The following is a 55,521-nucleotide window of genomic DNA, read 5'->3' as shown; positions in this document are numbered from 1 at the left end:
GATGGATGGTGAGGGGGGGCACCATGCGTCCGCATATGCCATTACGGTTAAGGGAAAAACCCTACGAGCGACGCATTTTCCTTCCGCCGCCCGGGACGGATGCCGCCACCTGATGCCAGTCAGGCGCAATTCACATTCCCGTTTCCATTTCATTTTGTCTGAACATCGCCAAACGAGGAAAGGCGGCTTCATTTAACCACCAGTAAAGCCCATTGGCGCACAATCACTTCACCTGGAGGCCAAAACAGGGTTTATTGGATAGGGACGGAACAAAAACAGCATCCGTCGGGGAAGCGGGATGGAAACGGACGGAACCACTCAGACCACGCCCAGCGACGGTGAGGCGGCGCGTCAGCCGACGCCCAGCTTCATGCGCCGCTTCCTGCGGCTGGCGGGGCCATACTGGAACTCCCACGAGAAATGGACGGTCCGGGGCCTGGCCGCCCTGCTGCTGGTCCTGACCGTCGCCCAGGTCATCGTTCCCATCATGATCAATGTCTGGAGCGCGGAGCTGTTCGACGCCCTCGAACAGAAATCCATGAGCCGCTTCTACCGCCAGATCCTGGTCATCGGCGGCATCTTGGTGGCCAGCATGACCATCACCGCCACCCACCTGAAGGTGAAACGGGCCATTCAGCTGAGCTGGCGGCGCTGGCTGACGCGCAGGCTCCAGGACAACTGGATGGCCACCGGCCACCACTATCAATTGCTGCACATGCCGGGCGACCACGACAATCCCGACGGCCGCATCGCCGAGGACATCCGCAACACCACCGAAACCGCCATCGACCTTGCCCATTCGCTGGTCTATTGCTGCCTGCTGCTGGCCAGCTTCATCCAGATCCTGTGGTTCCTGTCGGGCGAGCTGTCCCTGACCGTCGGCGGCATGGAACTCCCCATTCCCGGCCACATGGTATGGGTGGCGCTGATCTATGCCTCGGCCGCTTCGGGGCTGGCGCTGTTGCTGGGCTATCCCCTGGTCCACGCCACCGACAAGCGCCAGACCGCCGAGGCTAATTTCCGCTTCGGACTGGTCCGCGCCCGCGAGAATTCCGAGGCCATCGCCCTGCTGCATGGCGAGGTCGGCGAACGGCGCCGTTTCTCGGAACTGTTCCGGGGCATCGAGGGCGCCTGGAACCGCCAGACCAACAGCCTGATCCGCCTGTTCCTGTTCACCTCGGGCTACGCGGTGTTCTCCACCGCCTTCCCGATCCTGATCGCGGCGCCGCGCTACATCGCCGGCACCATATCGCTGGGCCAGCTGATGCAGACCGCCCAGGCCTTCCAGCAACTGTCCCAGGCGCTGTCGTGGCCGGTGGACAACATGCAGAAGGTGGCGGAGTGGCGCGCCTCGGTCGAACGGGTCCTGGCGCTGCATGAAGCCCTGTCGGCGCTGAAGGAGGAGACCTCGCGGCCCGACGCCCACACTATCGTGGTCCAGAAATCCACCATGCCGACCCTGACCTTCCACGATCTGACCATCGCCAACGCCGACGGCAACGTGGTTCTGGACGGCTTCAGCGCCGAGATCGCCCCCGGCGAGCATGTGCTGATCGGCGGCGATCCCGGCGCCGCCGTCAAGCTGTTCAAGGTGGTGGCGGGGCTGTGGCCGTGGGGCAAGGGTACCGTCGGCCTGCCCTGCGATTCCACCTTGTTCTTCATGCCGCAACGGCCCTACATGCCTATCGGCACCCTGCGCGGCGTGCTGGCCTATCCCTCGGCCACCGAATGCTTCGCCGACGACGCCCTGGCCGGCGCGCTGGACCGGGTCGGACTTGGCCATCTGGCCGAACGGCTGGAGCAATCCGACGCCTGGGAGCAGATTCTGACCGCCGGCGAGCAGCAGCGCCTGGGCTTTGCCCGCCTGCTGCTGCATCGGCCGAAATGGATGTTCCTCCAGGAGGCCACCGACGCCCTGGACCCTGAAGGCGAACGCAGGCTGATGCAATTGCTGACCGACGAATTCCCCACCGCCACCATCCTGACCGTCGGCTTCCACGCCGACCTGGAACCCTATCACCAGCGCAAGCTCACCCTGACGCAAACCCCCGACGGCCTGATCCTGGTCCGCGAAAGCCGCAAGGCCTGGGAAGAGCCCAAGCGTTCGGTCAATTGGGGCGGCCGCCTGTTCGGCACCTTGCTGCGCCGCAACAACAACGAGCGCCGCGCCCTGATCAGCGGATTGTGGAAACGCGGAGACTGGCGCAATTGAGGCTGGGGATGCGCTCTTGGCATATCCGGGATATGCGCATAGACTGGCCGGATGAATTGTAGCCAGGGGGCTGTCCGTGCCGAGCCGTAAATCCAGCGCCAACGACCGCCGCATCGACGACCGGCATGAAGGCGACGGCCTGTTCATGGTGTTCGAGGAACACCTGGTCGAGGTGGTGGACATTTCCGTCGGCGGATTGAAGTTCCGCAGGCCTCCGTTCCGGCTCGATATCGGCCACCGCTTCACCTTCGAACTGCGCTCCGCCTACGAGGACCCGAACCCGCTGGCCAAGGGCGTGGCGGTGGTGCGGGCCTGCAAGGACGACTGGGTCGCCATTGAATTCGTCCGCCCGACCTTCTCGCTGATGAAGGTGGTGGGACGGCATATCGGCCGTCTGCTGCTGGGACGGAGCCACCTGTTCCGGCATTGACCGGCACGGAGGCGCGCCCATGCCCGGAGCCCTGTCCCATCTTCGCGTCCTCGACCTCAGCCGGGTGCTGGCCGGCCCTTGGGCGGGGCAGCTTCTCGCCGACATGGGAGCCGAGGTCATCAAGGTGGAACGCCCGGGCGAAGGCGACGACACCCGCGCCTGGGGCCCCCCCTTCCTCAAGGACCACGACGGCAAGGATACGGCGGAAAGCGCCTATTACCTGTCGGCGAACCGCGGCAAGCGCTCGGTCACCATCGACTTCACCCGGCCGGAAGGCCAGGACCTGATCCGGCGGCTGGCGGCCGGTTCCGACGTGGTGCTGGAAAACTTCAAGGTCGGCGGGTTGGCCCGGTACGGACTCGACTACGCCGGCATCAGGGCGGTCAGGTCCGACATCGTCTATTGCTCCATCACCGGCTTCGGCCAGGACGGTCCCTATGCCGCCCGCGCCGGCTACGACTTTCTGATCCAGGCCATGGGAGGGCTGATGAGCCTGACCGGCGCCCCCGACGGCGAGCCCATGAAGGTCGGGGTGGCGCTGACCGACATCTTCACCGGCATGTACGCCGGTTTCGCCGTGCTGGCCGCCCTGGCCCACCGCGACCGCACCGGCCAGGGCCAGCATATCGATCTGGCGCTGCTGGACGTGCAGGTGGCGGTCCTGGCCAATCAGGCGGCCAATTACCTGATCGGAGGCCGGACGCCCGGCCGGCTGGGCAATGCCCACCCCAATATCGTCCCCTACCAGGCCTTCGCCACCAGCGACGGCCATATCATCCTGGCGGTGGGCAACGACACCCAGTTCCGCCGGTTCTGCGAGGTGGCCGGCCGTCCAGAACTGGCCGACGACCCCCGCTACGCCAGCAATGCCGAGCGGGTGCGTAATCGCGACGGGCTTGTCCCCATCCTGGAGACCGTCATCGGCGGGCGGGACAGCCGCGACTGGATCGCCGCCCTGGAGGCCGCCTCGATCCCCTGCGGCCCCATCAACACCCTGCCCGAGGTGTTCGCCGACCCTCAGGTCCGCCATCGCGGCATGGCGGTGACCATGGCCCACCCCCTGGCAGACGGCGTCACCGTCGCCGCCAACCCCATCCGGATGTCGGCAAGCCCGGTCGCCTATGGCCGCCCGCCCCCCATGCTGGGGCAGGACACGCAAGAGGTCATGGCCGATGTGCTGGGATTGCCGCCCGACGAGATCGATCGCCTGCGCGGCCTGAAGATCATCTGAACGGCGCGCATGAACGGCTTGACACTCCCGCGGCCACGCCATATAAAACGGCCTCCCCGCGCGGGGGGCGGCATCCGCCCCGGCACGGCCGCAGAGGCAGGCCTCTGATGGAAGAGATGGGCGATTAGCTCAGCGGGAGAGCACTCCCTTCACACGGGAGGGGTCGCAAGTTCAATCCTTGCATCGCCCACCATCTCTTCATCGGCAGCACGGCGCCATGATCGCCGGGGACTTTTTCCCTCAAGGCGATGATGATCGGGCCGGCAAGCCGGCATCAGGTCAGGTCAGGCCAGATCGAACAGCAGGAATTCAGCACTCCCGGCTGAGCGGATCTCGATACGGGATTCGTCCTCGATGGACAGGCCGTCCCCGCACCCGAGAAGGATTCCATTGACAGAAACCGAGCCGTCGACCACCTGCACCCAGACACCGCGTCCGGGGCCAATCGGATGGCTGACGATCCGGACATCGTCGAGCAGGCAGGCATAGGCCAGGACATCCTGGTGAATCGGCAGCGCGGCGCCGCTGTCTCGCGGGCCTGCGATCAAGGCAAGACGGTTGCGCTTGTCGGATTCCGGAATGGTCCGCTGCCGATAGGAGGCCGGCAACCCGTCCCGCGACGGCAGAATCCAGATCTGGAGGAACCGGACGTCCTCGCGATGGGAGGCGTTGTATTCGCTGTGGCGGATGCCGGTCCCCGCCGACATCACCTGGATGTCTCCGCGCCGGATGACTCCCTTGCCGCCGGTGCTGTCTTCGTGGGCCAGCGCGCCGCCGACCACGTAGCTGATGATTTCCATGTCCCGGTGGCCATGGGTCCCGAACCCGGTGCCCGGCCTGACCACATCATCGTTGATGACGCGCAGGGCGCGAAAGCCCATATGGCCGGGATCGAAATAATCTCCGAAGGAAAACGAGTTGCGGGTGTCGAGCCAACCGTGGTCGGCATGGCCGCGTTCCTCCGCCGGACGGATAATAGCCTTCATGACTGCATTCCTTGGCCCCCAGACGTCCTGGGCTGTTGGCGACAAGTTAGCCACACCATACCAAGAACAACAATCTACCAATTATTCACAGCATAGTTTCGAAAAAAGCAACGAACGACGCCAAGCCTGCCGCCGTCCATCGCTCCGCCCCCCGCGCATGTCCCGCGTGGCCGGCCGCGCGTGCGCCCCATCCCTTCCCTTCGTTCTCTTTGAATATCATTCAGGCCGCCCCGGTGCTAAAACCAGGACTCCCGAAACGCGAGGCCGCCATGGCGAAGATCGTCGTCGAGCAGATTCCCGTCCTGTCGGACAACTACATCACCTTGCTGCACGAACCGGGCAGCGGCGCCACCGCCGCGGTCGACCCCGCGCTGGCCGAACCGGTGATGGAGCGCCTCGACGCCAGGGGCTGGCGGCTCAGCCACATCCTCAACACCCATCACCATGGCGACCACACCGGCGGCAACCTGGACCTGATCCGCCGCACCGGTTGCGTCGTTGTGGGCGCCGCCCGGGATTCCGAACGCATTCCCGGCATTTCGGTCGAGGTCGGCGAAGGCGACACCTTCATGCTGGGCGCCGCCGCCGCCGTGGTGCTGGAGGTTCCCGGCCATACCTCGGGCCATATCGCCTTCTGGTTTCCCGACAGCCATGTGGTGTTCGCCGGCGACAGTCTGTTCTCGCTGGGCTGCGGCCGGCTGTTCGAGGGATCGGCCGAGGAGATGTGGTCGTCGCTGAAGAAGCTGCGCGACCTGCCGCCCGACACCATGGTCTATTGCGCCCACGAATACACCGCCGGCAACGGCCGCTTCGCCAGACTGGTCGAACGCGACAACCCCGCCCTCCAGGCCCGCCTGGACCAGGTGGAGAAGCTGCGCGCCCAGGGCTTGCCCACCATCCCAACGACCATCGCAGTTGAGAGGGCGGCGAACCCGTTCCTGCGGGCCGACACCAACGCGGTGGCCAAGGCGGTGGGCATGGAGCCGGGCACCGATCCCATCCGCGTCTTCGCCGAATTGCGCCGCCGCAAGGATGCGTTCTAACTCCGGGGACGGTAGAACCGCCCGGAAATCCCCACCCGGTCGATGACATAGCGGCGCTTCAGCACCTCGAACACCTCGGGCTGGAAATCGACGAAGCGGGCCGGCATGGTCTGCATTCCCGGATTGTCGGCATCGGGATGCGGCAGCGGATCGGTGATCTGCACCAGCGCGATCTCGCGGCGTTCCAGCATGCCGGTCAGGGTATCGGCCGGAAGACGCCCCATGACCATGGCCTGAAGGGTATTGATGGGATCGTAGAACGGCGGCTTGCCGGCGCGGAAACACAGGGAATGCGACTGGCACAAGGTGGTGCCGGGAATGGACGTCACATAGGCGATATCGGCCTTGAACGCCTGTTCGCGGCTGTCCAGTTCGCCCGCCATGTCGACTCCGAACCGGCCCAGGCAGAACGGCGCGTAGAACAGCACGCCGGCATTGATGGCCAGCGCCATGGCCGTCTTTGCCCTGGGCAGCCCGATCATGTGGACCACCAGGCCGGCGCCGATGGACAGGGCCACCGCCACCTCGAAGAACACGTTCATGTCGGTGCCGGCACCGCCGGAATAGAAGATGCCCATCCCCCAGGCCAGCCCCAGATAGGCCAGCGCCAACCCGGCCGGCCGCCGCCGGCGAAAGGCCAGCAGCGCCAGCCCCACCACCGCCATGGGCGCCTGATACTGGGCCAGGATCTCGGTGGTGAACAGGAACGAGCGCGGCAGGTCCCAGGTGCGCGACGCCAGAAGCTGGGTGAAGAAGGCCTCGCCCACCACCAGCCACAGGCCGGCGACGCTGGCCGCCGCCAGCCCCAGTCCGGTGGCGAAGAAAGCCAGCCGGGACCGAAACGAGCCCCGAAGGGCGATGTCGGCGGCGACGATCAGCGGCAGGGCGATCAGGCTGTGCTTGGTCATCACCCCGACGGCGAACAGCAGGGCGGACAGCGCCCCCCGCCGGGCGTCGGAAGGCCCGGCCAGATGAACCGCCAGCCCGGCGACCACGAAGGCCAGCCCCAGCACCTGGGGATTGTTCTTGCCGACGTAATCGGTGGCGAAGGCGGCGAAGAGCAGGGCACAGGTGGTGGCGGCGAACAGGCAATCCAGCCGGGACGCCCCGGCCGAACGGACGATGCCGGCCACCCCCAGGCAGAGGGCGATCACCGCCGCCAGCGACGCCAGCCGTCCGGCCAGGATGACATCGCCCAGCGGCACCGACAGGGCGCCGACCATGTAGAACGACAGCGGCGGATAATTGTTGAAGAAATAGGGCGAGCCGGCCTTGTAGAGTGACTGGCCGGCGATGGCGCGGGCCTGGTGATAGGCGTTCCAGCCCTCGGTATTGTCGATCTCGGCGATCCAGGCGATCCGCAGCGCCGGATAGGCCATCAGGGCCACCGCCAGGATGAACAGGCACAGCACCGCGACGCGGTAGGATCGGTCGTCGGCGTCCCGTATCATCGCCATCGCCGTCACAACGGCCGCGCCGGCACGCCCGAGGTGGTGGAATGCTCGAAATGCAGCGCCTCGCCGGGATGCACCACCTCGTAGGCGGAATGGGCGACGCGGGCGGCCTCGGCGAAACCGGACAGGATCAGCTTCAGCTTGCCGGGATAGGCGCAGATGTCGCCGGCGGCGAAGATGGCCGGGGCGCTGGTGGCCCCGGTGGCGGGATCGACGGCGATGACGTTGCGATCCATGGCCAGCCCCCATCCGGCGATGGGTCCGAGATCGGTGGACAGGCCATAGAACGGCAGCAACACGTCGGCGTCGAGACGGCGGACATTGCCGTCCAGGTCGGCCACCGTCACCGCCGACAACCGGCCCGCCTCGCCTTCCAGCCCGTGCAGCTGATAGGGCACCACCAATTCGACGGCGCCGGTCTCGGCCAATTGCTTCAACCTGGCCTCGTTTTCCGGGGCGGCGCGGAACTTGGGACGGCGATGCACCACCATCACCCTGGCGGCGATTTCGGACAGCGAAATGGCCCAGTCGACGGCGGAATCGCCGCCGCCGGCGATCACCACCCGCTTGTCCCGGAAATCCTCGCGGCGACGCACCAGATAGAACACGCCGGTTCCCTCGAACCGCTCCAGCCCGTCCAGCGGCGGCCGGTTGGGGCCGAACGCCCCGGCTCCGGCGGCGATGATCACCGCCCTGGCCAGGATGGCGGAACCGTCGGACAGGCCGCAACGCCAGCGGCCGTCGGATTCCCGCGACAGGCTTTCCACCTGGACACCGAAATGATAGATGGGCGCGAACGGCGCCGCCTGCTCGGCCAGCCGATCGACCAGTTCGGCCGCCAGGATGCTGGGATGGCCGGGAATGTCATAGATGGGCTTTTCCGGATACAGCGCGCTGAGCTGGCCGCCCACCGCCTCCAGGGCATCGACCACATGGCAGCGGACCTTGACCATGCCGCACTGGAACACCGCGAACAGACCCACCGGGCCGGCCCCCACCACCACGGCATCGGTTTCGTGAACGGTCATCGCGTCCCCCTTCCCTACCAGCAGAATTTGACCATGGCCGCCACCGGAGTCTCGCCATGGCGGCGGACCAGATCGTCCAGCCGGGCCGGAACCGGAGCCTCGCCCCAGCGGACGCCAAGTTCCTCGGCATGGATGCCGCCGGTCACCAGCACGGCATCGAATCCGGCCAGGCGCGCCCCCTTGATATCGGTGTGCAGCGCGTCGCCCACGGCGCAGACCCGCTTGCGGTCGGCGACGCCAAGGCGGGCCAGCGCCAGATCGTAGATGGCGGGATCGGGCTTGCCGCGCCAGACCACCGCCCCGCCCATGTCGGCGTAGCGCTCCGCGATGGCGCCGGCGCAGGTGACGCGGCTGCCCTGGCGGATCACCACATGGTCGGGATTGGCGCAGACCATGGGCAGGCGGCGGGCCAGCGCCCGGTCCAGCGCGTCCTGGTAGTCGGCGACGCTTTCCGTCAGGTCGACCGGCCCGGTATTCAGCACGAAATCAGCCTCGTCCAACCCGGCCGGGCGGTAATCCAGGCCCTCGAAGACATTGCGGTCGCGCTCCGGCCCCAGATGGTAAAGCCGGCGGCCCAGGGCGGCGAACGCCGGGTCGGTGCGCCGTTCCAGTTCCAGATGCACCGCCTCGCCCGAGGACATCACCTCGTCGTACAGATCGCGGGCGATGCCGAGGCGGCCAAGCTGCTCGATCAGCGCCGCCGAGCGCCGGGGCGCGTTGGACAGCATGACGGTGCGCTTGCCCGCCGTCCGCAGCGCCGCCAGGGTGGCGACGACGCCGGGATAGGCCTCGACCCCGTCATGGATGACCCCCCACAGGTCGAGGACGAAACCGTCATAGCGCCCGGCCAGACGGGACAGGCCGGAAATCAGCGGAACCGCGCCCATCATCCTCCCTTGGCCTCCCGATGGTCCACCCCCACAACCTCGGCGATGGAGGCAAAGCCGTCACGCTGCAACAGGTCCAGCAATTCATGCTTGATGCGAGTGACCAGGGCCGGCCCCTGATAGACCATGGCGGAGTAGAGCTGGACGAGCGAGGCCCCCGCCCTGAACTTGGCATAGGCCTCGGAGCCCGAGGCGACGCCGCCGACCCCGACGATGGGGAGCTTGCCGTGGGTCAGTTCGTACATGCGGCGCAGCATGGCGGTGGAGGATTCGAACAGGGGCGCCCCAGACAGGCCGCCGGTTTCCCGGGCATTGGCCGAACGCAGCGAGTCCGGCCGCGCCACCGTGGTATTGGAAACGATCAGCCCGTCGAGCCCGCCGGCCAACGCCACGGCGGCGATGTCGGCCAGATCCTCCCAGGCGAGATCGGGGGCGATCTTCAGCAGCAGCGGCGGCGCGCCTTCCGGCATCGCCCTGGTCAGGGCGCTTCGGGTCCGGCCCACCAGGGACTCCAGCTGGTCGCGCCCCTGCAACGCCCGCAGGCCGGGCGTGTTGGGCGACGAGACGTTGATCACCAGATAGTCGGACAATGACGCCAGCCGGGCGGCGCCGGCCTCGTAATCGGCGGCGGCATCCTCGGTATCCTTGTTCTTACCGAGATTGGCGCCGACGACGCCGACCCGCCGGCGCGCGGCCAGCCGCGCAGCCACCGCGTCAAGCCCCTGGTTGTTGAAGCCCATGCGGTTGATCACCGCCGCGTCCTCGGGCAGGCGGAACATGCGCGGCCGGGGATTGCCGGGCTGCGGCCGGGGGGTGACCGAACCGATCTCGACGAAGCCGAACCCCTGGTCCAGCATGGCGTCGGGAACCTCGGCGTTCTTGTCGAACCCGGCGGCCAGTCCGATCGGATTGGCGAAGTCGCGCCCCCACAGCCTGACCTTGAGGGCGGGCGGGTCGAAGCGGGGCTGGGCCGGCACCAGCCCGGCCTTCAGCAGGCGGATGGTCAGGCCATGGGCGGTTTCGGCGTCGAGCAGACGGACCAGCGGCCCAAGGAATCGAAAATAATCGACCATTCAGTCCTCGATCACGGGAAAGACATGCCGCCCGGTCGCCGGGTCCAGCGGCAGGTCGCGGACCCAGCGCACCGCGTCCAGCGGCAGCCTTCCATGGAGATGGGGAAACAGCGCGCCGCCCCGCGATGGTTCCCAGCGAAGTTCCTCCCCCAGACAGCCCGCGTCCACCGCCACCAGCACCAGCCCGTCCTGACCGGCGCGATGCTTAGCGACGCTGTCCGTGACCTGCGCGGCCGAGGAAAAATGAATGAAGCCGTCGGCCTCGTCCTGGGACGAGCCGCCGTAGCTTCCGGCCTCGACCGCCGCATCCCATTCGGATATGCGGCAAGCATGATAGATGGTGCGCGCTTGCGTCATGGGGGCGGACCATACAAGATGATCGCGTCAAAGGCCAGAGACCGGCTTTTTCGTTATGGATTCCGTCGCCCTTCCTTTAGACTAGGTATTAACCGCAAGTGATGGGGACCTTGGGGCCGTGGCCGGAATCGGGGGCTGCGGGGTATATTCGTTTTTTGTGGCGCTGGGCCGGCAAGTCTGAGACGGTATCGCCACCCGGATGTTTTATACATTAACCGGCGGGAAACCGGTTGGGGGGAAGATGAAGATCCTGATCGCCGACGACCATGAATTGTTCCGCGACGGGCTGAGGCTTGTCCTGGACCAGTTCGAAGGCCCTCCGACCATCGTCGAGGCCTGCGATTTCCCCCAGACCATCGCCGCCGTCCAGAACGAGGCCGACCTGGACATCGTCCTGCTCGACCTCACCATGCCGGGGATGGATTGGGTCGAGGCACTGGCCAAGCTGAAATCCATGCTGCCCAACACCGTGCCGGTAATCGTCCTGTCGGCCTCCGACGACCGCCGCCATGTGCTCCAGGCGGTCAACATGGGGGCGGCCGGCTTCATTCCCAAGACATCGTCCAGCCGGATCATGCTGTCAGCGCTGAAGCTGGTTCTGTCGGGCGGCGTCTATCTGCCGCCGGCCCTGCTGGAACCCAGCCATCCGGGCGATGACGGCGGTCCGGTGACCGGCGACGCGGCCATGGCGGCCCTGACGCCGCGCCAGAAGGAAGTGCTGGCCCTGCTGGGCCAGGGCAAGTCCAACAAGGAGATCGCCCGCGTGCTGGAACTGGCGGAAGGCACCGTCAAGCTGCACGTCACCGCCATCTTGAAGGCGCTCAACGTCAACAACCGCACCCGCGCGGTGGTGGCTGCATCACAACTGGGGCTGACCGCTCCTGACCCCCGCCCCTGACCCGATTCCCTGGCACGCCCGCGACGCGGGCGACGTCGCGGCCACGCTGGGCGGCGGCCCCGACGGGCTGAGCGACGCCGAGGCCGGGTCGCGGCTGGCCCGTTTTGGCCCCAACCGTCTCGCCGAACGCCCGCCCCGGCCGGGATGGGCCGTCTTTCTCGACCAGTTCCGCAATCTCCTGACCGCCATGCTGATCGCCGCCGGCCTGTTCGCCGGCCTGATCGGCCATGTGACCGACATGGTCGCGGTCCTGGCGGTGACCCTGTTCAACGTCACCCTCGGTTTCGTCCAGGAACGCCGGGCCGGCCGCATCCTCGACTCGCTCAGGGCCATGCTGGCCCAGACGGCGCGGGTGCGGCGCCGGGGCGAGGTGACGGTGGTGCCCGCCGACAGCCTGGTTCCAGGCGACATGGTGCTGCTGGAGGCCGGAGACCGCATTCCCGCCGACGGCCGCCTGTGGCTGACCCGCGCCGTCGAGATCGACGAATCCACCCTGACCGGCGAATCGGCGCCGGTAGCCAAGCAGGCGGAGACCGTCGCCGCCGCCGACACGCCGCTGGCGGACCGGACCGGCATGGCCTTCATGAACACGGTGATGACGGCCGGCCGCGCCGAGATGATCGTGACCGCCACCGGCCCCGCCACCGAGATTGGCCGTATCGCCGGCATGCTGGACGAGGCCGAGACGCCGCCGACGCCGTTGCAGGTTCGCCTCGACCAGCTGGGACGACGGCTGGCAGCCGTCGCCGGGGTGGTGGTCACCCTGGTGGCGCTTCAGGGACTGGCGCGGGGACTGGGACTGGCCGAGGTGGTCCTGACCTCGGTGGCCCTTGCCGTCGCCGCCATTCCCGAGGGACTGCCGGCGGTGGTCACCGTCACCCTGGCCATCGGCATGTACCGGATGGCCGGGCGCGGCGCCATCGTCCGCCGGCTGGCGGCGGTGGAAACCCTGGGATCCACCACGGTGATCTGCTCGGACAAGACCGGCACCCTGACGCTGAACCGCATGACCGCCCTGGCGGGCTGGGCGCGGGGACGGACGCTGGAGACGGCCGGATTACCGTCGCTCGGCCCGATCCTGCTGCCCGCCGCCCTGTGCAACGACGCCCGCCTGACACCCGACGGCGAGGCGCTGGGCGACCCCACCGAAACCGCCTTGCTGGCCCTGGCCGCCGCCGCCGGCGCCTGCCCGCCCCCCGGACTCTGGCGGCGGCGGGCCGAGGTGCCGTTCGATTCGGCGCGCAAGCTGATGGCGACGGTGCACGAGGGCGGGGACGGCGGCCTGTTGTCCGTCAAGGGGGCCCCCGACGTGGTGCTTGGACTGTGCGACCGGGTCCTGGGCGAGGACGGCGCCCTGGCCCTGGACGATGAATCGCGCCACGCCATCGCAGCCGAGATCGAACGGCTGGGCGGCCGGGCCCTGCGGGTCATCGCGGTGGCGTCCAGGCCGGTGGCCGCCGACGCCGATCCGATCGACCAGTTGCACGGCCTGTGCCTGCACGCCCTGATCGGACTGGCCGACCCCCCCCGGCCGGGCGTGGCCGAATCCGTCGCCACCTGCCACGACGCCGGCATCACGGTCAAGATGATCACCGGCGACCATGCCGCCACCGCAGCCGCCATCGCCGCCCAGCTCGGACTTGACGGCGCGGTGATGACCGGAACCGAGCTGGACCGGCTGGACGACGACGCCCTGGCCGGGCGCATCGGCGCCGTCGCGGTGTTCGCCCGCGTTTCCCCCCAGCACAAGGTCCGCATCGTCGAGGCCCTGCGCCGCCAGGGCCATGTGGTCGCCATGACCGGCGACGGCGTCAACGATGCCGCCGCGCTGAAGACCGCCCACCTGGGCATCGCCATGGGGCGGGCGGGGTCGGACGTCACCCGCGAGGCCGCCGCCATGGTGCTGACCGACGACGACTTTTCCACCATCGTCCGGGCGGTGCGCGAAGGCCGCACCATCGCCGACAATATCGTGAAGTTCGTCCGCTTCCAGCTGTCCACCAATATCGGCGCCCTGCTGGCGGTGATGGCGGCGCCGCTGCTGGGAATGCCGCTGCCGTTCGGCGCTATCCAGATCCTGTGGGTCAACATCATCATGGACGGGCCGCCGGCCATGGCGCTGGCCTTTGATCCCGCCCGGCCGTCGGCCATGCGCGAGCCCCCCAGGGGACTGAACAGCACCATCCTGCCGCCGTGGCGGCTGCTGCGGCTGGCCTGGTTCGGGCTGCTGATGGCGGCGGGAACCCTGACGGCCATGCACATGGCCCTGGCGGCCGGCGCCGGACTGGAGGAAGCCAGGACCGTGGCCTTCACCACCTTCGTGCTGTTCCAGGTCTTCAACGTCTTCAACGCCCGGGTCGGCGCCGAATCCGCCCTGGGCCGCGGTGCCCTCGCCAACGGCAAGCTGTGGCTGGCGCTGTGCGGAATCCTCGCATTGCAGGCGGTGGTGGTGCATTGGGGACCGGCGCAGACCCTGTTCCACACCACCGGCCTGGACGGCGGACAATGGCTGCTGGCCGCCGGGCTGGCGTCGCTGGTGCTGGTGCTGGAGGAACTCCGCAAAGTGCTGACCCCAAGGAGAGCGTAAGCATGCCACCCGTCGCCGCCACCACGGAATCCCTGCTGGCCCTGCTGGAGCGCCTGGAGATCGAGGCTACCACCCACCGCCACGAACCCGCCTTCACCGTCGAGCAAGGCAACGCGGTATGGAGCGGCATTCCCGGAATTCATTGCAAGAACCTGTTCCTGAAGGACGCCAAGGCCCGGCTGTGGCTGGTGGTGGCGCCGGCGGAACGGCAAATCGACCTGAAACGCCTGCCGGCCAGGATCGGTTCGGCGCGGCTGTCGTTCGGCTCGGCCGAATTGCTGGGCGAGACGCTGGGCATCGAACCCGGCTCGGTGACGCCGTTCGCCCTGCTCAACGATTCCGGGCGTCGGGTCACCCCGGTGCTGGACGCCTGGATGATGCAGCAGCCGCTGGTCAACTATCATCCGTTGCGCAACGACATGACCACCACCGTCGCCTCGTCCGGCCTGCTGCGCTTTCTTCGCCACACCGGCCACGTTCCCGAGATCGTCGCGCTGTGATCTGTTGCGGCGAAACGCGGAATCGACATAATTCCATCCGTGTGGATGCCTGGAATTAGGTTCGAGGATAGCCATGACCGCTTCGCGACTACTTGCCGCCCTGACGCTTTCCCTGCTGGTGACGGTCCTGCCGCTCCGCCCCGCCGGGGCCGGAGACGCCCGAACCGCCCGCGACGCCGTCCAGGCGGCCGTCGGCGAGGGGCTGGACACCTTCGTGGCCAAGGGGCACTCCCTGGCCGAACGGACCCGCCTGCTGGACGGATTGCTGCGCCGGCACAGCGATCCATCCATGCTGTCGTCCTATATCCTGGGACGCCACTGGGGCAAGCTGGAGGCCGCCGAGCGGACCGCCTTCTCCGACGTCTTCATGCGCTATCTGGTTTCAAGCTATGTGGGGCTGCTGAAGAACCTGAAGACCGGGGTGGCCGTCCAGGTCGGCGACGCGCGACCCGTCGACGGACGTTTCCGGGTGGCGAGCATGGTCACGCTGCCGTCGCAGCCCAGCATTCCCATCCCGGTCGACTGGGACGTGGTCGACGCCCCCGACGGCAGGCCGGTGATCATCGACGTCACCGCCGAGGGCGTCAGCATCATCCGCGCCATGCGCGAGGACTTCGCCTCGGTGCTGCGGAATTCCGGCGGCAGGATCGAGCCGCTGATGGAGGCCCTCGGCCGCAAGATCACCACCAACGACGCCAGCAACACCCAGCAGCAATAGGAGCGTTCAGGACGGGAAAGGCCGGGCCTGTTCAGACGGTGGTTCGACCGCTATATAGAAGTGGTTCCATCCCCCCGCATCGTGATCGCCCCATGAAGATTCTCATCTCCTGCGCCATTCTCGTTCTTGCCGGCCTTGGCCCGGCCCACGCCCAGACCGCCATGGCGCCGTCGTCGCGCGAACAGATTCGCCTGACCTTCTCGCCGGTGGTGCGCCAGGTGGCGCCGGCGGTGGTCAACATCTACACCAAGCGGGTGGTGCACACGGCGGCATCGCCGCTGTTCGCCGATCCGTTCTTCCGCCGCTTCTTCGGCGAGGTTCCGGGCATGACCCGTGACCGGGTGCAAAGCTCGCTGGGTTCGGGCGTGCTGCTGAGGAGCGACGGCACGGTGGTCACCAATCACCACGTCATCAAGGACGCCGACGAGGTCACGGTGGTGCTGTCCGACCGCCGCGAGTTCGAGGCCCGCGTCGTCGGCTCGGACGAGCGGACCGATCTGGCGGTGCTGAAGATCGAGGCGCGGGGGGAAAACTTCCCCACCCTGGTCCTTGGCGATTCCGACAAGATGGAGGTCGGCGACCTGGTGCTGGCCATCGGCAATCCGTTCGGGGTCGGCCAGACCGTGACCCAGGGCATCGTCTCGGCCCTGGCCCGGACCAATGTGGGGGTGTCCGACTACCGGTCGTTCATCCAGACCGACGCGGCCATCAATCCCGGCAATTCCGGCGGCGCCCTGGTGGACATGGAAGGCAAGCTGATCGGCATCAACACCGCCATCTATTCCAAGGACGGCGGCTCGAACGGCATCGGCTTCGCCATTCCCACCGCCCTGGTCCGCAACGTGGTCGACAGCATCACCAAGGGCGGCAAGGTGGTGCGGCCGTGGCTGGGAATCGGCGGCCAGCCGGTCACCGCCGACCTGGCCCAGGCGCTGAAGCTAGCCCGTCCGGTCGGCGTTCTGATCAACAACATCCACCGCGATTCCCCGGCCGCCGCCGCCGGCTTGCAGAACGGCGACGTGGTGCTGGCGGTCCAGGGCTATGAGGTCGAGGATTCCGAGGCCATGCGCTTTCGCCTCGCCACCCTGCCGGTCGGCAGCGAGGCGCGGCTGACCGTCCTGCGGGGCGGAAGCGAACGTCAGATCAGCGTCCGCCTGCTGGCCCCGCCCGAGACTCCGCCCCGCGACCGCAGCGATCTTGCCGGCCGCCATCCCTTCAGCGGCGCCACCGTGGTCAACATCAACCCCGCCCTGGCCGAGGAGATCGGCATCAGTTCCGGCCTGTCCGGAGTGCTGGTCCTGGGAGTCAAGCGCGGCTCGGTCGCCCATCGCCTGGGAGTGCAGCCGGGCGACATCGTCTTGCGGGTCAACGAGAAGCCGGTGCCGACGGTGGCCGAGTTGAAACAGCAGCTTCAGGGCGAACGGCAGCGCTGGTCCATCACCGTCAACCGCAACGGCGAGGTGATGACCCAGGTGATCGGCGGGTGACCGGACTGTTCCAAAGGGACGAAGACCGGCCGCTGGCGGAACGGCTGCGGCCCACCGTTCTCGACGAGGTGGTGGGCCAGGGGCATCTGCTGGCGGCCAACGCTCCGCTGGGCCGCATGCTGGCGGCGGGAAGACTGGCCTCCATCATCTTGTGGGGACCGCCGGGCTGCGGCAAGACCACCATCGCCCGCCTGCTGGCCGAGCGCACCGACCTGCATTTCGACCCGCTGTCGGCGGTGTTTTCCGGAGTCGCCGACCTGCGCAAGGTGTTCGACGCCGCCGGCAAGCGCAAGGAACTCGGCCAGGGAACCTTGCTGTTCGTCGACGAAATTCACCGCTTCAACCGCGCCCAGCAGGATGGCTTCCTGCCCTATGTGGAGAACGGCACCGTGGTGCTGGTGGGCGCCACCACCGAGAACCCGTCCTTTGAACTGAACGGGGCGCTGCTGTCGCGACTTCAGGTGCTGGTATTGCACCGCCTCGACGAAGCGGCGCTGGAGGCGCTGCTGGTCCGGGCCGAGACGGCGCTGGGACGTCCCCTGCCGCTGGACGCCGATGCCCGCGCCGCCGTCAAGGCCATGGCCGACGGCGATGGCCGCTATCTGCTCAATCTGGCCGAGGATCTGGCGCTGCTGCCGACGGAACCGCCACTGTCGCCGTCCGGGCTGGCCGAGGCGGTCCAGCGCCGGGCGCCGGCCTACGACAAGGATCGCGAGGGACATTACAACCTGATCAGCGCGCTCCACAAATCCCTGCGCGGCTCGGACACCGACGCGGCGCTGTACTGGATGGCGCGCATGCTGACCGGCGGCGAGGACCCGCTGTTCATCGCCCGGCGCCTGACCCGCTTCGCGGTCGAGGACATCGGGCTGGCCGACCCCAACGCGGTCATTCAGGCCCTGGCCGCCTGGGATGTCTATGAACGCCTGGGCAGCCCGGAAGGCGAACTGGCCCTGGCCCAACTGGTGATCTATCTCGGCACCGCGCCCAAGTCCAACGCCGCCTACACAGCCTTCAAGGCGGTGATGAAATCGGCCAGGGACACCGGCTCGCTGATGCCGCCCAAGCACATACTGAACGCCCCCACCCGGCTGATGAAGGAAATCGGCTACGGCAAGGGCTATCGGTACGACCATGACGACCCGGACGGATTCTCGGGACAGAACTACTTCCCCGACGACATGGAGCGCCGCCGTTTCTACCAGCCGGTGGAACGCGGCTTCGAGCGCGAGGTCAAAAAACGCCTCGACTACTGGGAACGCCTTCGGGCCAGGAAGGCCGGTTCCGGGACGGAATGACGGACGACGGGGCGGACACAACGAAAAACGCGCCACCTTGCGGCGGCGCGTCGATCTTGGCTGGAACTTTCGACCCAGAGCCTAGCGCGAGTTATACAGCTAATGCGAGCATTGCATTGTTATTGCTGTGGTTTTTGCGCCTTAAAAAGCTGTCAGCCATATGCCTGTTATACACCAAAAGGTCTTCAAAAATATACCTTCGGATATAGCCATATTGTGACGCATGTTGCCGTCAGCTCTTCCGCAGCGTTGCCATGCGCTCCTTCTTCGCTGCCGCCAGCGCCTTGTCCAGTTCGCCCGCCGTCACTGCCTCCATCAGCGTCTCAATCACGCTGGTCAGCTGCTCCAGCTTGCCCACCACCACCGCAGTGTTGTCGCCGTTCAGCTTCAGAAGCTTGTTCCCGTAGCGCAGTTCCAACAGCCAGTTGCCGTCAGCATCTTGCCAGAACCATTGACGCAGCCGCTTGCTGCGCTCGTACCCAATGCGCTCGCCGTTCTCGTCCGTCCTGTATCGCGTCTGCTTCACCGTAAACGCAGTGCCATCCAGCATCGCCCGCGCCATACCAAGCTGTTCCGCCAAGTTCGCCAGCATGCGCTGTCGCGTGTACTGTTCCGCGCTCAGCTTCTCATTTTTGCGCGTCGCAGTCGTCAACTTCAATTTTGCCAATGCAGTCATGTCCTGTACTCCAAGTCGTTCGCTCGCAGTACAGTAATGTCTATGTCAGTGCATCAGTGACCGATATATCTGTAAGTTGCTGTAATCATTGTCCTATGCAGCGCATTTTCATATAATGTAAGTGTACTAAACCTGACTGCGTTTTCGGTGCTCGGTGTAGCTAAAATTCAACCGACAAGCTCCGCTCGTCGTCACACAGCGCAGTTTTGCACTGCGCTGTGTGTAGGTAGCTCCCAAAGTTGCTTTGCCGCTGTAGCATGCGTTTCCGACGCAATGCGCGTTGGGAAAAATGGAGTAGGGCAGTGCAATTGCGCTTCAGCCACGCCCGCGCCGATCCGCGCCAACATACAGCATGTATGTTCGCCGCCGAGCTGTTCAAGCCCACCGAAGTTGTCGTGTTACACGACACGTTGTCGCAATGCGCTACAATTTTAGGTCCAAGCACTCCGCGTTCAAACTTTGGACATATCCGTATTGCTTGTTGTCGTCCGAGCTGTTCAAGCCCGTCCAGCCATCACGCCGTCCCAAATGCGCCCGCTCAGTTTCTCCAGCACCGCCGCGTCATTGCCGCGCCGCTCAGCCTTCGCCCGAACCAGCGCCTTCGTCAGATTGCCAGCAAGCGCCAGCATTGTCCGCAGTCCAGCTTGCCGCTGCCTCGCCTTCATGCTTCCGTAATAGCTCCTGTCACGTCCCAGCCACTTCCTGCTAAAATCGTACTGTCCATCAGTTAAGTCGTTGGATTTTAAGGTAATATATGCGTGTTGTAGTGCGTTCATAATGTCTCCAAAAATATTTTGAGTTTCCCATCAATATTTATCGTCGTCCGTCATAAATACCGCTGCGCATGTAGCGCAGTTCAATTTGGGAGAAATAAAATGTCGTCCAATCATTACGTCTCAGTGGGATTTCGTGGGGAGCTTGTTTGCATTAATCAGCTCGCCCTCTATGCTATCCGCGCCACGCTGCGCTGTGCCGCGTCCCGCCTCAAATAGCTCGCCGCCATGTCCGCCCTCAAAAACGTCAGCGCCGCCGATTTAGAGTACCGATTTAAGGAAAAAATCGGTGACCACGCTGTCAGCAAAATCCGCCAGCGTGCCTACGTCATCAATGCCCTGTGCAGCGATCTTGCCGATAAAGACGCAACCGCGCTTGCCCATCGCCTCATGCACTGCTCAACCCATAAGCCCTGCAAGCAGCCATTTTGCCCCATGTGCCGCCATAATCAGCAGCGCAAGTTCGCGGACAAAATGCTCGCCGCGTTCAGCCACGTGCCCGCAAGCCAGTTGCGCTTTCTCACCTTCCTGCACAGCGTGCACTATGATGCAGCGTCAATCAGCAGCACGCTTGTCAAACGTGTTAAGCGTTCCGTTCGCAATGCCCTCAATGTCATCAACAAAAACAATGGCACTTCCGTGCAATTGCTCGGGAGTTTTGAAATTGAAGCGTTCGCTGCTAATGCAATTCTCAGCGACCGCAAGCTTCTTTCTCTAAAGCCTCTCGGGCTCGTAGAAAGTAGTAATCTGCCGTTTTTTCTTCTGCATTTTCATGCAGTTGTAAATCTCGGGTCGCTGTCAGAATCTAAACTGCTATCTATGCTCAAAAGCTCCGCTCATTTCCCGCATAAGTATCAAGTACTGCTTCAGCATCTGCACTCCGATAAATCACAAGATAAAAATTTAGAAACGCTTGCTACCTATATGCTCAAGTTCCGCTTGCAGCATAGTCAGCGTCTCAAATTTGAAGATGATCAAAATCAAATGTACAAGCGTACGTGCTATGCAAGTCTCTATGAAATTCCGATAGCTAAAGCTGTCGTCATGTCAGTCAATTCATGTAAAAAGTTCAACGGTCTTTCATTTAGCTACAATGTCTAATACCAATATCGTGTTTAGAAACGAGTTAAGGTCTTTGATTGTGGTTTAGAGTTTGTGTTTGACTTTGTTGATATGAGATTGATGTTTGTAATTTTGAATTGATTAAGGTAAGTACTATATAACTTAATACAAACTATAGTCAGTGCTCCAAAATTACCTGCGTCAAAAAGTCCAATGTTTCCGCGCCGTTCAGTATAGTATTTGCTATATTGTGTTTTTACTGTCAGTAAAATTTGCAGCATCTTCAAAAGTGCTTCGCAGACATTTCAGTTTCATTTGCTTCAGCGTTATTTTTCGCTGCCACTGCCTTTGCTTTTATTATGTCAGCCTTTATCTGTCCAAGCTCCAATCGCGCCCGTTCAAGCTCAAGCTGTTCCCGTTCCAGCGTCGCGTCGCTGTAAATCATTGCCATCAATTGCCGTCGCTCGTCGCTAATCGTCTCGCCCCTGCGCTCCTTCTTCCGCGCCAGCCAAGCGTCAGCGTCCAATATCTCTCGCGCCTTCATGCCACTATTTATGCAGCGTGGTCGCCAATCTGCTCAAAAAATCCGGCCGCCATTGCCGCCAACATACATCAAGTATGTTCGTCAATCTGCCCGTCAAATCAGCTTGTCAGCCGCCAGCGTCGTGCTCACGTGCCCGTAATGCTGTTCAATCATGTTCACGCTCGTGCCCATGTTCCGCGCCAGCAAGTAAATGTCCGTGCCGCCGTACAGTAGCCTAAAAGTGGCATATGTGTGCCGCAAGCTGTACAGCGTCCTCGCGTTGCCGTGCCTGTCCTTGTCCAAGCCCGCTGCTTCCATCAGCTTGCCAAAGCCCACCTCAAACGTGCCAATGTCCTCGCCCTTGCTGTTCCTAAATAGCCCGTTGCCGTTCGCCCGTGCCTCGTCCAAATCCTTCCAGCCGTAATGCGCCAACAGCTTCTTCAGCGTGTTCTTCGCCGCCCGTGTCCCAATCACCGCCCGCTTGCCCGTCTTGCCATCCACCCAAAGCCGCAGCGTCTCCGTCAGCTTGCCGTTGCCCGTGTGGATCAGTTCAACGTCGCGCCATGTCAGCCCGCGTGCCTCGCCAACCCTCATGCCCGTGCCCACCAGCAAGCGCACGTACAGCTCCAAAAGCTGCCTGTCTCGCTTCACACGTGGATGTTCCGCCTGGTTGCTGCGCTGCCGTGCTGTCCGCACCAACAGCCTGTACTCCTTCACGTCAAATGCGCCGCGCCTGTTCGTCTTCGCCCGTTTCGCCCGCATAAACGCAAGCTGCTTCAAGCTGCCTTGCTCCAGCCCGTGCTTCAAAATCTGCCGCAATATGCTCTGTTCCATCACCAGCGTTTTCGCCGAGGGCACTGCCGCCGATGTTGCAACCACCTTGTCCGCACCGTAGCCCCGCGTCCAATAGTCCAGCCGCCATTCGTCGTACTCGTTGAAATCCGCCGTCGTTATGCTGTTAATCGGTCGCTTGCCGAAAAATGGGAGCAAGTACCGCCTCAGCGTGCCCTCAATCAGCACCAATCTGCCCTTGCTCAAGCGTCCTTCCAGCGTGTCTCGCGCCGACTTTCTGACAAAGTCCTCCGCAAGCTGCTTAAACGTTTGATCTTTCAGGGGGTGATTGTTCCGCTGCTTATAGCGCAGTTCCTCGTACAGCTCCTCCGCTGTCCGCTTCGCCTCCGCCAAGTCCGTCGTCTTCGTGCTGCGCCTAACCAGCGTCCGTTCAGTGCCCAGCCTAAACCGCGCCTGCCATATGCCGTGTCTGTCATCAGCCCGCGTGTACAGTACAATCCGTCCGCCACGCAGTTCAATTTCACGCTGTCCAACGTCCATAGCTGCACCTTCAAAAGTGCGTGTTAGCTATGTGTTAGTATAGCGTCTAAATTTCAGAAATTCTCCCAGCAATAGTAATGGTATTCACTATTAATACAGTCATTCCAAGCTATTGTGCTAATTGTCAACTTTTCGTCGCTCAATGTCATGTCCAATTTTAACTATAAAATCAGATATGACATTGGTAATGGCTTGGAATAGCTCGTCAATATGTGCCGGTTTTTGTATAAAGCGGTTCGCGCCAGCATCGTGCGCCAACATGCCAACTTCGCTTGCGTCCTGCGATGACATAACAACAATTGGGATATTCATATTTGCGTAAAGCGATCGTATGTATTTTGTAAGCTCAATGCCATTAATAAAGTTCATATGTAAGTCTGTGATAACAACGTCGTAAAAGGTGTCCTCGCTTTCAAAGCGCTCCTTTAATTTCCTTATTGCCTCTGCGCCATTAACAGCTTTGTCTAATCTGCATTTATATTCAATCTGACCAACAATAATTTCAAAAAGATGCGCGTAACACTCGCTATCTTCAACAAATAGCACCTCCGCTTCTCGCGCCATTTTCAGCCTCCCCCCAGCCAACAAAAAAGCTGCCCAACACCTTGTGCCGAGCAGCTTCTTCGTCACGTTCCAAACCCTGCGTTACCGCAGAATTTGGTGATGTGTGTTAGCGCGAATTATACATCTAATGCGAGTAATGCATTGGATGTATTGCGTTTTTTGCGCATTAAAATGCTGTCAGCTTCATACCTGTTATACCCCAAAAGCATAGTCGCAATCTACCACCTTTGCATCGTCAGCCCTTCCGCAGCGTTGCCATGCGCTCCTTCTTCGCCGCCGCCAGCGCCTTGTCCAGTTCGCCCGCCGCCACAGCCTCGATCAGCGTCTCGATCACGCCCGCAAGCTGCTCCAGCTTGCCCACCAGCACCGCCGTGCTGTCGCCGCTCAGCTTCAGAAGCTTGTTCCCGTAGCGCAGTTCCAACAGCCAGTTGCCGTCAGCATCCTGCCAGAACCACTGACGCAGCCGCTTGCTGCGCTCGTACCCAATGCGCTCGCCGTTCTCGTCCGTCTTGTATCGCGTCTGCTTAACAGTGAAGGCCGAGCCATCCAGCATCGCCCGCGCCATGCCAAGCTGTTCCGCCAAGTTCGCCAGCATGCGCTGTCGCGTGTACTGTTCCGCGCTCAGCTTCTCCGTTTTGCGCGTCGCAGTCGTCAGCTTCAATTTCGCCAATGCAGTCATGTCCTGTACTCCAAGTCGTTCGCTTGCAGTACAGTAATGTCTATGTCAGTGCATCAGTGACCGATATATCTGTAAGTTGCTGTAATCATTGTCCTATGCAGCGCATTTTCATATAATGTATGTGTACTAAACCTGACTGCGTTTTCGGTGCTCGGTGCAGCTCAAATTCAACCGCCAAGCTCCGCTCGTCGTCACACAGCGCAGTTTTGCACTGCGCTGTGTGTAGGTAGCTCCCAAAGTTGCTTTGCTGCTGTAGTGTGCGTTTCCGACGCAATGCGCGTTGGGAAAAATGGAGTAGGGCAGTGCAATTGCGTTTCCGCCGTGTCCGCACCGATCCGCACCAACATACAGCAAGTATGTTCGCTGCCGTGCTGTTCAAGCCCACCGAAGTTGTCGTGTTACACGACAAGTTGATCCGCGTGGCCGCCGAGCTGTTCAAGCCCGTCCAGCCATCACGCCGTCCCAAATGCGACCACTCAGTTTCTCCAGCACCGCCGCGTCATTGCCACGCCGTTCAGCCTTCGCCCGAACCAGCGCCTTCGTCAGATTGCCCGCAAGTGCCAGCATTGTCCGCAGTCCAGCTTGCCGCTGCCTCGCCTTCATGCTTCCGTAATAGCTCCTGTCACGTCCCAGCCACTTCCTGCTAAAATCGTACTGTCCATCAGTTAAGTCGTTGGATTTTAAGGTAATATATGCGTGTTGTAATGCGTTCATAATGTCTCCAAAGATATTTTGAGTTTCCCATCAATATTTATCGTCGTCCGTCATAAATACCGCTGCGCATGTAGCGCTGTTATTTATGGAGATAGACAATGGAGCGAGAAAAATTAGTTGAATATGGATTTAATGGAAAGATGGCAAGTATTGAAGTGCTCGCCATCTATGCAATCATGTTGACCGTGTGTTGTTCAAAGAAGACCGTAAAATGACAAAGAAATTTACCATCGCTGAAATTCAAAATCAGTCTGCATTTGAACAGAAATACAGATACACAGAAAAAATTGGTGACTACGCTGAAGGCAAAATACGTCAACGGAAATATGTGGTTGAAAATTTGTGTACAGATTTTTCCGATAAAAAAGCCACAACACTTGCTTTGAGAATACTAAATTGCACAGGACGCCACCCTTGCAATAATCCGTTCTGTCCTAAATGTCGTCATGCCCAGCAAGAGTTATTTGCTCAAAGTATGATTGAAAATTTTGGCAACGTGGATGCTGACAAGCTGCGCTTCCTTACAATTCTGCACGAGGTCCACTACAATTCAGCGGACATAAATCTGACGCTTATTAAGAAATTGAAAAAGAAGCTTGATAATGATTTGGACAAACTTCAGCTCTTCGCTGATGAAAACATCAGACTTTTGGGCGCTTATGAAATTCACGCGATTGCTGCTGATGAGAAACTATCCGACCGAAAAGTGAATACGCTTTCGGCACTCGGCTACGACAAAGATAAAAAATCGCCAAGTTTTCTTCTTCATTTTCATGCTGTTATATGTATGCCGAAGTTCAAAAATGAAAAGTACGACATAGAGGGCGAACTGCGAAAAATATACCAAAATAGCTATCAAGTGGATTTTACCAAGTTGCGTGACGACAAGTCGCACACGGACAATTTACACGATATAGCTACCTATATGCTTAAGTTCAGATTGCAGCATTCGGTCAGCGTCGCAAGCGACGATAATTCAAAACAATTCACTCGCACTCAATATTCAACTTTATATAGTCCGATTATCGCCAAGTCAGTTGTTATGGCTGTGGAGAGTTGCAACGGATTTCAGGGGCTGAAAACAAGACGATATACGTAATCAGGCTACGCCTGACTATTAAACTATTATCCAATCTGATTGCTGTAACGGTGTTAAGGTCTTTGAATTTAGTGACTATGGAGTTTTACGACTGTGGACGATGATGGATGTGGAATTTATTGATTATGGAATTTGGTGATTATGGAATTTGGTGATTATGGAATTTGGTGATTATGGATGATGAAGAATAGTTGGTAACTATATTATACAAACTGTAGAATTTCACCTGCCCAAGTTAGCTTCAAAAAAACCAAGTAAAATAGCTGTTTTCAAGTATAAAATGATAAATGAAAGTATTTAAGTTTAGTAACTTTTCCTGCAACTGTATTTTGCTTGGGCTGTGTCTTTGACTGCCTCCGCCTTTGTTTTCATTATCTCAGCCTTTATCTGCCCAAGCTCCAATCTCGCCCGTTCAAGCTCAAGCTGTTCCCGTTCCAGCGTCGTGTCGCTGTAGATCATTGCCATCAATTGCCGTCGTTCATCGCTAATCGTCTCGCCCCTGCGTTCCTTCTTCCGCGCCAGCCAAGCGTCAGCGTCCAATATCTCTCGTGCCTTCATGCCACTATTTATGCAGCGTCGTCGCCGATCTGCTCAAAAAATCCGGCCGCCATTTGCCTCCAACATACATCAAGTATGTTCGCTGATTTGCCCGTCAAATCAGCTTGTCCGCCGCAGATTTTCTACTGTGCAGCCATTTCCTCCGCGTATTCCTCAAAAATGCGCAGCCCATCCTCAAGCTCCTTGCAATCAAAATGCCACGCAATCACGTGCTCAGCGCCGTTGTTCAGGTACAGCGCCTTGTCGTTGTAGTCCGTATGCCCGCATATAACCACAGCCACCGAATGCTCAGAAATTTTCGCAGTGCTCAAATAGCACAGCACACCAATTGCGTTTAGATCGCTATCAAGCCGCCCAATCAGAATAACATTTGGAAGAGAATTTTTGTCGTTTCTGTTCAGCTCCATCAGCCGTGCAAGTGCCGAATCTACATTGCTTTCAGATAGAACTTCGCAGTCGTAGTTTTGCTTATGAAGCGCAGCCGTTATAAGCGCTATGTTCGCTTTGCTTTCATCAATGATGAAAAAACTCAACGCCCGCGTCATTGTCCCAACCTTTGCCATACGTGTTTTCACCGTTACGTATGCCCCAAAAGTCTATCAGCATAAAGCTTTTCGCTTACCAGCTATGCTATTGCGTTACAGACCTATCCAATAGTTTTAGCCTCTCGTGCGTCAAGCCGCCGCGCTCCGTCAAATCAGCTTGTCCGCCGCCAGCGTCGTGCTCACGTGCCCGTAATGCTGTTCAATCATGTTCACGCTCGTGCCCATGTTCCGCGCCAGCAAGTAAACGTCCGTGCCGCCGTACAGTAGCCTAAAAGTAGCGTATGTGTGCCGTAAGCTGTACAGCGTCCTCGCGTTGCCGTGCCTGTCCTTGTCCAAGCCCGCTGCTTCCATCAGCTTGCCAAAGCCCACCTCAAACGTGCCAATGTCCTCGCCCTTGCTGTTCCTAAATAGCCCGTTGCCGTTCGCCCGTGCTTCGTCCAAGTCCTTCCAGCCATAGTGCGCCAATAGCTTCTTCAGCGTGTTCTTCGCCGCCCGTGTCCCAATCACCGCCCGCTTGCCCGTCTTGCCATCCACCCAAAGCCGCAGCGTCTCCGTCAGCTTGCCGTTGCCCGTGTGGATCAGTTCAACGTCGCGCCATGTCAGCCCACGTGCCTCGCCAACCCTCATGCCCGTGCCCACCAGCAAGCGCACGTACAGTTCCAAAAGCTGCCTGTCCCGTTTTACACGTGGGTGTTCAGCCTCGTTGCTGCGCTGCCGTGCCGTCCGCACCAACAGCCTGTACTCCTTCACGTCAAATGCGCCGCGCCTGTTCGTCTTCGCCCGTTTCGCCCGCATAAACGCAAGCTGCTTCAAGCTACCTTGCTCCAGCCCGTGCTTCAAAATCTGCCGCAAGATGCTCTGTTCCATCACCAGCGTTTTTGGGGATGGAACTGCCGCCGCTGTTGCCACCACCTTGTCCGCGCCATAGCCCCGTGTCCAATAGTCCAGCCGCCATTCGTCGTACTCGTTGAAATCCGCCGTCGTTATGCTGTTAATCGGTCGCTTGCCGAAAAATGGGAGCAAGTACCGCCTCAGCGTGCCCTCAATCAGCACCAGCCGTCCCTTGCTCAGCCGTCCTTCCAGCGTCTCCCGCGCCGTTTTCCGCACAAAGTCGTCCGCAAGCAGCTTAAAGGTCTGGTCTTTCAGGGGATGATTGTTGCGCTGCTTGTAGCGCAGCTCCTCGTACAGCTCTTCCGCCGTCCGTTTCGCCTCCGCCAAGTCCGTCGTCTTCGTGCTGCGCCTAACCAGCGTGCGATCCGTGCCCAGCCTAAACCGCGCCTGCCAAATCCCGTGTCTGTCATCTGCCCGCGTGTACAGCACAATTCGTCCGCCACGCAGTTCAATTTCACGCTGTCCAACGTCCATAGCTGCACCTTCAAAAGTGCGTGTTAGCTATGTGTTAGTATAGCGTCTTGCTGTCCTAAATAGTAACCTATATATCTTTAGTGTTAATGCTAATGACTTCCTTCTGATTTTCGTAGTCAGCCTTTAGCTGTATAAGTTCTGCCTCAAAGTCTTCAAGTGTCGTTTCTTTATGCAAGTATATGTCAGCTTTTTTTTCGTGACACAAAAATAAATCGCGCGGGCAGTCTGTCTTACACTTCAAGCTCGTTAAAATCGCCACGTAAGTGTCCGCAATCTCGTCTGTTTTCCGTATTATCTCAAGCGTCTCACAGCCACTAATTCCGGGCATTTGCACGTCTAGTATTACGATATGGTATGGGCGCTCTGTCCGCTTAGCTTCCTTCAGCCTGTCAATGCCCATATAGCCGTTTGTCACGTGCTCAATGCTACAGCCAATCTTGCCTGCCTGTAGCGTCAGTTTTGTCAGCGTCGCTTCCGCAACGTTGTCGTCAATAATCAGTATCCTTGCATTCAGTGCGTTCTGCATCGTGTCGTCCGCCCAACAAAAAAGCTGCCCAACACCTTGTGCTGAACAGCTTCTTCGTCACGTTCCAAACCCTGCGTCGCCGCAGGAATTGGTCATACGTGTTAGCGCGAATAGAATTCGACGACCAGATTGGGTTCCATCTGCACCGCGTAGGGCACGTCGGCCAGCTTGGGGGTGCGGATGAACTTGCCCTTCATTTCCTTATGGTCGACTTCCAGGTAATCCGGAACGTCGCGCTCGCCCGACTGGGCGGCTTCCAGGATGAGGGCGAGATCCTTGGACTTCGGCTTCACCGAAACCTCGTCGCCTTCCTTGCAACGATAGGACGCGATGTTGACGCGCTTGCCGTTGACCCGGATGTGGCAGTGATTGATCAACTGCCGGGAAGCAAACGGGGTCGGGGCGAACTTGAGGCGGAAGACGATGGCGTCCAGGCGGCTTTCCAGCAGGCCGATCAGGTTCTCAGAGGTGTCGCCACGGCGGCGCACGGCCTCGTCGTACAGGCGGCGGAACTGCTTCTCGCCGATGTTGCCGTAATAGCCCTTCAGCTTCTGCTTAGCCATCAGCTGGGTGCCGAAATCGGACGGCTTCTTGCGGCGCTGGCCATGCTGGCCGGGAGGATTTTCCTTGCCGCGGGCCAGCGGGCTCTTGGAGCGGCCCCACAGATTGGCGCCCAGGCGGCGGTTGATCTTGAACTTGGATTCGATGCGCTTGGTCATGGTCTTCCTATTCGCCCGATTTGATCGGTTGCTGCGGTTGTCCCGATAGTCCCTGTCCGGCTTGCGCCGGGGGCGGGGTGAGCGCGCCAAGGGGCCGCCCACCCGCTTTCTCGGGAGAGAGGGCGGAACTATACGGATCGCGGATGGCTTGTCAACGAAATCCACGGGAAAAGCATCCACAGCGGGGAAATCACGCTCCCGGCAGGGTGAAGACGAAGGTCGAGCCGCTGGCGCCGTCGGATTCGACCCAGATGCGGCCGCCGGCGGCCTCGACGGTCTTGCGGGCGATCGCCAGGCCTATGCCGGTTCCGCCGGACCGCTCGGTATCATGGTGCAGGCGCTCCAGCGGAACGAATATCCGCTCGAAATAGCAGGATTCGACGCCGATGCCGTTGTCGGCGATGCGGAACCGCCATTTCCCCTCGTCGAAGACCACCGATATCCTGACCCGCAATCCCCGGCCGGGATGACGGAAGCGGATGGCGTTCTCCAAAATGATCTCGAACAGATCGTCCAATTGCTTCTGGGGCAGCGCCACATGGGGAAGGGGCACGGCTTCGAGCCAGCCATCCTCCTGGGCCTCCAGCCGCCGGACCGCGGATTCCAGCGCCTGCTGCGCCGACCCGACCGCCCCCTTGGGGGCGTGGCGTTCCACCGCCAGATAGGCCTGGACGTCGCGCAGCAATTCGATCAGGCGGGCGGACGCATCGATGATCAGGCTGGCCGGACCGCTTCCTCCGTCGCCGCGTCCTCCGTTCCCCGTCTGCTGCTGCAATATCTGGGCTTGCAGCCGCATCTGTCGCGCCGGTTCCTGAAGATGGTGCGCCAGCACGAACGAAAACCGCTCCAGATCGGCGCTGTAGCGGGCGACGTCGTCATAGGCGGCGGCCAGGGCGGCGCGGGATTCCTCTTCATTGGTGATGTCGCGCTGCACCCCCACCCAGTGGGTGATCGTCCCCGCCGGGTTGCGTACCGGCGTCAGCGACACCTGGTTCCAGAACCGCCCACCATCGGCACGGGTGTTGCGCAGCTTGACCGTGACCGCGCTCCCCTCGGCCAGGGCGACGCGGATGGCGTCCAACCCTTCCTGATCGGCCTCGTCGGCGTGGAGAAAGCGGGCATTGCGGCCCAACGCCTCGCCGGCGCTGTAGCCGGTGATGCGCTCGAAGGCGGGATTGACGTAAAGTAGCGGCAGGTCGCCCGATTGGGCATCGGCGATGGTGACGCCGTTGGAGACGTTGGCCAGCACCCGGTCGCTGAGGCGGAGCGTCGCCTCGTCGCGGGCGCGCCGCGCCAGGGTGCGCATCAGCAAGACGGTGAAGCCCAGCACCACCAGGGTGACCAGTCCCACCGGCCAGCCGACATTGGCGACATTGGCCCGCCAATTGGCCAAGGCCCTGTCCATGGGCAATCCGACGCTGATCACCAGCGGCCACGACAAGGTGGTGCGGTAGCTGGTGATGCGCCGGACGCCGTCATGGTCGTCGTCGATGAAGGTCCCCATCTCCGACGCCTTGAGATGGGATTTGAACAAGGCGGCGTCGGCCGGGATGAAACCGGGGGACACCCCCCCGCCATCGCTGCTGGCCAGCAGGATTCCGTCGAAGCGCCACAACTGGACCCGGACCCCGGATTGCATCCGCAGCGCGTCGAAGCTGCCATGGAAATGCTCGGGATTGACCGCGGCCACCACCAGGGCGGCGATGGCGCCATCGGAGTGGAGAATGGCCCGGCTGACCGGAATCAGGCTTTGCCCCGCCGCCTTGGCCTCGCCGCCGATATAGCGGCCGGCCACCGGGATGCCGATCACCAGCGGACGCGGCATGCGGCGATGATCCTCCAGCGTCGCCGCCACGTCGAGACGGCCGCCGGTCAGGATGTTGGCGCTGTCGAACAGGACCCTGCCATCGGCGGCCACCACCAGCACCTGACGCAGATGGGGGGTGAAAACCAGGCGCTGGGCCACCGGCCGCACCAGATCGATGGCATCGCCCGCCAGCCCGCTTTCCCGGGCCAGGTCGGCCACCGACGCCAGGGTTACGTCGATGGAGTTGAACGAGCGCGCCACCGCCTCGGTCAGGGGACGGGCCAGACTGGCGGTGATGTCGCGGGCCGAGGTCACCGCCTCCTGGCGGCCGGCCAGCAAAGCCGCGCCGGTGGCGATGGCCACCACCAGGGCGACGGTGATTCCGAACACTCCCACCAGCCGGATCAGGGTGGTGGAATAGAGGGGCTTCACCGGCACCCGCCTCAGAATCGGAGCGGTGGCAGATGATGCGTCGTGATTGTTCCGCTTTCCAGTCATGAGGGAAATGACATAGCATATTACCAATGTATCAGGAGGGAAAAATGAAGTGGCGCGCGGTGGCGGCCCTGGCCGTTCTGCTCCCGTCTTCCCCGGTTCAGGCCGAACCGGTCCGGCTGGACCGCATTCGGACGGCCGGCGAGGTCCGGGTCTGCATCTGGCCCGATTACTACTCCATCTCGTACCGCAATACCCGCACCGGCCAGTTGGAAGGTATCGACATCGATCTGGCCCGGGAATTGGGCAAGGATCTGGGGGTCAGGGTCCGCTTCGTCGATTCGTCGTTCAAGACCATGATCGGCGACCTGCTGGGCGACCGCTGCGACGTCTCCATGCACGGCGTCGCCATCACGCCGGCACGCCAGGAAAAGCTGGCCTTCACCCGACCGCATCTGCGCAGCGGCGTCTACGCCGTCACCACCCGCACCCATCCGACCATCCGAACCTGGGGCGACATCGACCGCGACGGCGTGGTGGTCGCCGCCGCCAGCGGCACCTACATGGTCGACGTCATGAAGACGGAATTGCGGCGGGCCCGCCTGCTGGAGGTGGCCAACCCCGAGGCCCGCGAACAGGAGGTCATGAGCGGCCGCGCCGACCTGTTCGTCACCGACTACCCCTACAGCCGCAAGATGCTGGCCCGTCACGACTGGGCCGTGCTGCTGACGCCGCCGGCGCCGCTGGCCCCCAGCCCCTACGCCTATGCCCTGGCGCCCAACGATGCCGGCTGGCTGGACGCGATGAACGCCTTCGTCGCCCGCGTCAAGACCGATGGACGCCTGCTGAACGCCGCCAGGGCCAATGGGCTGGAGGCCATCGTCGAATTGCATTAGGCTTCGGCCCATGACGGTCCGAACCGATCTTCGGCGGCTATTCGAGGCGGCGGTGGCGGCGGCCCAGCCCGCCGCCTGCCTGCCCCCCGCCCTGCCCGCCCCGCCATCCGGCCGCGTGGTGGCGATCGGCGCCGGCAAGGCCGCCGCCGCCATGGCCAGGGCGGTCGAGGACCATTGGCCCGTCCCGCCGGCCGGATTGGTGATCACCCGCGCCGGCCATCGCGTCCCCACCCGCTTCATCGAAGTGGCCGAGGCCGCCCACCCGGTTCCCGACGAGGCCGGCCGCGACGCGGCGGCGCGCATCGTCGAACTGGTGGAAAATCTCTCGTCCGACGATCTGGTGCTGTGCCTGCTCTCGGGCGGTGGTTCGGCCCTGCTTGCCCTGCCCGCCCCCGGCATCGCCCTGGAGGACAAGCGCGCGGTCACCGCCGCCCTGCTGCGCTCGGGCGCCTCGATCCACGAGATCAACTGCGTTCGCAAGCATCTGTCGGCCATCAAGGGCGGCAGGCTGGCGGAACTGGTTCGCCCCGCCCGGTTGCTGACCCTGGCCATTTCCGACGTAGCCGGCGACGACGCCTCGGTGATCGCCTCCGGCCCCACGGTTCCCGATCCTTCCACCCTGGCCGAGGCCAGGGCAGTGCTGGCGCGTTACGCCATCGTGCCGCCCGATCCGGTGGCCCGGCATCTGGCCGATCCCACCCACGAAACCCCCAAGCCCGGCGACGGCGTCTTCGCCGGCACCGAATACCGGCTGATCGCCACCCCCGCAATGGCGCTGGAAGCCGCCGCCGCCCAGGCCGAGGCCATGGGCTACAGGCCCCTGGTCCTGGGCGACGCCATCGAGGGCGAGGCTCGCGAGATGGCCAGGGTGATGGCGGGAATCGCCCTGTCGGTCCGCCGCCACCGCCGGCCGGTGGCCGGGCCAGCGGTGATTCTGTCCGGGGGCGAGGCCACCGTGACGCTGCGAGGCCGCGGGCGCGGCGGCCCCAATGCGGAATTCGCCCTGGCACTGGCCCTGGCGCTGAACGGCGCCTCCGGCATTCACGCCATCGCCTGCGACACCGACGGCATCGACGGGTCCGAGAACAATGCCGGCGCCGTCATCGGCCCCGACACCCTGAAGCGCGCCGCCCTGCTGGGGCTCGACGCGGCGACCATGCTGGCCGACAACGATTCCCACGGCTTTTTCAAGACGCTTGGCGATCTGGTCGTCACCGGGCCGACCCAAACCAACGTCAACGATTTTCGCGCGATCATGGTGGAGTGATCCAGCTATCTCCCGCTCATTTGATGTGTATCGGACATGCCCTTGAATATACAGTGGGGACGGAAAGCCCAAGCCCCCCTCGCCTCCGGATCGCCGACGACGCATGCAAAGCCAAGCCCCCCATGCCAACCAGCGCCCTCCGGGCGGCTTCCGTCATGGAATCTGGGCCTGCTGGATGGTGCTGGCCCTGTCGCTGGGGCTGTCGGCCTTCGCCTGGCAGGAAAGCCGCCGGGCGGTGGACCATCACCTGAACAGCGAATTCAACGCCCTGATCCAGGAAACTAGGCGCAAGCTCGATGAACGCATCACCGACTACACGCAGGTGCTGCGCGGCGTCACCGGCCTGTTCGCGGCGGCGGAGGGACGGGTCAGTCGCGACGATTTCCGGCGCTATGTGACCACCTTGGAGCTTGACCTCCATTATCCGGCCCTGCCGGCGGTGGCGTTCGCCCGCCATGTGAGGGCGCAGGACCTCGACGGTTTCATCGACGAGATGCGACGGTCGGGAATAGAAGACTTTTCCGTCCGCCCGCCGGGCCGGCGCGACGCCTATGTGATCAACGCCTTTTCCGAACCGTTCGTCGGCGGCAACGTCAAGGCGCTGGGATACGACATGTGGCAGGACGCCGACCGCCGCGCCACCATGGAACGGGCGGCCGCCAGTGGCCAGCCGATGATCACCCGGCGCATCACCCTTCGCATCGACGAGACCGTCAATCCGGTGCCGGCCTTCATCATGTATCTGCCGGTGACGATGAACGGCGAGATCCTCGGATACGTGCTGAGTCCGTTCCGCATGCCGACCCTGCTTCAGGATCTGCTGGGCCGCAACGATGAATTCCTGAGCCTTGCCATCCATGACGGCGCCGAGGCGACTCCCGACACCCTGTTCTACCGCAGCCGCCCGGAGGACAACGCGACGCCCCGTCTCGTCACCCGCCAGACCCTGGAGGTGGGAGGACGGAGATGGACCCTGGAATTCTCCAGCCGTCCCGGGCTGGAGGCGGCGGCCGAAATCGGCCGGCCGTGGCTGGTTCTGGGCCTGGGAGTGGCGTTCAGCCTGCTGCTGTTCGGCATCACCTGGTCGCTCAGCCGGGTCACGGACCGGGCCGAGGCCATCGCCGACGAGAAGACCCGCTCGCTGCGCGAAAATCAGTCGCTGCTTCAGGGGATCGTCGACAATTCCTCGGCGGTGATCTTCGTCAAGGGTCTCGACGGCCGTTTCCTGCTGGTCAATTCCGTCTATGAGACCCTTTTCAAGGTCACCAAGGCCGACATCTACGGCAAGACCGATTTCGACATCTTCCCCCGCGAGGTGGCCGAGATATTCGTCGAGAACGACCGCAAGGTCCTGGATGGCGGCGCCGCCCTCACCATCGAGGAGGAGGCCCCCCACCCCGATGGAACCCGCACCTACCTGACGGTCAAGTTCCCCATCCCCGGCATCGACGGCGTTCCCATCGCCATCTGCGGCATCGCCACCGACATCACCGAGCACAAGACCGCCACCGCCCGCATGGCCGAAATCAACAGCCGGCTGGAATCCCAGGCCGAGCAATTGCGACGCTCCAACGCCGAACTGGAGCAATTCGCCTATGTGGCCAGCCACGACCTCCAGGAACCGCTGCGGATGATTTCCAGCTATGCCCAGCTGATTTCACGCCGCTATGGCGACACCTTGGACAGGGACGGCCAGGACTTCATCGCCTTCATGGTCGAGGGGGCGTCCCGCATGCAGGCGATGATTCTCGATCTGCTGGAATTTTCGAGGATCGGCCGCAGGGAGGACCAGCCAACCGACATCAACGCCGCCGACGGCGTGGCGGCGACCTTGCGCAATCTTTCGTCCGCCATCCAAAAGACCGGCGCCGCCGTCGAATACCACGACATGCCGCACATCCGGGTGCGGTCGCACCAGTTCCTCGCCCTGATGCAGAACCTGATCGGCAACGCGGTCAAGTACCGCCACCCCGGCCGTCCCCCGGCGATCCGCATTACCGCCCGCCGCGATGGCGGCATGTGGGAATTCGCGGTGACCGATAACGGCATCGGCATCCAGCCGCAGTATTTCGAACGGATATTCCTCATCTTCCAACGCCTCCACACCCGCGATAAGTACGAGGGCAGCGGCATCGGGCTGGCCATCTGCAAGAAGATCGTCGAGCACCATGGCGGCCGGATCTGGGTCGAATCGGTGCCGGACCAGGGCAGCACCTTCCGTTTCACCCTTCCGGCGGCCGGGGAAAGCGACGGATAGGGTGGTGAAGCGGGGAATACCCTACCGGCCGACCTCCACCCGCAGGCCGCCAAGCCCGGACCGGCTGAAATCGAGGGAAAGTCCCAGCAATCCGCACAGATCGGCGACAATGGACAGGCCCAGACCGGAACCAGGGGCGCTTTCATCCAGCCTGGCCCCCCGCCGCACCGCAGCGTTCGCCTGATCCGGCGACAGGCCGGGACCGTCGTCCTCCACGACGATGACGGCTGCGCGGGCGGTGACCAGCACCCGCCCGGCGGCCCATTTGCAGGCGTTGTCCATCAGGTTGCCGAGAATTTCGGCCAGATCGTCGCGGCTGCCGGCGAACAAGGCGTCGGCGGCGCAATCGACCTCGATCGCCAGCCCCCGCCCGGCATGAATGCGGCGCAGCGCGGCGGCGATTTCACCGGCCACCTCGGCCACCGCCACCCGGTCGCCCAGCCCCTCGGCCGGGGCCGCCTGGGCGCGGGCGCGGCCAAGATGGATATCCACCATCCGGCCGAGCCGCCGCAATTGCTCGACCAGGACCGCCCGGTCGGGCTTCGGGCTCGACAGTTCCACCTCCAGCACCGCCAGCGGCGTCTTGAGGCCGTGGGCCAGATTGCCGACATGGGTGCGGGCGCGCTCGATCAGGCGGGCGTCATGGTCGAGGACTTCGTTCATGGCCCCGACCAGGGGGGCCACCTCGGCGGGATAATCGCCCTTGATCCGCCCGCCCCGCCGCCTGAGGCCGTCCAGTTCGCCGGCAAGACGCCCCAGCGGCCGCAATCCATAGCCCACCTGCAAGGCCACCGCCGCCATCAGGCCCAATCCCAGCCCCCCCAGCGATACGGCCAGCAGCAGGTCGAAGCGTCCGACCTCGGCATCGATCTCGGCCCGGCTGGCGGCGATAGCCACATGCACCAAACGGCCGTCGTCGCCCGTCACGATGTCGCGCTCCACCACCTCCAGCGCCTCGCCGCGCGGTCCGGTCTCGCCGCGCGCGTGCAGGGCGCCGGGAATGGCGGCATGGGACACCGGCAGGGCGAAATCCCACAGCGAGCGCGACCGCACCCTGACCTCAGCACCGTCGGAAATCTGCCAGTACCAACCGGAATAGGGCTGCTCGAAACGGGGATCGCCCACCGGCCGAATCACGTCGACCGCGCCGTCGGACCCCACTTCCATGGCCGCCGTCAGCGAACGCAGATGGGCGCCCAGCCGCTCGCGGAAACCATGCAGCGCCGAATCGCGGAAGGCATGGCCCAGCACCGCGCCGCCTGCCGCCAGCGCCAGCGCCAGCCACAGGCCGGCACCCAGGATCAGGCGCCGCCGGAGCGAGTCAGCCGGCATTTGCGGGCGGTTCCATGCGCCAGCCCTGGCCGCGCAGGGTGTGGATGACCTCGGCCTTCAGCTTGCGGCGGATGCGGGCCACCAGAACGTCCAGCACGTTGGATTCCGGATCGGCGTTGCGGTCGTAGACATGCTCGACCAGTTCGCCTCGCCCGACCACTCGTCCCTGGTGATGGGCGAGATAGGACAGGATGCGGAATTCCTGGGCGGTCAGGGCGACCGCCATGCCGTCCACCGCAACGCGGCCGCCATTGGTGTCGATGCGCACCGGCCCGCAGACGATCTCGGGCGAGGCATGGCCGGCGGCGCGGCGGATCAGGGCGCGGATGCGGGTGACGACCTCGTCCATCTCGAACGGCTTGGTGACGTAATCATCGGCGCCGGCGGCGAAGGCGGCCGATTTGTCGGCCCAGCGGCCGCGCGCCGTCAGCACCAGCACCGGCATTGCCCGCCCCGCCTCGCGCCAGCGCCCCAGCACGCTGATGCCGTCCAGCTTGGGCAGGCCCAGGTCCAGCACCACCGCGTCATAGGATTCGGTATCGCCGAGGAAGCAGCCTTCCTCGCCGTCATAGGCGGTGTCGACGGCGAAGCCCGCCGCCTCCAGCGCCTGCTGCAACCGCAATGTCAGCTGCGGTTCGTCCTCGACCACCAGCACCCTCATCGATGCTTCTCCCGCACCAGCAGCTTGCGGCCGTCGCGGGCGTCGTAATGCAGCTTCAGCAGCCGGCCGTCGCGGGTCACCATCTTGATCTCGTAGATGGGATGGCCGCGCTTGCGTTCCAGTTCGGCCTCGACCATCTCGCCGTCATATTCCGAACCGACCCGTTCGAGAATGGCCGACAACGGCAGTATCTCGCCGCTCTGCACCGCCCGGCGGACCCAGTCGTGATCGTGATCGCCGCCGGCCCCGGCGGCGGTGGCGGCGGGAAGCAGGAAAAGAGCGGCCAGAAGGGCGAAGGCAAGTCTTGTCATGGAATCCAGCCTGCTCTCCTCACCATGAACGGCCAATGAACCGGCGCGTCACCACCGGTTCAGCCGGCGTCCACCATGATCCCTCCTGTGACAGCAACCCACAAGAGGAGAACCGACATGTTCGGCCGCATGATCCTGCAAGGCGTGGTCGCGACCCTGATCGTCGCCGCCCTGTCCTCGGTCTACGCCGCCTCGGCCCAGCATCCGCCGACATTCCAGGAACGGAGCGCCGGCCACCACGGGGAGGATCGCCGATGACGCCGCGCTCCACCCCCGCCAGATGGGAATTCCTGGCCCTGCGCCTGTGGCACGCCGCCCTGGCCGGCGGCTTCGTGGTGGCCTATGTCACCGCCGACGAGGACACCTACAACATGCATGTTTTCTCCGGCTATTGGGTGGTCACCGCCCTGGCGCTGCGTCTGGCCATGGCCCTGGCCGGCTCGGACAGGGGGCCGCTCGGCCTGCCCCGCCCCAGTCTTGCCGCCATCCGCGACAAGCTGGCGGGAAAGCCCGGCCGCAATCCACTGTTCGTCTGGATGGCCGCCCTGCTGCTGCCGGCCCTGGCGCTGGGCGGGCTGAGCGGCATCGTCGCCGATCTTCTGCCCATCGCCGAGGACCTGCACGAAGGGCTCGCCGAAGCCGGCCTGTGGCTGGCGCTGGCCCACGCCGCGATCATCGCCTGGATATTCCAGGGCCGCCGCATCCGCGAGGTCCTGGCTGGCAGGCTGGCGCGGGCCTCGCTGCTGGCGCTGCTCGCCGTCCTTGGCGCCGCCCGGGTCCAGGCCGGCGAAGTCTTCTCGGCCGAACGCGGCGAGGCGCTGTACCGCTCGGTGAACGCCGCCAGCCCGGATTTCCCGTCCTGCGCCACCTGCCACACCGCCGACCCCACCCGGCCGGGCCGTCACGCCAAGACCGGCCGCGCCATCCTGCCCATGGCGGTCTCGGCCAACCCCAAGCGCTTCACCGATGCCGCCAAGGTCGAAGAACGCTTCGAACGCGACTGCAAGACCGTGCTGGGCCGCGCCTGCACCGCCCAGGAAAAGGGCGACTACATCACCTTCCTGAGGGGAAAATAGCCATGAACGCCATCAACCGACTGCTTCTCGCCCTTGGCCTTGCCGTCACCGCCCTGCCCGCCTCGGCCGATTCGGTCCGCCCCGTCACCGATCCCCTCACGCTTCAGGCCTGCGGCGAATGCCACATGGCGTTCCAGCCCGCCTTCCTGCCGGCGCGGTCGTGGACCAGGATGATGGACGGCCTTGCCGACCACTTCGGCGACAACGCCGCCATGGCCGCCGACAAGGCCGCCCATGTCCGCAAGGTGTTGGTGGACGGCGCCGCAGACACCGGCGGCGGCAAGGTCGGCGCCAAGGTGATGCGCCGCCTGGGACCGGACGCCACCCCTTTGCGCATCACCGAAACTCCCGGCTTCCTGCGCAAGCACCGGCTGCCGGCCAGCGAGTGGGCCAGGCCGGAGGTGGTGACCAAGTCCAACTGCCCCGCCTGCCATGTCCGCGCCGAGAAGGGCGATTACGAGGACTGATCAGAAGACGGCCTGATCTCGCCGGCGAAGCGGAAACCGTTCTTGCCCTGGCGCTTGACCGCGTACATGGCTTCGTCGGCCAGCTTGAGCAGTCCCTCGCCGCTTTCGGAATCGTCGGGAAAGATGGCGATGCCGATGGAGCCTTGGATTTGGGCGTCGCCGCCGTCGAGCGGATAGGGCCGCGACAGCTGTTCCAGGATCTTGCCGGCAACGATGGTCGGGTCCTGGCGGCCGCGGACTCCTTGCAAGATGACCACGAACTCGTCGCCGGCCAACCGCGCCAGGGTGTCGCTGCCGCGCATGCATTCCGACAGCCGCACGGCGGTCTGCTGCAACAGCACGTCGCCGGCGGCATGCCCCAGGGTGTCGTTGACCTGCTTGAAGCCATCGAGATCGAGAAACATCAGGGCGAAGCCCTTGGCCTCGCGCCGGGCCTGCCTGACCGCCTGGGCCAGGCGGTCCAGGAACAGCGAACGGTTGGGCAGGCCGGTCAGGGCGTCGTAATTGGCCTGACGCCAGACGCGCGCCTCATCCTCCTTGCGGTGGGTGATGTCGGTGAAGACGGCGACATAGTGGGTGACGGCGCCGACGGCATCCCGAATCATGGTGATGGATAGCCACTCGGCGAAGAACTCGCCCGACTTGCGACGGTTCCACACCTCGCCCGACCAATTGCCGGTACGACGCAGCTTTGCCCACATGGCGTTGTAGAAATCCTGGTCGTGACGGCCGGAACTGAGGAATTTTGGATTCGAGCCCAGCACGTCGTCGCGGCTGTATTCGGTGATGTTGGAAAAGGCCGGATTGACGAAGATGATCTTGTTCTGGGAATCGGTGATCACCACACCTTCCGACACGTTTTCCAGAACCTTGGCGGCCAGCAGGATCTGCTGCTCGGCCAGCTTGCGTTCAGTGATGTCGTAGATCCAGGCCAGATTGACCGGCTCGCGCTGGAAGTGGGTGGAACGGATGGTCAGCAGGCTCCAGAAGGCCTCGCCGTTCCTGCGCCGGAATTCGACCTCGGCGTCGTCGATGAGACCGTCGCGGCGCAGACTGTTCAGCACCGCCTCGCGCTGGGCTTTGTCCACGTAATGATCGCGGGCGATCGACCCGATGAACTCCTCCCTGGGCATGCCGAGGATTTCGGTGAAGCGGGTGTTGGCGAACACCACCTTGCCGTCGCTCCGCCGCGAGGCCGAAACGCCCATGGGGCTTTCCTCCAGGATGCGCCACAGCCGTTCCTCGCTTTCGCGCAGATCCTGGGCCGAGCGGAACCGCTCCGAGATATCCTGGCGCAGCCGCCGCACCATCGGCCGGAACACGCCGAACGCCGACAGGATCAGCGTCCCCAACCCCACCGCCAGACTGACGGCCTGCAACAGCATCAGCCGGTCGGTCATGGTCTGGGCATGGCGCTGCAAGCGAATGGTCACTTCGTCCAGCCGGTCCAGCAGCGGCTGGGAGGCGGCCGCCGAAATGGCCAGCAGATCGATGTCGATGGCGGCGATGGGCGGCCGGCGCCTCACCAGGTCGCGGCCGTGGGCGATAAAGGCGCGCATGTCGGCGTCCAGGCGCCACGGCGCGTCGAAGAAGATCGGCACCACGTCGGCGGGAAGCCGGTCGAACAGCAGGCGGACGTGGCTCTCCTCCAACTGGTCGAGGCCGGCGACCAGCATGCGGGCCGTCTCGTCATGGCGGCCGGGACCAGCCAGGGCCAGACGGTTGGCGGCGAAGGCCACGCGCTCGACCAGCATGCGCTGACGGCCGGCGACGTTGATCCGCTCGCCGCTGCCGTCCAGTTCGCCGATCACCCGGGTCAGGCCGACGAAGGACACCAGCGCGACAAAGCCCAGCACCGCCAGCACGGCGATGTAGCGTATCGTCAGATCCCTCGTGACCCGCTCGCCGAGGTCGGCCATTCCCATCCCGTCAGTTTCAGCCCTCAGGCGCCGGACAGACGCTCCAACGCTTCCTTCAGTTTGGCCATCGAATCCGACCAGTCGGCCCGGCGCTCACGCTGCTCGGCCACCACCTCCTCCGGCGCCCGGGCCAGGAAGTCGGCATTGCCCAGCTTCTTGTCCACCTTGGCGATCTCGCCCTCCAGACGGGCGATTTCCTTGGCCAGCCGCGAACGTTCCTTGTCCACGTCGATGACGTCGCCCAGCGGCATCACCAGGGTCGCCTCGTCCACCACCATCTGGGCGGCGCCGTGCGACGACGCCTGTGCCAGACGCTCGGCCCCGGCCTGGGGCTCGAAGCCCGCCAGCCGCGCCAGCCGCCGGATCAGATCGGCATGGGTGACGGCCCAACCGCGCTTGACCTCGGAAAGGCCGGCCACCAGCAAGTCGACCTGGGCGGCGGGCGGCACGTTCATCTCGGAACGCACGGCGCGCACCGCCGAGATGACGCGAACCACCCAATCCATCTCGTTCTCGGCCGCCGCCGCCGCCAGCCCGTCCAGTTGCGGCCATGGCCGCAGCATCAGCATGCCGTCGCGCCGCCCCAACTGCCCCCACAATTCCTCGGTGATGAACGGCATCAGCGGATGCAGGATGTGCAGGATCTGGTCCAGGACCCAGGCGGCGGTGGCACGGGTCTCGGCCTTGGCGGCCTCGTCGGTTCCATTGAATATGGGTTTGGCGAATTCCAGATACCAGTCGCAGAAGCCGCCCCACACGAAGTGATAGGCGCCCAGCGCGGCGGCGTCGTAGCGGTAGTTGCCGATGGCGGCGCCGACCTTGTCGGCGGTCTCGGCGGTCTTGGCGACGATCCAGCGGTTGACGGTTTCCTTGACCGATCCGGGATCGAAGCCGGCCACCGGACGGCACTCGTTCATCTGGCAGAACCGCGCCGCGTTCCACAGCTTGGTGGCGAAGTTGCGATAGCCCTCGACCCGGCTTTCCGCCAGCTTGACGTCGCGGCCCTGCGCCGCCAGCGCCGCCAGGGTGAAGCGCAGGGCGTCGCAGCCGTATTTGTCGATCAGTTCCAGCGGATCGATGATGTTGCCCTTGGACTTCGACATCTTCTGGCCCTTCTCGTCGCGGACCAGGGCGTGGATGTAGATGTCCTTGAACGGCACGTCGCCCATGAAATGGATGCCCATCATCATCATGCGGGCGACCCAGAAGAAGATGATGTCGAAGCCGGTCACCAGCACGTCGCCGGGATAGTAGCGCGCCAGTTCGGGGGTCTGTTCCGGCCAGCCGAGCGTCGAGAACGGCCACAGCGCCGACGAGAACCAGGTGTCCAGCACGTCGGAATCGCGGGTCAGGTCCACGTCCCGGCCATAATGGGCGCGGGCGGCGGCGGCGGCCTCGGCCTCGGTCTCCTCGACGAAGAATTTCCCGTCGGGGCCGTACCACGCCGGCACCTGATGGCCCCACCAGATCTGGCGCGAGATGCACCACGGCTGGATGTTGCGCATCCATTCATAATAGGTGTTTTCCCAATGCCTGGGCACGAAGCGGGTCTTGCCGGTCTCCACCGCCTCGATGGCCGGCTTGGCCAGGGTGGCGGCGTCGACGAACCACTGGTCGGTCAGCCAGGGCTCGATCACCACGCCGGAGCGGTCGCCATAGGGCACCATGTGGGTGTGGGGCTCGATCTTCTCCAGCAGTCCCAGGGCCTCGAATTCGGCCACCACCTTCTTGCGGGCGTCGTAGCGGTCCAGCCCGCGATACCCCTCGGGCACCGCGTCGTTGGCGCGGGCATCGCGGTCGAAGATGTTGATCAGGGGCAAGCCGTGGCGCGAACCCACCTGGAAGTCGTTGAAGTCATGCGCCGGGGTGATCTTGACCGCGCCGGTGCCCTTGGCCGGATCGGAATATTCGTCGGCGACGATGGGAATCAGGCGGTCGCAGATGGGCAGCCGCACCATCTTTCCCACCAGAGCGGCGAAACGCTCGTCCTCGGGATGGACCGCCACCGCCGAATCGCCCAGCATGGTCTCCGGCCGGGTGGTCGCGACCGTGATGAAGACGCCGGGCATCCCGTCCACCGGATATTTCAGGTGCCACATGTGGCCCTTGACCTCGCGCTGCTCCACTTCCAGGTCGGAAATGGCGGTGTGCAGCTTGGGGTCCCAGTTGACCAGACGCTGGGCGCGGTAGATCAGCCCCTGGCGGTGCAGGGTGACGAACACCTTGCGGACGGCGGCCGACAGCCCCTCGTCCATGGTGAAGCGCTCCTTGGCCCAGTCGGGCGAGGCGCCCAGGCGGCGCAGCTGGCGGGTGATGGTGCCGCCCGATTCCGCCTTCCACTCCCACACCCGCTTGATGAAGTCCTCGCGCCCCAGGTCGTGGCGGGTGACCTTCCGGGCCTCCAGCTGACGCTCCACCACCATCTGGGTGGCGATGCCGGCATGGTCGGTGCCGGGCTGCCACAGGGCGTCGCGGCCGGTCATGCGGCGATAGCGGATCAGCACGTCCTGAAGGGTGAAGGTGAGCGCATGCCCCATGTGCAGGCTGCCGGTCACGTTGGGCGGCGGCATCATGATGGTGTAAGGCTGGCGGTTCGAGACGGTGTCGGCGGCAAAGGCGCCGGCCTGCTCCCAAAGCTCGTAGTGCCTCGGCTCGACCTCGGCGGGACGATAGGTCTTATCCAGCATGACGAATGACTCGCGGTCTCAGGGTGGTGAAAACGGAACGGGTGAAGCGATGATAAACGGAAGGGGCGGCCCGGTCCGCCGAGCCGCCCCCCAGATACGACACGGCCGGGACTAATAGTCTTCCGACCGGTTTACCATTCTCTCGATCTCTTTCTTGACGATGCGTTCGATCATGTAGGGCAGGTTCTGGTCCAGCCATTCCTTCAGGATCGGACGCAACAGCTCGTTGACCAAGTCCTCCAGGGTCACGGCGCTGTTGCCGAGGCCGAACGACTTCTGGCGGACGATCTCGCGCGCCAGATTGGACAGCAGCGACGCACCGTGATCGATACTGGGTGGCGACATCAGGGCGTCGTCGTCCGCCGGGCGGGGACGACGCGGCGGCGGCGGCGGCTCGTAATCGTCGATGACGCGGCTGGCCGTCACCACCGGCGGCGGATCGGGATCGAAATCGCCGAGATCGGCCTTGAAATCGTTGATGTCGAAGGCGGGCTCGGGCTCGGCCTCCTCCATCACCATGTCCTCGGTCAGTTCGAGGATGTCATCCTCGGGCTCCGGCTCCGGAGCGAGGAAGGGTTCGGGTTCGGGTTCGGGTTCAGGCTCCGGTTCGGGTTCCGGGGCGGGAGCCGGGGAATCGAACAGGGAATCGATATCGTCCTGGGCAAAGCTCGGCGCCGGCTCCGGCTCTGGTTCCGGCATGGGCATGGGCTCCGGCTCCGGCGGCGGAGGCTCGGGGGCCTTGGGCTTGTCCTCGGCCTCATCCTCCGACAGAATCCGCCGGATCGAAGCGAGGATATCCTCCATGGATGGTTCTTGCTGGGCCTTGTCTTCGCTCATGTCACGGCTATTCTGTCTGCCTGCGCCCGAGAAGGGGTCCTGCCGCGATGGTGACGCACGGCCGGTAACAAATCGTTAAAATTTGAACCCCGCCAAAGAGAAAATGGATCAGTCGAGCGGCTGGAACCACATCCTCCCATATTTCTACTCGTATCCTTTCTCCATGTCGATGCCGTTGCCGATCCATTTGCCACGAACATCATCATAGTGCTTGGCGGGATCATAAACAGGGACGGGAAGATTGAGCCCCTGCGCCGTCATGAGGCCGACGGCGGACTTGACCTGGAAGGCGGCGGCGAGAACGTCGCGCTGCGCCTTGGTAAGGTTGACGCGGGCGTCGAACAGCTCCTGCTCGGCGTTAAGCACGTCGAGCACGGTGCGCGACCCCACCCCGGCCTCCTCGCGCACGCCGGCGAGGGCAAGCTCCGAGGCCTTGATCTGCGCCTCGTAGGCCTTGGCCTGGGCACGGGCGGCCTGAAGGTTCTCCCACGCCTTGGTTGCGGTCTCGACGGTATCGCGCCGCGCCTGATCGGCCTCGATGCGGCGCTGGCCGGCGGTATGCTTGGAGGCCCGGACCCGCGAATAGGTGGCGCCGCCCTCGTACAGCGGCACCGTCAGATTCAACAGCACCTCGCGGTCGATGGTCCCGGACGTCATGGTCGACATCTGAATCGTCCGGCTCAGTTCCCCCGACAGCGACAGAGTCGGCAGCAATTCGCCGAACACAAGGTCGACGCCGTCACGGGCGGCGGCCAGGGTGTGATCGGCCGAGACCACGCTGGGATTGCGGGCCAGGGCGACGGCGGTCACCTCGTCAAGGGTGGCCGGCAATCCCTGCGGCATGTCGGGCTGCACCGGCGATTGCGGTGCATGGCCGACATTGTTGATGTAATTGGCCCGGGAGCTGTGCAGGTTGCCCTCGGCGGCGACGCGCTCGGCGATGGCCTTGGACAGGCGCGCTTCGGCCTGGCTGACGTCGGTGCGGGTCAGTTCGCCCACCCTGAAGCGTTCCTGCGTCGCCTCCAGCTGCTTGCGCAGGACCTGCTCGTTATTGATGCTGAGCTTGACCACCTCGGCGTCGCGCACCACGTTGAGATAGGCGGTGGCGGCGTTCAGCAGCACCGTCTGCTCGGTGGCGGTCAGTTGCGAGCGCTCGGCCATCACGGTGTTGTCGGCCTGCGACGTGGCGGCGAGCGTACGGCCGCCGCGATAGAGCGGCTGGGTGACGGTGATGGCGCCCGTGCGGGGGGTCCTGGCCTGCTGATACTTGCTGTAGGCGTTGTTGGTGTAGTTGCCGCGCCCGATGGAGCCGGTCATGGAAACGGTGGGACGCCAGTTGGACAGCGCCTGGGGAACCGCCTCGTCGGCGGAGCGGAGCTTGGCCCGGCGAGCCTGAAGAGTGGGATTGGACTGATAGGCGGAGGACAAGACCTCCTCCAGACTCTCGGCCGAAGCCGGAGCACCGTTGATTCCCACGGCGACAACCACGGCGCCGGCCAGCAAAAAGCCCGCCTTCCTCATCTGACACCTCTTATTACGCAACGTCGGGCGCCCCCCCGCTCCGAAGCGATTATTCAAACGATCAGGAACATTAGCCCTTGGCCGGGGAAGATCAAGGACTATTCCTGCCGTCACAACCCGAAGCGCGGCGGCGGCTCCAGACCGGGAAGAAACGGCGTCGCGGCGTCGAACAGCGTCCGCCGGCCGAACGAATCGCCGGAACGGACGACCAGGGTGACCCGCCCGCCCCCGGCGCCGCCGGACACCACCGCCACCAGCCGGCCGCCATCGGCCAGCTGACGGACGATTCCCGCAGGAATCTCCGACACCGCGCCCACGAACACGATCGCGTCGTAGGGAGCCTGGGCGGCGTAGCCGTCGGCCAGCGCGCCCTTGACCACGGCGACGGTGTCGCATCCCATTTCGGCCAGGGCGGCTCCCCCGCGATTGGCCAGATCGGAATCGCATTCCAGCAGGACGACGGTGCTGGCCAGCCGGGACAGGACCGCGCCGGCCCAGCCGGTGGCGTCGCCGATGGCGAGAACCACGTCGGCGGGACGCACCCCCGCCCCTTGCAGCAGCCGCGCCAGCACCAGCGGCTCGACCATGACGCGCCCGCCTCCGATGGGAATATCCTCGTCCAGATAGGCCAGCCCGCGAAGCTGACGCGGCAGGAACGGTTCCCTGGGAATGGCCTCCAGGGCGGCGATCAGGCGCGGGTCGCTGATCCGGTTGGTGCGAATCTGGCTTTCGACCATGTTGCAGCGAGCCGCGGCGAAATCCATGACCTGTCTCCCCCTCCGGATGGATTTTCCGTCCGGCGCCGGTTTCCGATCGGAGGCCGGCCACCTGGAAGAATTTATAGTCGCCGGCCGGCGTGAAAACAATGCCACAGGACGTCAAACCACGGCTTGACCGGAAACCGATCAGCGCGTATAAGCACGGTCCTCACGTCGGCCCCCGGCCGAATGGGCCGGTCAGGCCGGGTGGCAGAGTGGCTATGCAGCGGACTGCAAATCCGCGTACGTCGGTTCAATTCCGGCCTCGGCCTCCACCGACCCAGGACTTGGGGATACGTGAGGAGACAGAATTCTTCGGCGCGCCGCACCGCTAGGGCCGCCGATGATCCGGGGTAGCTCAGCGGTAGAGCAGCCGGCTGTTAACCGGCTGGTCGGGGGTTCGAATCCCTCCCCCGGAGCCAATCAGGCCCAGGAAAGCGCAGACCCCTGCGAGTTCCTGGGCCTTTTTCCATCATGGATCGGGAGACATCGTCACTCGGCGTCACGATTCCGTCGGATCGTGCTTGCGCGTCCTGCCGATCATGAGCTATCCCAATGAGATAGGGAGTGGGCACGGTCGCGTCCGCGGCTGGCCGGACGAGCAAGGAAAGGGACGGCCCAGAAGGGCCGCAAGAGCCGGATGAGCGAATCCGATCCGCGCGCGGGGACGAAGACCTTCGAAGCGAAGGTTGCAAGCCTCATCGCGGCCACTCGTCATCTCGAAATCCCGCATATCCTGATGCTGCGGCGCCTGACCATGCGCGACCCCGAGGCGCGCAAGTGGGCCACCGAGAAGCAGCTCAACGTCGTGTTCTCGGTCATCCTGACCAAGACCGTCGAGCGCTATGGCATCGGCAAGCTGAAAGCCGCCCGCGAACGCAACTTCGAACCGCTGCTGCCCCCCGACCCCGCCGGCCGCGACGAGGACCTGCGCGTCATCGGCGACATCGCCTCCCAATTGCTGGGACCGCCCCAGATGAGCGAGGCGGAAAGCACCCAGGCCGGCTTTCATGCCCTGCTGGCCAGGGGGGCGGCGGCGCCGCCGCCCCGGACCACCCGCACCCAGCCGCCCACCCGCGAGCCGCCGCCCCTGTTCGCCGCCCAGTTGGGACCGTCCAGCGACAAGGGACTGTCGGCGGCGCGGCGCATGGCCCAGTTGCAGCAGGCGGCCGAGGACAACAGCGAAAAGCCCCAGGTCACCTTCACCGATTTCGCCACCCTGCTCGACGACACCATCTGCGCCTATGTCGAGAAGACCCTGGGGATTTTCCGCATCACCGGCCCGTCGCGCGGCATCCGCCTGCCCTTCCTGCTGGCGCCGGAATTCGGACAGGTCTACCGCGAGATCCTCCAGAAATACATCCTGCCGCAAATGCGGGCCACCCGGGCCATGCAGGCCCTGGGACAAAGCTACAATTGGGCCGAGGTCGGCGGCGACAAGCTGATCGAGATCATTCAGGGCAGCGAAGTCAACAACCCCATCCTGCACAACTGGGATGCCCGCTGGGCGGCGTTCCGCACTCCCAAGGCGGTCAAGGGCAAGAAGGCGCCGGCCCAGAAGCCCGACGACAATCCCTGGCCGCTGCTGCGCGAGGAGGCCACTCGCTACAATTACGAGCCGCCCACCGAAAGCCACATCATCCTGCTGCAAGACATCATCCGGTTTGAAGCCGACGTGATGGGCAAATGCTGGCGCGAACTCAGCCAGCTCTACACCCAGGAATTCGCCCCCAGCGGCCGCATGGACCAGGCGAGAGAGGGCGCCTTCCGCGACGGCATCATGAAGTGGACCGCCAAGTTGCCCGACTACATCGGCGAGCATCTGGCCATGAAGGCGCATTTCGAGTTCGACCGCCTGGATGGCCCCTGGATGCGCAAGCTGCTCAACAGTTTCGGCAAGAACGATTCCGAGCGGCGGCGCAACGCCCCCTTCCTCACCGACTTCGTCCTGCAACTGGGGGCATAGCCCATGCTGGACCACGTTAACGTCGTGGTGACGGACATGGATCGCTCGGTGGCCTTCTACGCTTCCGTCCTCGGCCTGGCCCCCGTCATGGACCGCCTGCTGTCCGGCGACTGGTTCGAACACGTCACCGGAATCGCCTCGGCCAGGGCCAGGTGCGTCATCCTGGATGCCCCCGGCGGCGGCTGCCGGATCGAGCTTTTGCAGTTCACCGCCCCCGGCGGCCGCGCCGACGCCCCGCCCCCGGCAGCCCGTCCATCGTCCATCGGCCTGCGACACCTCGCCATCCGGGTCGCGGACCTCGATGCCCGCCTGGCCGCCCTCAAGGCCCTGTGCGGCCAGGAGGCGGCGGTGGCCGAGGTGCCCGCGGACATCGTCAGGGGCGGCAAGCGGATGTGCTATGTTCGCGATCCCGACGGCGCCATCGTCGAATTGTGCGAGTACGGCGCCGAACGGCCGGAATTCCGCTGAGAAGACATCCCATGCCCAACCCCAGGACGAGTCCAGATCCCAGGATGAGCATCGTCGAAGGCGACATCACCCGCCTCAGGGTCGACGTCATCGTCAACGCCGCCAATTCATCGCTGCTGGGCGGCGGCGGCGTCGACGGCGCCATTCACCGCGCCGCCGGCCCCGAACTGCTGGAGGAATGCCGCCTGCTGGGGGGCTGTCCCACCGGCGAAGCCAGGATCACTCACGGTTTCCGCCTGCCGGCGAAATGGGTGATACACGCCGTGGGGCCGGTATGGCGCGGCGGCGGGCAGGACGAGGATCATCTGCTGGAATCCTGCTATCGACGATCGCTGGACCTGGCGGTGGAGGCCCATGCCCGAAGCATCGCCTTCAGCGCCATTTCCACCGGCACGTTCGGATTTCCCAAGGACCGCGCCGCCCGCATCGCCGTCGCCACCGTCGACGGCTTTCTTGCCGCCAGCCGCAAGCTGGACAAGGTGGTGTTCTGCTGCTTCGATCCCGACAGCGTCCTGGCGCACCGCGTCGCCATGGGCCATTAGGGCGGTTCCGAGACAGGCTGAGCCATTGACCATCCGTTCCGCAGCCGGACTCCAGCCAACATCAGCAAAAGCCAGGAAAAGGTCAACAGCTTTTCGCACCGTAACTCATTGAATTACTTGCGGCTTCAAAACCAGTATCTTTCTGGCGCGGTCAACATATACAGGCAATAAACGGCGCAGATCCTGGAGATTCCGCCCAAGGCTCTTTGCGTCAGAGAATCTATTCTTTGAAGTAATTGGCGGAGGAGAGGCCACCAAGACCGAACCATCTCCGCTACTATGCCCTTCGCGGCAACGCTCTGAAAAAGCGGGTGTCCGCCGATGGTGCCTGAGGGCAAACTTTCCGCAGCCCCAATCCGGCCTATTCCTCCGCGAAGAAGTCTTCGTCGATCCTCTTGAACTCCAGGGTGCGGCTTGGGCGGACGCCTACCGAGTGCTCGACCATCAGCTCCGTCAGCCGTTTGCCGTCTATCAGGATGACACGCTGCGGGATGCGTGAAGCGAATTCGATCGCCTGGGCGGTAAAGGTGGAGGTGGTCACGAACACCCCCTTTGATGCCCCAAGCCCCACCAAGCTTCCCGTAAATGCCTGAACCTCCGGCCGCCCCACGGTCGTCCCCGATCCGTACCGCTTCGCCTGGACATACACGCGGTCGAGGCCCAGGACGTCCTCGTTGATGACGCCGTCCACGCCGCCATCGCCGGAACGGCCCAATTGCTCAGCGGTGTCTCGATGGGAGCCGCCATACCCCATCGCGACCAACAGGTCGACGATGACCCGTTCGAAGAAACTGGGGCTGTTCTGCAGAATGCGGTCCAGAAGCTCGGCGCGCAGGGCTGCGCGAAGCGCGGTGTAGGCGGCTTCTATGACCTCCTCCGGTGTGTCGGCCGGTGCCGTGGTGGCACCCACCTGCCCCTCGGCTTCTTGGCCTTCTCCGCTTCGATAGAATTCCCGGAATGCCGGAAAGGTCAGCAGAAACTGATTGTCCAGCTTCTCCGGCGGGTCGGCCAGGACCTTCCGTCCGGTGTCGGAAATGACGAAGCGGCCGCGCTTGGGGCTCTCAAGTAGGCCGGCCTTGGTCAGATAGAATTTCGCCCAGTGAAGGCGGTTGTGGAGAACGCGCTGCTTGCCGCTGGGAAGCATCAAGGTACGCTCTTCCTCGGTTAGCCCGAAATGCCCCGCGATGGTTTCCTCGGCCAACGGCACGGAGGATTCGCCCTTCGCCGCGACCTCCAGCACCGGCAGCATCAAGGACTGGTAGTCCGGAATAGCCAAAGCGCATCGCCCCCTTGGTCAGAACTTGTAATTCCCCAGGCCATCTCGCCTGTTTCGTGCTCGCGATTATGCCAGAGAGAACTACGCTCCGAAAGGAGGGGCTTTCGGCCCGAAGGCGTCCACCGTCAAAACCTTTGGGTGAGAATGCGGGTCACGTTCGGCGATTCCACGCTATGATGGGCGAAGCGGCTTTTGACGGGCGCCGTCAAAGCCCCGGCCCGAGGGGACGAGGCACACGAGTTTTGCCGTATCGTGCAGTAGGCAAGCCTACAGCGTGAAATTTCGTTGACGCACCCATTTCGGCGACATATTCTCTGTAGCGTGAGTTACAGAGGAATTGCCATGCGCCTCCATGATGTCTGCACCATCCACAGCGGTTTCACCGCCCGGGGCAAGCTGGAGTCCGTCGATGTCGGCGGGGTGCCCGCCATCCAGTTGCGGGACATCTCCGCCGAGGGCGTGGCCGATCCGGATCGCCTTGCGCGGGTGCAGTTGAATGAAGCCGCGGACCGATATTTCGTGCGCGCTGGTGATGTGCTCTTCCGCTCGCGCGGCGAGCGGAACACTGCCTCCGCTCTGGACGTCCGGTTCGTCGAGCCGGCGGTGGCGGTGCTGCCGCTTCTTGTCCTGCGCCCGAAGCGGGATGTTGTGACGCCGGAATATCTGGCCTGGGCGATCAATCAGCCCGCCGCGCAGCGCCACTTCGACGAAGCCGCCTATGGCACCAACATCCGCATGGTGCCGCGATCGAGCCTGGACGAGCTGGAGCTCGACATCCCCGACATCGCCATTCAGCAAAAAATTGTCGCCATCGACGCCCTCGCCGAGCGCGAGCGGAAGCTGAGCATCCTGGCCGCCGAGGGGCGACGGCGACTGACCTGCATGATCCTCGCCGAACGAGCCAAAAGCATGCGCCCCACCGCCGGGCGGGAAAGGAAGACGAAATGACCGATCAACTCACCCAGAACCAGGTCAACCAGACGGCTTGGGCGGCCTGCGATACCTTCCGTGGCGTCGTCGATGCCGGGCAGTACAAGGACTACATCCTGGTGATGTTGTTCCTGAAGTACATCTCGGACCTCTGGAACGACCACGTCGAAAGCTACCGCAAACAGTATGGCGGCGACGAGGCCCGTATCCGCCGCCGGCTGGAGCGCGAACGCTTCGTGCTGCCCGAGGGCACCAGCTTCTATGACCTGCACGAGCAGCGGAACGAGGCCAATATCGGCGAGCGGATCAACATCGCCCTGGAGAAGATCGAGGACTCCAACCGCGCCAAGCTGGAAGGGGTGTTCCGCAACATCGACTTCAATTCCGAGGCCAATCTGGGCCGCGTCAAGGACCGCAACCGCCGCCTCAAGAACATGCTGGAGGACTTCGCCAAGCCCGCGCTCGACCTGCGCCCGTCGCGGGTGACCGAGGACATCATCGGCGAATGCTACATCTACCTCATCTCGCGCTTCGCCTCGGACGCCGGCAAGAAGGCCGGGGAGTTCTACACCCCCGCCGCCGTGTCGCGCCTGCTGGCCAAGCTGGCCGCACCAAAGCCGGGCGACACCATCTGCGATCCGGCCTGCGGATCGGGCTCGCTGCTGATCCGGGCGGCGGAAGAGGTCGGCTCGGACAACTTCGCCCTCTACGGCCAGGAAGTGAACGGCGCCACCTGGGCGCTGGCACGGATGAACATGTTCCTGCACGCCAAGGACGCCGCCCGCATCGAATGGTGCGACACTCTGAACAGCCCGGCTCTGGTCGAGGGTGACCACCTGATGAAATTCGACGTGGTGGTGGCCAATCCCCCCTTCAGCCTGGACAAGTGGGGCGCCGAGGACGCGCCCGCCGACCCGTTCAAGCGGTTCTGGCGCGGCATCCCGCCCAAGTCCAAGGGCGATTACGGCTTCATCACCCACATGGTCGAGATCGCCAAGCGCCAGAGCGGCCGGGTGGCGGTGATCGTGCCCCACGGCGTATTGTTCCGGGGCGGCGCCGAAGGCCGCATCCGTCAGGCCCTGATCGAGGAAAACCTGCTCGATGCCGTGGTCGGGTTGCCGGCCAACCTGTTCACCACCACCGGCATCCCGGTCGCCATTCTGGTCTTCGACCGCTCCCGCGAACAAGGCGGCGCCAACGAGGACCGGCGAGACGTGCTGTTCATCGACGCCAGCAAGGAATTCACGCCGGGCAAGACCCAGAATGTGATGGACGAGCAGCATACGGCCAAGATCCTGGAGACCTACGCCAACCGGGCCGAGATCGACAAGTACTCCCACCTCGCCAGCCCCGACGAGATCGCCGAGAACGACTTCAATCTGAACATCCCGCGCTACGTCGATACCTTCGAGCCGGAGGAGGAAATCGACGTCACCGCCCTGCAAAGGGACATCGACCGGATCGAGGGCGAACTGGCCGAGGTGCGCGGCCGCATGGCGGGGTACCTCAAGGAACTGGGGATTACCGTATGAGCAAGAAGCCCCCTCAGGCAGCAGCCACCGGCCTGACCATCCGCAACAGCACGGCGGAATTCCTGATCTTCACCGCGAGCGCGGGGGAGAACGGCATCGAGGTGCGCTATGAGAATGAGACCATCTGGCTGACGCAAAAGCTGATGGCGGAATTGTTCGACGTCGAACGCTCGGTGATCACCAAGCACCTGAAAAACATATTCAGGGACAACGAGTTGGACGAAAATTCAGTCTGTGCAAATTTTGCACAGACTGCGGCCGACGGTAAAACCTACCAGACGCGGTTCTACAACCTCGACGCCATCATCTCGGTGGGGTACCGGGTCAATTCCCGGCGCGCCACCCAGTTTCGCCAATGGGCGACACGGGTTCTGCGCGAATTTTCCATCAAGGGTTTCGTGCTGGACCGCAAACGGCTGGAGAACGGCAGTTTTCTAGGCGAGGACTACTTCGAACGCTTGCTCGCGGAAATCCGCGAAATCCGCCTCAGCGAGCGGCGGTTTTATCAGAAGGTCACCGACATTTACGCCACCAGTGTCGATTACAACAAGGACGCCCCGACGACGCGGGAATTTTTCGCCAAGGTGCAGAACAAGCTGCATTACGCCATCCATGGCCATACGGCGGCGGAACTGATCAAGCAACGCGCCGACAGCCGCCAAGACCACATGGGGTTGACCAGTTGGGAAAACGCACCCGAAGGCAAAATCCTGAAAACCGACGTGACGGTGGCCAAGAACTATCTGACCGCCGATGAACTGGACAGCCTGGGGCGGATCGTCAACGCCTATCTCGACCTGGCCGAGGATCGCGCCAAACGCAAAATCCCCATGACCATGGAAGATTGGGCCAAGCGCCTGGACCTGTTCATCGAATTCAACGACCGCGACATCCTGGACAATCCGGGCAAGATTAGCGCCCAACTCGCCAAGGATCACGCTTTCAGCGAATTCGAGAAATACCGGATCATTCAGGACCGATTGTTCGAATCCGATTTCGACAAAGAGGTGAAGGCCCTCGCCACCGCCGCCGAGCAGGTGGACGACCTGGCGGAATTGCAGCGCATCGCCGAGGCATCGAAGGGGCGGAAGAAGGGGGGGCGATATGACTAGAATCGAACGCCATGCAGGATCGTGGAACCCGGTTCGATTGGGCGCGCTATTCAAGCTCTCAAGCGGCTCGACCAAGCCGGATGACTTGGCGGATGAACAATGCCATGACCGTCCTTATCCCGTGTATGGGGGGAACGGCA

General features: G+C 63.6%; 52 protein-coding genes and 3 tRNA genes. 27 read left to right on the top strand and 28 right to left on the bottom strand.

Annotated features, from left to right (window positions below; genetic code table 11):
- Positions 1 to 298 precede the first annotated feature (298 nt).
- The 4 genes from MTBSS4_RS10455 (at position 299) to MTBSS4_RS10440 (ending at position 4,066) form a co-directional block, all read left to right on the top strand.
- On the top strand, positions 299 to 2,212 hold the full coding sequence (locus tag MTBSS4_RS10455) for an ABC transporter ATP-binding protein/permease (RefSeq protein WP_173983345.1): 1,914 nt from the start codon (positions 299 to 301) through the stop codon (positions 2,210 to 2,212).
- A 76-nt stretch (positions 2,213 to 2,288) separates the two neighbouring features.
- Entirely contained in the window at positions 2,289 to 2,642 is a 354-nt protein-coding gene (locus MTBSS4_RS10450; RefSeq protein WP_254432485.1) for a PilZ domain-containing protein, read from the top strand.
- 19 nt (positions 2,643 to 2,661) lie between these two features.
- Positions 2,662 to 3,873 (top strand): CaiB/BaiF CoA-transferase family protein, encoded by a 1,212-nt coding sequence (locus tag MTBSS4_RS10445; RefSeq protein ID WP_173983344.1) that lies wholly within the window; start codon positions 2,662 to 2,664, stop codon positions 3,871 to 3,873.
- Positions 3,874 to 3,991: 118 nt separating this feature from the next.
- Positions 3,992 to 4,066: transfer RNA gene (locus tag MTBSS4_RS10440), tRNA-Val, on the top strand.
- Positions 4,067 to 4,157: 91 nt separating this feature from the next.
- Here MTBSS4_RS10440 and MTBSS4_RS10435 read toward each other — a convergent pair.
- Positions 4,158 to 4,859 (bottom strand): pirin family protein, encoded by a 702-nt coding sequence (locus MTBSS4_RS10435; protein ID WP_173983343.1) that lies wholly within the window; start codon positions 4,857 to 4,859, stop codon positions 4,158 to 4,160.
- Positions 4,860 to 5,128: 269 nt separating this feature from the next.
- On the opposite strand from MTBSS4_RS10435, the gene gloB reads away from it, so the two are divergent.
- The gene (gene gloB / locus MTBSS4_RS10430; protein WP_173983342.1) at positions 5,129 to 5,902 is read left to right on the top strand and encodes a hydroxyacylglutathione hydrolase; all 774 of its coding nucleotides are present in this window, start codon (positions 5,129 to 5,131) and stop codon (positions 5,900 to 5,902) included.
- Here the strand turns inward: gloB and MTBSS4_RS10425 are convergent.
- From MTBSS4_RS10425 to MTBSS4_RS10405, 5 genes are read right to left on the bottom strand one after another with little or no spacing between them, the layout of a single operon-like run.
- A complete protein-coding gene (locus tag MTBSS4_RS10425; RefSeq protein ID WP_254432484.1) occupies positions 5,899 to 7,353 on the bottom strand; it encodes a hypothetical protein in 1,455 nt (484 codons plus the stop codon). The two genes, gloB and MTBSS4_RS10425, sit on opposite strands and share 4 nt — an antisense overlap.
- A gap of 11 nt (positions 7,354 to 7,364) precedes the next feature.
- A complete protein-coding gene (locus MTBSS4_RS10420) occupies positions 7,365 to 8,384 on the bottom strand; it encodes an NAD(P)/FAD-dependent oxidoreductase (RefSeq protein WP_173983340.1) in 1,020 nt (339 codons plus the stop codon).
- A 14-nt stretch (positions 8,385 to 8,398) separates the two neighbouring features.
- Positions 8,399 to 9,274: a TIGR01459 family HAD-type hydrolase gene (locus tag MTBSS4_RS10415; RefSeq protein WP_368667774.1), complete on the bottom strand. Its 876-nt coding sequence runs from the start codon at positions 9,272 to 9,274 to the stop codon at positions 8,399 to 8,401.
- Entirely contained in the window at positions 9,271 to 10,344 is a 1,074-nt protein-coding gene (locus tag MTBSS4_RS10410; protein WP_173983339.1) for a quinone-dependent dihydroorotate dehydrogenase, read from the bottom strand. The genes MTBSS4_RS10415 and MTBSS4_RS10410 overlap by 4 nt, the downstream gene beginning before the upstream one ends.
- Positions 10,345 to 10,701: a DUF952 domain-containing protein gene (locus MTBSS4_RS10405; protein ID WP_173983338.1), complete on the bottom strand. Its 357-nt coding sequence runs from the start codon at positions 10,699 to 10,701 to the stop codon at positions 10,345 to 10,347. It lies immediately after the preceding gene.
- 241 nt (positions 10,702 to 10,942) lie between these two features.
- Between MTBSS4_RS10405 and MTBSS4_RS10400 the strand changes: the two genes are divergently transcribed.
- The 6 genes from MTBSS4_RS10400 (at position 10,943) to MTBSS4_RS10375 (ending at position 18,189) form a co-directional block, all read left to right on the top strand.
- The gene (locus MTBSS4_RS10400; protein ID WP_173983337.1) at positions 10,943 to 11,599 is read left to right on the top strand and encodes a response regulator transcription factor; all 657 of its coding nucleotides are present in this window, start codon (positions 10,943 to 10,945) and stop codon (positions 11,597 to 11,599) included.
- Entirely contained in the window at positions 11,583 to 14,186 is a 2,604-nt protein-coding gene (locus MTBSS4_RS10395) for an HAD-IC family P-type ATPase (protein WP_173983349.1), read from the top strand. Before MTBSS4_RS10400 ends, MTBSS4_RS10395 begins: the two co-directional genes overlap by 17 nt.
- Positions 14,187 to 14,188: 2 nt before the next feature.
- Positions 14,189 to 14,686, top strand: a complete 498-nt coding sequence (locus MTBSS4_RS10390) for a prolyl-tRNA synthetase associated domain-containing protein (protein ID WP_173983336.1) — start codon at positions 14,189 to 14,191, stop codon at positions 14,684 to 14,686.
- 73 nt (positions 14,687 to 14,759) lie between these two features.
- Positions 14,760 to 15,404 (top strand): phospholipid-binding protein MlaC, encoded by a 645-nt coding sequence (locus MTBSS4_RS10385; RefSeq protein WP_173983335.1) that lies wholly within the window; start codon positions 14,760 to 14,762, stop codon positions 15,402 to 15,404.
- Positions 15,405 to 15,496: 92 nt separating this feature from the next.
- Positions 15,497 to 16,891, top strand: coding sequence for a DegQ family serine endoprotease (locus tag MTBSS4_RS10380; RefSeq protein WP_173983334.1), 1,395 nt, complete (start codon positions 15,497 to 15,499; stop codon positions 16,889 to 16,891).
- A complete protein-coding gene (locus MTBSS4_RS10375) occupies positions 16,888 to 18,189 on the top strand; it encodes a replication-associated recombination protein A (RefSeq protein WP_173983333.1) in 1,302 nt (433 codons plus the stop codon). Before MTBSS4_RS10380 ends, MTBSS4_RS10375 begins: the two co-directional genes overlap by 4 nt.
- A gap of 232 nt (positions 18,190 to 18,421) precedes the next feature.
- On the opposite strand, the gene MTBSS4_RS10370 is transcribed toward MTBSS4_RS10375, so the two are convergent.
- Together MTBSS4_RS10370 and MTBSS4_RS10365 are read right to left on the bottom strand one after the other, a co-directional pair.
- Positions 18,422 to 18,865: a hypothetical protein gene (locus MTBSS4_RS10370; RefSeq protein ID WP_173983332.1), complete on the bottom strand. Its 444-nt coding sequence runs from the start codon at positions 18,863 to 18,865 to the stop codon at positions 18,422 to 18,424.
- Positions 18,866 to 19,362: 497 nt separating this feature from the next.
- Positions 19,363 to 19,641: a DUF6626 family protein gene (locus MTBSS4_RS10365; protein ID WP_173983327.1), complete on the bottom strand. Its 279-nt coding sequence runs from the start codon at positions 19,639 to 19,641 to the stop codon at positions 19,363 to 19,365.
- A 225-nt stretch (positions 19,642 to 19,866) separates the two neighbouring features.
- Between MTBSS4_RS10365 and MTBSS4_RS10360 the strand changes: the two genes are divergently transcribed.
- Positions 19,867 to 20,739, top strand: a complete 873-nt coding sequence (locus MTBSS4_RS10360) for a hypothetical protein (protein WP_173983331.1) — start codon at positions 19,867 to 19,869, stop codon at positions 20,737 to 20,739.
- 244 nt (positions 20,740 to 20,983) lie between these two features.
- Here MTBSS4_RS10360 and MTBSS4_RS10355 read toward each other — a convergent pair whose 3' ends face one another.
- From MTBSS4_RS10355 to MTBSS4_RS10335, 5 genes are all read right to left on the bottom strand, one after another.
- Positions 20,984 to 21,226 carry a hypothetical protein gene (locus MTBSS4_RS10355; protein ID WP_254432483.1) on the bottom strand — a complete coding sequence of 81 codons (243 nt, stop codon included), beginning with the start codon at positions 21,224 to 21,226 and terminating at the stop codon, positions 20,984 to 20,986.
- Positions 21,227 to 21,337: 111 nt separating this feature from the next.
- Positions 21,338 to 22,408 carry a tyrosine-type recombinase/integrase gene (locus MTBSS4_RS10350; RefSeq protein WP_254432482.1) on the bottom strand — a complete coding sequence of 357 codons (1,071 nt, stop codon included), beginning with the start codon at positions 22,406 to 22,408 and terminating at the stop codon, positions 21,338 to 21,340.
- Between the two features lie 264 nt (positions 22,409 to 22,672).
- Positions 22,673 to 23,185 carry a response regulator gene (locus MTBSS4_RS10345; RefSeq protein ID WP_173983329.1) on the bottom strand — a complete coding sequence of 171 codons (513 nt, stop codon included), beginning with the start codon at positions 23,183 to 23,185 and terminating at the stop codon, positions 22,673 to 22,675.
- A 169-nt stretch (positions 23,186 to 23,354) separates the two neighbouring features.
- Positions 23,355 to 23,798 (bottom strand): hypothetical protein, encoded by a 444-nt coding sequence (locus MTBSS4_RS10340; protein WP_173983328.1) that lies wholly within the window; start codon positions 23,796 to 23,798, stop codon positions 23,355 to 23,357.
- 435 nt (positions 23,799 to 24,233) lie between these two features.
- Entirely contained in the window at positions 24,234 to 24,512 is a 279-nt protein-coding gene (locus tag MTBSS4_RS10335; RefSeq protein WP_173983327.1) for a DUF6626 family protein, read from the bottom strand.
- A gap of 211 nt (positions 24,513 to 24,723) precedes the next feature.
- On the opposite strand from MTBSS4_RS10335, the gene MTBSS4_RS10330 reads away from it, so the two are divergent.
- Positions 24,724 to 25,611: a hypothetical protein gene (locus tag MTBSS4_RS10330; protein WP_173983326.1), complete on the top strand. Its 888-nt coding sequence runs from the start codon at positions 24,724 to 24,726 to the stop codon at positions 25,609 to 25,611.
- Between the two features lie 303 nt (positions 25,612 to 25,914).
- On the opposite strand, the gene MTBSS4_RS10325 is transcribed toward MTBSS4_RS10330, so the two are convergent.
- The 6 genes from MTBSS4_RS10325 to MTBSS4_RS10300 all read right to left on the bottom strand — a co-directional run bounded on the left by MTBSS4_RS10325 (position 25,915) and on the right by MTBSS4_RS10300 (position 31,629).
- Positions 25,915 to 26,151: a hypothetical protein gene (locus MTBSS4_RS10325; protein WP_254432481.1), complete on the bottom strand. Its 237-nt coding sequence runs from the start codon at positions 26,149 to 26,151 to the stop codon at positions 25,915 to 25,917.
- Between the two features lie 140 nt (positions 26,152 to 26,291).
- Entirely contained in the window at positions 26,292 to 26,714 is a 423-nt protein-coding gene (locus tag MTBSS4_RS10320; protein ID WP_173983324.1) for a hypothetical protein, read from the bottom strand.
- Positions 26,715 to 26,861: 147 nt separating this feature from the next.
- Positions 26,862 to 28,079, bottom strand: a complete 1,218-nt coding sequence (locus MTBSS4_RS10315) for a tyrosine-type recombinase/integrase (RefSeq protein ID WP_173983323.1) — start codon at positions 28,077 to 28,079, stop codon at positions 26,862 to 26,864.
- Between the two features lie 67 nt (positions 28,080 to 28,146).
- On the bottom strand, positions 28,147 to 28,605 hold the full coding sequence (locus MTBSS4_RS10310) for a response regulator (protein ID WP_173983322.1): 459 nt from the start codon (positions 28,603 to 28,605) through the stop codon (positions 28,147 to 28,149).
- 101 nt (positions 28,606 to 28,706) lie between these two features.
- Complete coding sequence (rpsD, locus tag MTBSS4_RS10305) at positions 28,707 to 29,324, bottom strand: 30S ribosomal protein S4 (RefSeq protein ID WP_173983321.1); 618 nt, start codon at positions 29,322 to 29,324, stop codon at positions 28,707 to 28,709.
- A 190-nt stretch (positions 29,325 to 29,514) separates the two neighbouring features.
- Positions 29,515 to 31,629: an ATP-binding protein gene (locus tag MTBSS4_RS10300; protein ID WP_173983320.1), complete on the bottom strand. Its 2,115-nt coding sequence runs from the start codon at positions 31,627 to 31,629 to the stop codon at positions 29,515 to 29,517.
- Between the two features lie 44 nt (positions 31,630 to 31,673).
- On the opposite strand from MTBSS4_RS10300, the gene MTBSS4_RS10295 reads away from it, so the two are divergent.
- From MTBSS4_RS10295 to MTBSS4_RS10285, 3 genes are all read left to right on the top strand, one after another.
- A complete protein-coding gene (locus tag MTBSS4_RS10295; RefSeq protein WP_217425531.1) occupies positions 31,674 to 32,462 on the top strand; it encodes an ABC transporter substrate-binding protein in 789 nt (262 codons plus the stop codon).
- A 10-nt stretch (positions 32,463 to 32,472) separates the two neighbouring features.
- Positions 32,473 to 33,729 (top strand): glycerate kinase, encoded by a 1,257-nt coding sequence (locus tag MTBSS4_RS10290; RefSeq protein ID WP_173983318.1) that lies wholly within the window; start codon positions 32,473 to 32,475, stop codon positions 33,727 to 33,729.
- A gap of 103 nt (positions 33,730 to 33,832) precedes the next feature.
- Positions 33,833 to 35,986, top strand: coding sequence for a CHASE domain-containing protein (locus tag MTBSS4_RS10285; RefSeq protein WP_173983317.1), 2,154 nt, complete (start codon positions 33,833 to 33,835; stop codon positions 35,984 to 35,986).
- Positions 35,987 to 36,007: 21 nt separating this feature from the next.
- On the opposite strand, the gene MTBSS4_RS10280 is transcribed toward MTBSS4_RS10285, so the two are convergent.
- The 3 genes from MTBSS4_RS10280 to MTBSS4_RS10270 are packed head-to-tail and all read right to left on the bottom strand — an operon-like array spanning position 36,008 to position 38,290.
- Positions 36,008 to 37,318, bottom strand: a complete 1,311-nt coding sequence (locus MTBSS4_RS10280) for an ATP-binding protein (protein WP_173983316.1) — start codon at positions 37,316 to 37,318, stop codon at positions 36,008 to 36,010.
- Entirely contained in the window at positions 37,308 to 37,979 is a 672-nt protein-coding gene (locus tag MTBSS4_RS10275; protein WP_173983315.1) for a response regulator transcription factor, read from the bottom strand. The genes MTBSS4_RS10280 and MTBSS4_RS10275 overlap by 11 nt, the downstream gene beginning before the upstream one ends.
- Positions 37,976 to 38,290, bottom strand: coding sequence for a PepSY domain-containing protein (locus MTBSS4_RS10270; protein ID WP_254432480.1), 315 nt, complete (start codon positions 38,288 to 38,290; stop codon positions 37,976 to 37,978). The genes MTBSS4_RS10275 and MTBSS4_RS10270 overlap by 4 nt, the downstream gene beginning before the upstream one ends.
- A gap of 117 nt (positions 38,291 to 38,407) precedes the next feature.
- Here MTBSS4_RS10270 and MTBSS4_RS10265 point away from each other — a divergent pair, with 117 nt between their 5' ends.
- From MTBSS4_RS10265 to MTBSS4_RS10255, 3 genes are read left to right on the top strand one after another with little or no spacing between them, the layout of a single operon-like run.
- Positions 38,408 to 38,548 (top strand): hypothetical protein, encoded by a 141-nt coding sequence (locus MTBSS4_RS10265; protein ID WP_173983314.1) that lies wholly within the window; start codon positions 38,408 to 38,410, stop codon positions 38,546 to 38,548.
- Complete coding sequence (locus MTBSS4_RS10260) at positions 38,545 to 39,366, top strand: DUF1924 domain-containing protein (protein WP_173983313.1); 822 nt, start codon at positions 38,545 to 38,547, stop codon at positions 39,364 to 39,366. The genes MTBSS4_RS10265 and MTBSS4_RS10260 overlap by 4 nt, the downstream gene beginning before the upstream one ends.
- Positions 39,367 to 39,368: 2 nt before the next feature.
- Positions 39,369 to 39,833, top strand: a complete 465-nt coding sequence (locus tag MTBSS4_RS10255; RefSeq protein WP_254432479.1) for a diheme cytochrome c — start codon at positions 39,369 to 39,371, stop codon at positions 39,831 to 39,833.
- Here the strand turns inward: MTBSS4_RS10255 and MTBSS4_RS10250 are convergent.
- From MTBSS4_RS10250 to MTBSS4_RS10230, 5 genes are all read right to left on the bottom strand, one after another.
- The gene (locus MTBSS4_RS10250; protein WP_173983312.1) at positions 39,821 to 41,752 is read right to left on the bottom strand and encodes a diguanylate cyclase; all 1,932 of its coding nucleotides are present in this window, start codon (positions 41,750 to 41,752) and stop codon (positions 39,821 to 39,823) included. The genes MTBSS4_RS10255 and MTBSS4_RS10250 overlap by 13 nt on opposite strands.
- Before the next feature lie 23 nt (positions 41,753 to 41,775).
- Positions 41,776 to 44,439 (bottom strand): valine--tRNA ligase, encoded by a 2,664-nt coding sequence (locus tag MTBSS4_RS10245; protein ID WP_173983311.1) that lies wholly within the window; start codon positions 44,437 to 44,439, stop codon positions 41,776 to 41,778.
- Between the two features lie 111 nt (positions 44,440 to 44,550).
- Complete coding sequence (locus MTBSS4_RS10240; RefSeq protein WP_254432478.1) at positions 44,551 to 45,276, bottom strand: DUF2497 domain-containing protein; 726 nt, start codon at positions 45,274 to 45,276, stop codon at positions 44,551 to 44,553.
- Positions 45,277 to 45,420: 144 nt separating this feature from the next.
- Positions 45,421 to 46,797, bottom strand: a complete 1,377-nt coding sequence (locus tag MTBSS4_RS10235) for a TolC family outer membrane protein (protein ID WP_173983310.1) — start codon at positions 46,795 to 46,797, stop codon at positions 45,421 to 45,423.
- A gap of 110 nt (positions 46,798 to 46,907) precedes the next feature.
- The gene (locus MTBSS4_RS10230) at positions 46,908 to 47,561 is read right to left on the bottom strand and encodes a protein-L-isoaspartate O-methyltransferase (RefSeq protein ID WP_173983309.1); all 654 of its coding nucleotides are present in this window, start codon (positions 47,559 to 47,561) and stop codon (positions 46,908 to 46,910) included.
- Between the two features lie 195 nt (positions 47,562 to 47,756).
- Here MTBSS4_RS10230 and MTBSS4_RS10225 point away from each other — a divergent pair.
- The 5 genes from MTBSS4_RS10225 (at position 47,757) to MTBSS4_RS10205 (ending at position 50,531) form a co-directional block, all read left to right on the top strand.
- Positions 47,757 to 47,830 (top strand) — tRNA-Cys (locus MTBSS4_RS10225).
- 72 nt (positions 47,831 to 47,902) lie between these two features.
- Positions 47,903 to 47,977, top strand: a tRNA-Asn gene (locus MTBSS4_RS10220).
- Between the two features lie 317 nt (positions 47,978 to 48,294).
- A complete protein-coding gene (locus MTBSS4_RS10215; RefSeq protein WP_254432477.1) occupies positions 48,295 to 49,521 on the top strand; it encodes a hypothetical protein in 1,227 nt (408 codons plus the stop codon).
- Positions 49,522 to 49,524: 3 nt separating this feature from the next.
- A complete protein-coding gene (locus tag MTBSS4_RS10210; RefSeq protein WP_173983307.1) occupies positions 49,525 to 49,989 on the top strand; it encodes a VOC family protein in 465 nt (154 codons plus the stop codon).
- Positions 49,990 to 50,033: 44 nt separating this feature from the next.
- Positions 50,034 to 50,531, top strand: coding sequence for an O-acetyl-ADP-ribose deacetylase (locus tag MTBSS4_RS10205; protein ID WP_173983306.1), 498 nt, complete (start codon positions 50,034 to 50,036; stop codon positions 50,529 to 50,531).
- A gap of 361 nt (positions 50,532 to 50,892) precedes the next feature.
- On the opposite strand, the gene MTBSS4_RS10200 is transcribed toward MTBSS4_RS10205, so the two are convergent.
- Positions 50,893 to 51,780 (bottom strand): restriction endonuclease, encoded by an 888-nt coding sequence (locus MTBSS4_RS10200; protein ID WP_217425530.1) that lies wholly within the window; start codon positions 51,778 to 51,780, stop codon positions 50,893 to 50,895.
- 369 nt (positions 51,781 to 52,149) lie between these two features.
- Between MTBSS4_RS10200 and MTBSS4_RS10195 the strand changes: the two genes are divergently transcribed.
- From MTBSS4_RS10195 to MTBSS4_RS10185, 3 genes are read left to right on the top strand one after another with little or no spacing between them, the layout of a single operon-like run.
- Complete coding sequence (locus MTBSS4_RS10195) at positions 52,150 to 52,755, top strand: restriction endonuclease subunit S (protein ID WP_173983304.1); 606 nt, start codon at positions 52,150 to 52,152, stop codon at positions 52,753 to 52,755.
- Positions 52,752 to 54,269, top strand: a complete 1,518-nt coding sequence (locus MTBSS4_RS10190) for a type I restriction-modification system subunit M (RefSeq protein ID WP_173983303.1) — start codon at positions 52,752 to 52,754, stop codon at positions 54,267 to 54,269. Before MTBSS4_RS10195 ends, MTBSS4_RS10190 begins: the two co-directional genes overlap by 4 nt.
- Entirely contained in the window at positions 54,266 to 55,381 is a 1,116-nt protein-coding gene (locus MTBSS4_RS10185; protein WP_173983302.1) for a virulence RhuM family protein, read from the top strand. The genes MTBSS4_RS10190 and MTBSS4_RS10185 overlap by 4 nt, the downstream gene beginning before the upstream one ends.
- Positions 55,382 to 55,521 lie beyond the last annotated feature (140 nt).

The organism is Magnetospirillum sp. SS-4, assembly GCF_902729425.1.
GTDB lineage: Bacteria > Pseudomonadota > Alphaproteobacteria > Rhodospirillales > Magnetospirillaceae > Phaeospirillum.
This window is presented reverse-complemented; position numbering and strand designations above follow the sequence as displayed.

Excerpts from the sequence above, each read along its gene's own strand:
- MTBSS4_RS10455 (WP_173983345.1), top strand. The coding sequence starts at position 299 with ATGGAAACGGACGGAACCACTCAGACCACGCCCAGCGACGGTGAGGCG.
- MTBSS4_RS10445 (WP_173983344.1), top strand. The coding sequence starts at position 2,662 with ATGCCCGGAGCCCTGTCCCATCTTCGCGTCCTCGACCTCAGCCGGGTG.
- MTBSS4_RS10435 (WP_173983343.1), bottom strand. The coding sequence starts at position 4,859 with ATGAAGGCTATTATCCGTCCGGCGGAGGAACGCGGCCATGCCGACCAC.
- gloB (WP_173983342.1), top strand. The coding sequence starts at position 5,129 with ATGGCGAAGATCGTCGTCGAGCAGATTCCCGTCCTGTCGGACAACTAC.
- MTBSS4_RS10425 (WP_254432484.1), bottom strand. The coding sequence starts at position 7,353 with ATGATACGGGACGCCGACGACCGATCCTACCGCGTCGCGGTGCTGTGC.
- MTBSS4_RS10420 (WP_173983340.1), bottom strand. The coding sequence starts at position 8,384 with ATGACCGTTCACGAAACCGATGCCGTGGTGGTGGGGGCCGGCCCGGTG.
- MTBSS4_RS10415 (WP_368667774.1), bottom strand. The coding sequence starts at position 9,274 with ATGATGGGCGCGGTTCCGCTGATTTCCGGCCTGTCCCGTCTGGCCGGG.
- MTBSS4_RS10410 (WP_173983339.1), bottom strand. The coding sequence starts at position 10,344 with ATGGTCGATTATTTTCGATTCCTTGGGCCGCTGGTCCGTCTGCTCGAC.
- MTBSS4_RS10405 (WP_173983338.1), bottom strand. The coding sequence starts at position 10,701 with ATGACGCAAGCGCGCACCATCTATCATGCTTGCCGCATATCCGAATGG.
- MTBSS4_RS10400 (WP_173983337.1), top strand. The coding sequence starts at position 10,943 with ATGAAGATCCTGATCGCCGACGACCATGAATTGTTCCGCGACGGGCTG.
- MTBSS4_RS10390 (WP_173983336.1), top strand. The coding sequence starts at position 14,189 with ATGCCACCCGTCGCCGCCACCACGGAATCCCTGCTGGCCCTGCTGGAG.
- MTBSS4_RS10385 (WP_173983335.1), top strand. The coding sequence starts at position 14,760 with ATGACCGCTTCGCGACTACTTGCCGCCCTGACGCTTTCCCTGCTGGTG.
- MTBSS4_RS10380 (WP_173983334.1), top strand. The coding sequence starts at position 15,497 with ATGAAGATTCTCATCTCCTGCGCCATTCTCGTTCTTGCCGGCCTTGGC.
- MTBSS4_RS10370 (WP_173983332.1), bottom strand. The coding sequence starts at position 18,865 with ATGACTGCATTGGCAAAATTGAAGTTGACGACTGCGACGCGCAAAAAT.
- MTBSS4_RS10365 (WP_173983327.1), bottom strand. The coding sequence starts at position 19,641 with ATGAACGCACTACAACACGCATATATTACCTTAAAATCCAACGACTTA.
- MTBSS4_RS10360 (WP_173983331.1), top strand. The coding sequence starts at position 19,867 with ATGTCCGCCCTCAAAAACGTCAGCGCCGCCGATTTAGAGTACCGATTT.
- MTBSS4_RS10340 (WP_173983328.1), bottom strand. The coding sequence starts at position 23,798 with ATGACTGCATTGGCGAAATTGAAGCTGACGACTGCGACGCGCAAAACG.
- MTBSS4_RS10335 (WP_173983327.1), bottom strand. The coding sequence starts at position 24,512 with ATGAACGCATTACAACACGCATATATTACCTTAAAATCCAACGACTTA.
- MTBSS4_RS10330 (WP_173983326.1), top strand. The coding sequence starts at position 24,724 with ATGACAAAGAAATTTACCATCGCTGAAATTCAAAATCAGTCTGCATTT.
- MTBSS4_RS10320 (WP_173983324.1), bottom strand. The coding sequence starts at position 26,714 with ATGACGCGGGCGTTGAGTTTTTTCATCATTGATGAAAGCAAAGCGAAC.
- MTBSS4_RS10315 (WP_173983323.1), bottom strand. The coding sequence starts at position 28,079 with ATGGACGTTGGACAGCGTGAAATTGAACTGCGTGGCGGACGAATTGTG.
- MTBSS4_RS10310 (WP_173983322.1), bottom strand. The coding sequence starts at position 28,605 with ATGCAGAACGCACTGAATGCAAGGATACTGATTATTGACGACAACGTT.
- rpsD (WP_173983321.1), bottom strand. The coding sequence starts at position 29,324 with ATGACCAAGCGCATCGAATCCAAGTTCAAGATCAACCGCCGCCTGGGC.
- MTBSS4_RS10300 (WP_173983320.1), bottom strand. The coding sequence starts at position 31,629 with ATGACTGGAAAGCGGAACAATCACGACGCATCATCTGCCACCGCTCCG.
- MTBSS4_RS10295 (WP_217425531.1), top strand. The coding sequence starts at position 31,674 with ATGAAGTGGCGCGCGGTGGCGGCCCTGGCCGTTCTGCTCCCGTCTTCC.
- MTBSS4_RS10290 (WP_173983318.1), top strand. The coding sequence starts at position 32,473 with ATGACGGTCCGAACCGATCTTCGGCGGCTATTCGAGGCGGCGGTGGCG.
- MTBSS4_RS10285 (WP_173983317.1), top strand. The coding sequence starts at position 33,833 with ATGCAAAGCCAAGCCCCCCATGCCAACCAGCGCCCTCCGGGCGGCTTC.
- MTBSS4_RS10280 (WP_173983316.1), bottom strand. The coding sequence starts at position 37,318 with ATGCCGGCTGACTCGCTCCGGCGGCGCCTGATCCTGGGTGCCGGCCTG.
- MTBSS4_RS10275 (WP_173983315.1), bottom strand. The coding sequence starts at position 37,979 with ATGAGGGTGCTGGTGGTCGAGGACGAACCGCAGCTGACATTGCGGTTG.
- MTBSS4_RS10270 (WP_254432480.1), bottom strand. The coding sequence starts at position 38,290 with ATGACAAGACTTGCCTTCGCCCTTCTGGCCGCTCTTTTCCTGCTTCCC.
- MTBSS4_RS10265 (WP_173983314.1), top strand. The coding sequence starts at position 38,408 with ATGTTCGGCCGCATGATCCTGCAAGGCGTGGTCGCGACCCTGATCGTC.
- MTBSS4_RS10260 (WP_173983313.1), top strand. The coding sequence starts at position 38,545 with ATGACGCCGCGCTCCACCCCCGCCAGATGGGAATTCCTGGCCCTGCGC.
- MTBSS4_RS10255 (WP_254432479.1), top strand. The coding sequence starts at position 39,369 with ATGAACGCCATCAACCGACTGCTTCTCGCCCTTGGCCTTGCCGTCACC.
- MTBSS4_RS10250 (WP_173983312.1), bottom strand. The coding sequence starts at position 41,752 with ATGGCCGACCTCGGCGAGCGGGTCACGAGGGATCTGACGATACGCTAC.
- MTBSS4_RS10245 (WP_173983311.1), bottom strand. The coding sequence starts at position 44,439 with ATGCTGGATAAGACCTATCGTCCCGCCGAGGTCGAGCCGAGGCACTAC.
- MTBSS4_RS10240 (WP_254432478.1), bottom strand. The coding sequence starts at position 45,276 with ATGAGCGAAGACAAGGCCCAGCAAGAACCATCCATGGAGGATATCCTC.
- MTBSS4_RS10235 (WP_173983310.1), bottom strand. The coding sequence starts at position 46,797 with ATGAGGAAGGCGGGCTTTTTGCTGGCCGGCGCCGTGGTTGTCGCCGTG.
- MTBSS4_RS10230 (WP_173983309.1), bottom strand. The coding sequence starts at position 47,561 with ATGGATTTCGCCGCGGCTCGCTGCAACATGGTCGAAAGCCAGATTCGC.
- MTBSS4_RS10215 (WP_254432477.1), top strand. The coding sequence starts at position 48,295 with ATGCTGCGGCGCCTGACCATGCGCGACCCCGAGGCGCGCAAGTGGGCC.
- MTBSS4_RS10210 (WP_173983307.1), top strand. The coding sequence starts at position 49,525 with ATGCTGGACCACGTTAACGTCGTGGTGACGGACATGGATCGCTCGGTG.
- MTBSS4_RS10205 (WP_173983306.1), top strand. The coding sequence starts at position 50,034 with ATGAGCATCGTCGAAGGCGACATCACCCGCCTCAGGGTCGACGTCATC.
- MTBSS4_RS10200 (WP_217425530.1), bottom strand. The coding sequence starts at position 51,780 with ATGCTGCCGGTGCTGGAGGTCGCGGCGAAGGGCGAATCCTCCGTGCCG.
- MTBSS4_RS10195 (WP_173983304.1), top strand. The coding sequence starts at position 52,150 with ATGCGCCTCCATGATGTCTGCACCATCCACAGCGGTTTCACCGCCCGG.
- MTBSS4_RS10190 (WP_173983303.1), top strand. The coding sequence starts at position 52,752 with ATGACCGATCAACTCACCCAGAACCAGGTCAACCAGACGGCTTGGGCG.
- MTBSS4_RS10185 (WP_173983302.1), top strand. The coding sequence starts at position 54,266 with ATGAGCAAGAAGCCCCCTCAGGCAGCAGCCACCGGCCTGACCATCCGC.